Here is a 54545-nt window from a genome sequence, read left to right as displayed (position 1 = left end):
GCAGCAGGGAAGGGACGACGGCGAACACCTTCCGGCAGATCACGCACCTGGTGTGCGACACCTCCCGGGACACCGACACGATCCTGTTCGCGGGACGGCACACGCAGCTGCGGCAGTTCATCAACGCGCTCGGCGGACGTGGCTGCCAGAACCGCAGGTTCACCGTCCTGACCGGCGACGAGGCGTCGTACCTGACCCACGAGAGGGATCTGGACCGCGACGCCCTGCGTCACAACCTCTCCGTCCGCTACACCTCCCTCGCCCACCCGGACGCCTGGACGAGGGATCCGGCGAGGACCGGCGGCTCGGCGGCGGACTTCGGGGTGCTGCGGCGGCTGCTGACGGCTGCCGAACGGGGGCCGTCCGGGCCGATCGGTTCGGCAGCCCTGGACGACGGCCAGCTGATCATCGGCTACGACGCCCTGCAGCTGGCGGTGCACGGCATCCGCGAGGCGGTACCGGACGGCAGGAACGTCCCGGCCCTCACGGACGTCGGCCTCCAGTGGCCCCAGGTCAAGGGCTCGCTCCGGGTGAGCGGGGCGAGTGGCTGGATCTGCCTGGACGTACACGGCAACCCGTACGACAAGGCCGTCCCGATCGTGGAACTCACCCCCGAGGGCGGCTCCCGCTTCGTGAAGATCGCCTGGCCGGAGGGCAAGCCACCGACGAAGGAGTGCCTGCCGCCGTCCTAGGTCTGTGCGGACCTCAGGTTCTCGATCAGACGTTCGAATCTGGCACGCCAGTCCGCCTCCGGCTCCCCCTCGCCCTGGAACTCGTGGGTGAAGCGCAGCACGCTCGCCGTCTCCCCGTCCCGCTCCAGATGGAACCGGATGCGGCCACCGCCCTCCACGGTGTACTCCGCGACCCGGTCCACGTCCCAGGCGGTGACCCGGCCGGTGCCCAGGTCACGCAGGGTGACCAGACCGTCGAGCCGGGGTTCGAGGACGTCGACGGCGGTGAACCACTCAGCAAGCCCCGCCCGAGTGGCCACCGCCGGCCAGACCTCCTCCATGGGCCTCGGGAGCCGCACCAGGAGATGGAGTATGTGCGTGTTCCCGTGGGTCTGACTGGTGCCCTGTGCGATGGAACCGCTCATGACACCAGTGTGGGCGACCGGCGGCTCAGACGCCCGCGTAGGAGTGCTTGCCGCTCACGAAGATGTTGACGCCGTAGTAGTTGAACAGCCAGCAGCCGAAGGCGATCATCGCCAGGTAGGCGGCCTTGCGGCCCTTCCAGCCGGCCGTGGCACGGGCGTGCAGGTAGCAGGCGTAGGCGATCCAGGTGATGAAGGACCAGGTCTCCTTGGGGTCCCAGTTCCAGTAGCGGCCCCAGGCGTCGCCCGCCCAGATCGCGCCCGCGATGATCGTGAAGGTCCAGAGGGGGAAGACCGCCGCGTTGACGCGGTAGGCGAACTTGTCGAGGGACGCCGAGGCGGGCAGCCGCTCCAGCACCGAGGTCGCGAACCTGCCGGGCTTGCCGCCGGTCTGCAGCTTGTTCTCGTACGAGTCCTTGAACAGGTACAGGATCGTGGCGACCGCGCCGACGTAGAAGACCGCGCCGCAGAAGATCGCGGTGGAGACGTGGATGTACAGCCAGTACGAGTGCAGGGCGGGGACGAGCTGGTCGCTCGCGGTGTACAGGACCGTGACGGCCAGACCGAGGTCGAGCAGGACCGTGGTGATCAGGAACAGTCCCAGCCAGCGCACGTTCTTCTTCAGCGCCAGCAGCCCGAGGTACACCCCGACCGCGACCGTGGAGAAGGTGATGTTGAACTCGTACATGTTGCCCCACGGCGCCCGCTCCACGGAGGCCGCGCGGGCGACGACCCCGCCCAGCTCCACCAGGAACGCGAGCACGGTGAGGGAGATGGCGATGCGCCCGTAGAGGTCGCCCTGCTCGTCCCCGCCGTGCGCGCCGGGCCCGTCCGGCACGTCCCGGGCGCCGGACGCGGAGCGCACGACGACCTTGGGCCGCTCCAGCACGGCGGTGCTGCCCGCCTGCTTGACGGTGACGGCGGGCCCGCTCGCCTGCTGCTCGCCGGCGGCGGTCAGTGCCGCGGCCGTACGGGCCACCTTGCTGCGGCTGCCGAGGAGCCACTCGGCGATGTACGCGAAGAAGGCAAGGGTGTAGACGGCCATGGACGAGTAGATCAGCGTGTTGCTGATGCTCGCCAGGTGTTCGTTGGTGGCGGCGGCGAGAGTCACTTCCCAGCCCCTTCGGCAGGTACGACGTCGGATTCGTTGGAGTCGCGGTCAGGTGCCCCCGGCGCCTGGTCGTAGAGGGTTCCGGCGAGGTCGCCCAGCTCCTCGGGCACCTTGGCCGACTCACTGCGGCCGAGCCCGGCCATCTCGACGACCGTCACGCCGTCGGCGCCGCGCACCGCCCGCACCCACACGCGGCGGCGCTGGATGAACAGGGACGCGGTCAGACCGAAGATCGCGGCGAGGGCACCGCCGAGCGCCCAGCCGCTGCCCGGCTCCTGGACGATCTCGAAGCCGGCCCACTCCTTGATGTCCTTCTCGAGGGTGATCGAGCCGGCGCCGTTCGGCAGCCGCAGGGTCTGCCCGGGCTTGAGGTTCCCGCGCAGCTGCAGGCCCTTGGCGTCCTTGAACGCCTTCATGTGGGTCTTGTCGAGCTGGTACACGCTCTGCGGAAGGCCCGAGTTGACGCCGAGGTCGCCGTGGTACGGCTCCAGGTTCAGCACCGGGTTCAGCAGCGCCGGGAACTGCGAGAGCACCGAGGCACCGCCGCCGTAGGTCGGCAGGAAGAAGGCCCGGACACCGAGCTGTTCCTTCTGCCCCTGGGCGTTGCGGTAGCCGTCCATGACCTTGATGACGCCCTGCGAGCTGACGTTCCCGTCCAGCGGCAGCAGCGGTACGGCGTCCTGGTAGACGACCTTGCCCTTGCCGTCGCGGACGGTGATCACGGGCGCGTAGCCGTGGCTGACCAGGTAGACCTTGGAGTCGCCGATCTCCAGCGGCTGGTTGACCTTGACGGTGGCCGGCTTCTCCTTGCCGTACGCGCCCTCGCTGTAGGTGATCTTCGCCTGGAAGGTGCGCGGGGTGCCGCGGTTGGGGCCGGTCAGCTCGTAGGTGCCCTCGAAGTCCTTCAGGTCGAAGCTGAAGGGCACCAGCTCGTCGGGGCTGAACAGGCTGCCGGACTTGAAGTCGTCGTACATCGGCAGCGCGTTGGAGAAGCCGTCGCCCTCCACCATCAGCTTGGTGCCGTCCGACTTGAACATCTGGCCCGAGGCGAAGGCGATCAGCAGCACGATCAGCGCGACGTGGAAGGCCAGGTTGCCCAGCTCCCGGACGTACCCCTTCTCTGCGGCGACGGCGTCACCGGCGAGGTGGGCGCGGAAGCGGCGCTTCTTCAGCAGCGCGAGCGCGGCCTCGCGGACCTGCTCCGGCTCGGCGGTGGTGCGCCAGGTGGTGTAGGCGGGCAGCCGGTCCAGCCGCTTGGGGGCGCCCGGCGGGCGGCCGCGCAGCTGGCCGACGAACTGCCAGGTGCGCGGGACGATGCAGCCGATGAGGGAGACGAACAGCAGGATGTAGATCGCGGAGAACCACACCGAGCTGTAGACGTGGAACAGGCCGAGCTTGTCGTAGATCGGCGCCAGCGTGCGGTGCGCCTGGCGGAAGCCGTCGACCTTGGAGGCGTCGGCGCCGGTCTGCGGGATCAGCGAGCCGGGGATCGCGCCGAGCGACAGCAGCAGGAGCAGCAGCAGCGCGACCCGCATGGAGGTCAGCTGCCGCCAGAACCAGCGCGCCCAGCCGATGACGCCGAGGCCGGGCACGGAGGCGATCTCCTCCTGCGGGGCGGTGGACAGCTGGGAGCCGGCCGCCCCCAGGTCCTCCTGGTCCCGGCCGTTGTCGGTTTCGGTCTTGCTCATCGATCAGATCCCCACAGTGAAGCCGTCGGACCAGGTCTGCATCTCCTGCACCAGGCGGTCCCAGGCCCCGGTCAGCAGCAGCACACCGGTCACGATCATCATCGTGCCGCCGATGCGCATCACCCAGACATAGTGGCGCTTGACCCAGCCGAAGGCACCGAGCGCCTTGCGGAAGCCGACCGCCGCGAGCACGAAGGGCACGCCGAGGCCCAGGCAGTAGGCGACCATCAGCAGCGCTCCGCGCCCGGCGCTCGACTGTTCCATGGCGAGGAGGTTCACGGACGACAGGGTCGGGCCCAGACAGGGGGTCCACCCGATGCCGAAGAGGGCGCCGAGCAGCGGTGCGCCCACCAGACCGGTCGTGGGCCGCCGGTGGAAGCGGAACTCGCGCTGGGTGAACCAGGGCATCAGCCCCATGAAGAACACGCCCATGAGGATCATGAGCACGCCGAGCACCTTGGCCAGGACGGCCTTGTGCTCCTGCAGGGTCCAGCCGAAGGAGCCGAACAGCGCCCCGCCGGAGATGAACACGGCGCTGAACCCGAGCACGAACAGGGAAGCCCCGGCGACCATGCGCCCGCGTCTGGCCTCGGCCAGGTCGGTTCCGGCGACCCCGGTGACGTAGGAGAGGTAGCCGGGCACCAGCGGCAGGACGCAGGGCGAGAAGAAGGAGACGAGGCCGCCGAGCAGGGCGATCGGCAGGGCGACCAGCAGGGCCCCGTGGAGAACGGTCTGGTTCTGCGCGGCCAGCGTGACGAGTCCGCTCACGTCACTTCTCCGCGAGGACCGGCTTGACCATCTTCAGCAGGGCGGTGTCGTCGAGCGCCTCCAGCGCCCGCGCGGCGACCTTCCCGTCCTTGTCGATGACGAGCGTGGACGGGATCAGCTGCGGGTTGAGCGTGCCCTTCTTGAAGCGGAGCATCAGCCTGCCCGTGGGGTCGTACAGACTCGGGTAGCTGATCCCGTGCTCCTTCTCGAAGGCGACCGCGGGGGTGGTGCTGGTGTCCCGGGTGTTGATGCCGACGAACTGGACGCCCTTGCCCTCGTACGCCTGGGAGACCTTGGAGAAGTACTTGGCCTCCTCCCGGCACGGCCCGCACCACGAGCCCCAGACGTTGATCACGACGACCTTGCCCTTGTAGTCGGCGACGTCCAGGGTCTTGCCGTCGATGGTCTTGCCGGACAGGTCGGGCGCCGTGGCCCGCTTGCCCAGCGGGACGGTGCTCATGCCGTTGTTGCCGGTGACGAAGCCGGTGTTGCCGCCCCCGCCGGAGGTGCCGCCGTTGCCGCACGCGGACAGGGTCAGGGCCGCCGCGGCGGCCATGGCGCCAAGCAGGACGGCGCGGCTACGGGTACTCATGTGAAAAGTTTCGCATGCCTGTTCCGGGGATTTCGCGCACCCCCCTGGCGGGCGGAAAACCGCATTTCAGGAGGTATTTACTCCGGACATTTCAGGCAGGTCGCCGGCGGCCTCTCAGGCGGCGTCCGAGGAGGCCGACTTGGCGCCCTTGGCGTCCCGCAGGAAGTCCTTCCAGCCCCCGGCCGGCTGCTGCCCGACCTCCAGCGTGCGCAGCTTGGCGAGCACCTCGGGCTTCTGGACGTCCATCCAGTCCACGAACTGCCGGAAGGAGACCAGGCGCACGTCCGCGCCCTTCTCCTTCTCGCGCGCGATGTGCTTGAAGGCCTCCTCGACGGAGTCCATGTAGATGCCGCCGTTCCACTGCTCGAAGTGGTTGCCGATGAAGAGAGGTGCCCGGTTTGTCTTGTATGCCCGCTCGAATCCCGCGATGTACGCCTGCGCGGACTGCTTGCGCCAGCCCGGGTAGTTGTAGGCGGGCGCCTTGGTCGAGTTGACCGACTGGTTGGCGAGCATGTTGTAGTCCATGGACAGGACCTCGAAGGAACGACCGGGGAAGGGTATCTGCTGCAACGGCAGGTCCCAGATCCCCAGCTTCTTCTCCGGCCACACCTGACGCCCGCCCGGCGAGGAGGCGTCGTAGCGCCAGCCCAGCTTCTGCGCGGTGGGCAGCAGGTTGTTCTGGCCGAGCAGACAGGGCGTACGGCCGCCGACCAGCTCCTTGTCGTAGTCGAACGGCAGCGAGGGCATGTCGGACCAGCCGGTGTTGGTCCGCCACTGCTTCACGAACGCCTTGGCCTGGTCGATCTCGCTCTTCCACTGCTGCGGGGTCCAGTTGCCCACCGTGCCGTGACCGGAGCAGAAGTGCCCGTTGAAGTGGGTGCCGATCTCGTGCCCCTCCAGCCAGGCCCGGCGGACGTTGGTCAGCGTCGCCTTGATGTGCTCGTCGGTGAGGTAGCCGATGTCGGAGGCGCCGCGCGGGTTGTTCGGCGGCTCGTACAGCCGCTTCTTCGACTCGGGCAGCAGATACAGCCCCGAGAGGAAGAAGGTCATGCTCGCGCCGTGCTGCTTGGCCAGGTCCAGGAAGCGCGGGAAGAGCCCGTTGCCGACCTCGCCGGCACCGTCCCAGGAGAAGACCACGAACTGCGGCGGGGTCTGCCCCGGCTCCAGCGGCTCGGGCCTGGCGGGCTGGTGCGGCTGCTTGCCGGTGAAGGAGGTGGAGCCGTCACCGATGGGCCGCGCCTTGGTCCCGCCGTTCCCGCCTTCGCTTCCCCCGGCCGAGTTCCCGGAACCGGACGCGTGCCCGCCGCCGTCGGAGGACTTGAGAGACCCGCAGCCGGCGAGTGTGGCGGCCGCCGCCGCGCCCGCGCCGAGGCCGAGTATTCCCCTCCGGGAAAGGGTCCGGGAGTTGGTGCGCATGGAAATCCCCGATTCATCGCGCCTGCTGGTGGTCATCCAGTGAGAGGGCACGACGATCGGGGAGGTTCCGCTGATATGTATGTTTTTAGCAACGGATCCGGCAAAGAGACCCTAAGCCATTCCAAACGGACCGTCAGAAGCGGCCGTCGGACGAGGCCTTCAGCTGGAGCGTCACGCCCCGAAGGCCTTGCTCTTCCCCTTCACCGGCTTGGCACCGGCCCGGAGATGAGCCGGCACGAGGTCGATGGCGGGCTCGGTGTAGCCGACGGAGACGATCCTGTCGCCCAGATATGTGAAAGTCGTCAGGGAGGCGAGGGTGCACTGCCGCTTGCGCGGGTCGTGCCACAGCCGCCGCTTCTCGACGTACGACCGCACGATCCAGATCGGCAGCTGGTGGCTGACCAGCACCGCCTCGTGCCCGCGGGCCTGGTCCTTGGCCGCGTTCAGCGCGCCCATCATCCGGACGACCTGGTCGATGTACGGCTCGCCCCAGGACGGCTTGAACGGGTTGACGAGGTGCTTCCAGTTGTCGGGCTTGCGCAGCGCGCCGTCCCCGACCCCGAAGGTCTTGCCCTGGAAGACGTTGTCGGCCTCGATCAGCCGCACGTCGGTGGCGAGGTCGAGTCCTTGCGCCTTGGCGATCGGGGTGGCGGTCTCCTGCGCGCGCTCCAGGGGCGAGGCGACCACGTGGGTGACGTCGCGCGAGGAGAGGTGCTCGGCGACCCGGTCGGCCATCTGCCGGCCCAGCTCGGACAGGTGGTAGCCGGGCAGTCGCCCGTACAGGATCCCGTCCGGGTTGGCGACCTCCCCATGCCGCATGAGGTGGACGACGGTGATGTCCTTTTCGCTGGCGTAGCTGCCGTTGATGCTCATGCTGCCGTGGCCTCCGCGGCCGCTCGGGCCGCCGCCGGAAGGGCGTCGGCGATCTTCTGGACGGCCCGCTCGTCGTGGGCCGTGGACACGAACCAGGACTCGAAGGACGACGGCGGCAGGTAGACGCCGTTCGCCAGCAGCGAGTGGAAGAAGGCGGTGAAGCGGTACGACTCCTGCCGCCTGGCGTCCTCGTAGTTCCGCACCTGCCGGTCGGTGAAGAACACGGAGAACATGTTGGAGGCGGTCTGCAGCCGGTGCGCCACGCCCTCCTTGCTGAGCGCCTCGGTGACGAGCGACCGGATCTGCTCGGAGACGGCGTCGACCTTGTCGTACGCGGCGTCGTCGAGCAGCCGCAGCTGGGCGAGCCCGGCGGCGGTGGCGACGGGGTTCCCGGAGAGGGTGCCGGCCTGGTAGACGGGCCCGGCGGGAGCGAGGTGGGCCATGACGTCGGCGCGACCGCCGAAGGCCGCGGCGGGGAACCCACCGCCCATGACCTTCCCGAAGGTCATGAGATCGGGCCTGACCCCGTCGATCCCGTACCAGCCGGCGCGGCTCGTCCGGAACCCGGTCATGACCTCGTCGGAGATGAAGAGGGCGCCGTTCTTCTGGCAGGCGTCCTTGAGCCCCTGGTTGAACCCGGGGTCCGGCGGGACGACGCCCATGTTGCCGGGCGAGGCCTCGGTGATGACACAGGCGATCTCGCCCGGGTGCCGGTGGAAGGCCTCGTGCACGGCTTCGAGGTCGTTGTACGGCAGCACGATCGTGTCGCCGGCCTGGGCGCCGGTGACACCGGGGGTGTCGGGCAGCGCGAAGGTCGCGACGCCGGACCCGGCGGCGGCCAGCAGGGAGTCCACGTGCCCGTGGTAGCACCCGGCGAACTTGATCACCTTGGAGCGCTGGGTGAACCCGCGGGCGAGCCGGATCGCCGACATGGTCGCCTCGGTGCCGCTGCTGACGAGCCGCACCTGCTCGACGGGCTCCACCCGGGCGACGATCTCCTCGGCGAGCGCGACCTCACCCTCACCGGGCGTGCCGAAGGACGTACCGCGCGCGACCGCCTCCTGGACGGCGCCGATGACCTCGGGGTGGGAGTGCCCCAGAATCATCGGCCCCCAGGAGCACACCAGGTCGACGTACTCCCGCCCGTCGGCGTCGGTCAGGTACGGCCCCGTACCGGAAACCATGAACCGGGGCGTGCCGCCCACGGCGCGGAAGGCGCGCACCGGCGAGTTCACACCGCCCGGTGTGACGACGGACGCACGGTCGAAGAGCGCCTGTGAGACGGGCGCTTCATAGGGATAGGGCAGTTCGCTCATGGCGCTCATGACGTGCGAATTCTCCGACTTCTCGGACTCCGGTTGCGTGGTGACCTCCTCAGGGTAGGCCGCTGCTCGCCCCGGAAGCGGCCGACCTCAAGATCGGAACCGCGATCACGGCTTTGCCATCTGCGAGACTGAGACCTGATACACACAGCTCATACGGCACGTAGTAGTAAGGGGCCGTTGAAGATCCCGCGGACTGGTGTTTCACCGCACGTTTCGGCGGGCGGCCGTGGGGGAGGTCACTGACACGATGATCGGGTTGCGCGGCGGGGGCCACGCGTCCTAGAAAAGCAGTCGGGTGGAGATATGCATCGCGGTGGCGGACTGGGCGAGGGGACTGATGACCTGGGTCCTCGACGTGCCCGGCGGGGAAGGCACCGGCGCGACGCGGAGGAAACTACCGAAGCACGTCAGACTGACGCACGTCAGGCACAGGGTGTACCGAGTGAGCCCGAGCGGCACGACCGGCAGTTCGACAGCCGGCTCGACCACCGGGTCGACCGCCTCCGGGCGGGGAGCAGGAATGGTGGTCGGGTGGGGGTGACCTACAAATACTTCGGCGCGCCGGACGGCGCGACCGCGGCCCGCGTCCCCATCTCGATGCGCCCCGAGGAACTCGGCGGCGACGAGCTGGGCATGAACGGCATGTTCACCAAGATCAAGCCGGAGACGATGGCCGCGATGGTGCTGACCGGCATCCAGGGCGTGCCCCTGCACAAGGTGCCGCCCCTGGAGCTGGTCGTCCTGCACCCCGACTACGCGGTCGTCAAGCTCCCCACGACGGTCGTCGACCCCCTGCGCGGCATCGGCGAGGAAGCGGTGGGCGCGGCGGCGTTCATCTGGTCGACGGTGCCTGACCGCGGTGGCCCTCGGGACGCGTTCAACGTGTACCAGTTGCTGCACGAGTGGCAGGACTTCTCGCATCGGCTGCATGAGGCGGGGCATCAGCCTTATTGCTTGGTGTGGCCCTGAGCTGGGGTTTCGTGTCGACGAAGAGGAGGCGGAAAACCAGGTCGGCAGTGTCCGACTCCCTCCACGGACGCAAAAGGAGAGCGGGGGACGACTGAGTGGCGTCCGCCTCGAGCCACGTAACGATCTTGTTCGTCGGCCCCTCGGGGCTCGGCCCTTGAGGGGGCGATTCGCATGCCGTCGCGATACAACCCCTGTGGCTGACTGAGCAGTTGGTTGACTGGGGCGCATGACATCATCTGAGTTCGAGACGGCCGAGCCCGATCCCGTCACCTATCTCGACCGGCTCGCCATGAGCGATCTCGGCCGCTCCTACAAGCGGCGGATGCTCGACGAACTCGATGTGCGTGCCGGGCACAGGGTGCTTGACCTCGGCTGTGGTCCGGGTACCGACCTTCAGCCGCTCGCCCAGGCAGTCACCTCGGCCGGCGCCGTCTTCGGCTTCGACCACGACCAGAACATGGTGGACGCCGCACGGGCACGCACCGCCGGTCAGGCCGTCGTGGACGTCCGGCACGCGGACATTCACGACCTGCCGATGGCCGACCACACTGCCGACCGTGCGCGCACCGACCGGGTCCTGCAGCACGTCGCCGACCCCCTGGCAGCGCTCGGTGAGATCCGCCGGGTCCTGCGGCCGGGCGGGCGGCTCGTCATGGGCGAGCCCGACTGGGAGACCCTGGCCGTCGACCATCCGGACAGCGACCTGACGCGTGCCTACACCCGCCATGTGGCCGAACAGGTGGTCCGCAACGCGGGCATCGGCAGACAGCTCGCGCGGCTGGCGGCTGAGAGCGGTTTCACGGTGCCCACGGTCATCCCTGTCACGCCGGTCTTCCGGGACGTCCAGGCCGCGGACAAGATCCTTGGCCTGGAACGGACCACCCGGCGCGCCGCCGAGGCCGGCTACTTCAGCGACCAGGCGGCAAAAGCCTGGTTGAGCCATCTCAGGCACGGCCCCTTCTTCGCAGCGGTGACGTTCTACATCGTCGTGGCCGAGGCGTAGTCGCGCGTCGCAGTCGCCGCGGCGCAAGAGCACGAGGACGGCGGCGCAGGTGGCCAGGACGATCGTGGCCAACTGGGCCGCGGGGCAGGACGAGGCCCAGGTTCACCGGTGCATACCTGGCCGTCGAAGGTGGGTGGCGGCTGTGCCGAAGCGGCGGCGCAAGCCGGAGGAGTCGTACGGGAAGCAGGCGAGCAAGAGAGCGGCCGTGACCAGGGACGTGGCCAGACCCGCGCCGAGCGTGAGGGCGGCCAAAGCCGGTACGGACGTCAGCGAGCCCGCCCCGAACACGGGCCACAGTGCGTCTCGGAACGCCGTCGCAATACTGATCGCGATGCATCCGGCGACGACTGATGCCTCGGCGATACGGCGGGGCCGGGTGCGCGGCGGCCGGGCGACGAATCCCGCGACGGCGTTACTGATCACGCAGAACGCGAGGTTGGAGGTCGCCACGACGATCAGCATCCAGGCGATGAGCAGCGGATCCGTCCAGCGTTCACCGATCGCCTGTGCACCGGTGACGGCCGCCGCGACCATCATGCTCAGTGTGACGAACACCGTCATCGCGCGGCGGCGCACCCGGTCCACGGCGTCCGGACCGACCGAGCGCCGCAGTGCGGGTATCCGCCGGCAGACGAGGACAGCGTCGCCGAGCCAGTCATGCCGCCATGGGCCGGCCGGGCCGTGCCACCGGTGACATCGCACGAGCAACACCGCAACCGCCATGGTGAGTACGGAGTTGACGACCAGCCCGCTGATCAGCACCGAGGCCCATGTGCTCGAGGATGAGGCAGGTGTGCCGGCGATGACAGCGGCCCACTCGGCCACCACCGTGAGCCCGGCCAGCGTGACCATCGCCGCCGCCGCACGCGCCGTCTGCCGCGCCCGGTCCACCCCGCCCGGCGCCCGCCACGCGAGCAGCCGTAACGCGATCGCCAACCCGAGCATGGGCACTGTGAACTGCGCCAGGGACACCACCGCGTCGTACGGGTCCTCCTGCCACGGGCTGGCTGCCCTGACCGTCTTGTTCTGAGTCGACAGCACCGTCAAGGCCTCGAACACAGCGGCCGCGCCGAGGCTCGCCCAGATCACCGCCGAGGAAGCCCAGCCGTTCTGCTTCACGTGTTCCATGGCCCGCCATAGTACGCGCCACGTACTACGTGACAAGTAGTATCGCGGCTCGTACTATCGGGACAGGAGGCAAGGAGACAGACCCATGCACAGCAACGACGCCCAGATGCTCGTGCTCACCGTCCTCGCGGACGGCCCACTGCACGGGTACGCCATCAACACCGCGATCGAAGAGCTCACCGACCGCAGACTCGGCCCCGGCAGCCTCTACGGCGCGCTGTCCCGGCTGGAGGGGCGCGGGCTGATCCAGCCCGCGGACGACACGGCCGAACCCCGGGAACGCCACCGCACCATGCGGATCACCGATGCCGGCCGCGACCGGCTGCGCGCCGAACTCGAGCAGATGGCCCGTATCTCCGCCGCCGGCCTGCGTGCACTCGGGATCAACCCGGCATGAGCGCGGCCACGCTCCTGACCCGGCTCTACCCGCCGGCCGTGCGCGAGCGATGGGGTGAGGACATCAGTCACGAGGTGTCCGCATCGGGAATCCGCTCCTGGCCCGACACCCTGGCAGGGGCCGCGCGGCTCTGGTTGCACCCCAGCGACTGGCCCGAGACGTCCACCGGCCAGACCCGCCGCGTGCTGACCGTCGCGCTCTTCGCACTCACCGCGGCCACCGGGCTGCTGCTGCGCTCGGCCGAACCCTCCACCACCCTCACGGCCGACATCCACCACCCCGTCACCAGTCTGTGGCCGGCCCCGCTCCTGCTCGGCATCGGCCTCGCCGCACCGCTCCCACCGCTGAGCGGCGCAGCACTCCGCGGCCTGACCACCGCGGCGGTCCGCACCCTGGCCGCCCCGGCCGCCGCGGTCGTCGCCCTGTGCCTGATGGCATGGGGCGGTATGGCCGAGCACCTCACAGGCTTCGCCGACGCCGCCGCGGTCACCTACTACTGGCTCACGCTCGGATTCGTCTCGCTCCGCCTGTGCATCCTCGTCGCCCGCATCGCCCGGACAGCCGTCCTGCCGACCACACGCCGGCTGTCCATGGCCTTTCTGCACATCGGGACAGGACTGACCCTCGCCGCGAGCCAGAACCTCCTCGCCGTCGTCCGGACCGCTCCTCAACCGGGCTCCCTCACCCAGACCTTGGCGCTCGGTCTCCTGGCCGCCACGACCATCAGCGCCGGCCACGATCTGCGGCGGAAGACGACGTAGGCCCCAACAGAAGTGCGAGGTCGGGCCTACCGTTCCCTGCCCCCTGCCCCCTGCCCCCTGCCCCCTGCCCCAGGAGTTGCCATGGCCGTCGTAGCCCCGAAAGTCGTTGTCGTCGTGCCGACATACGACGAGCGGGACAACCTGCCCGTCCTGGCCGGCCTGCTCGCGGACCTGCCGGTGCCGAACCTGCACCTGCTCGTGGTCGACGACAACTCACCCGACGGCACCGGCGAGGTCGCCGACAAACTCGCCGCCGAGTCACCGGACACCGTCGGCGTGCTGCACCGCACCGCCAAAGACGGACTCGGCCGCGCCTACCTCGCCGGAATGACCCGTGCGCTGGACGAGGGCGCCGACGTCGTGGTCCAGATGGACGCCGATCTCTCGCACCCGGCCTCAGCGATCCCGGCCATGGTCGACACGCTGCTGGCGAAGGACGCCGCCGTCGTACTCGGGTCCCGCTACGTGGCAGGCGGCTCGACCGCCATTGACTGGCCGTGGCACCGCAAGGCCCTGTCCGCCTGGGCCAACCTCTACGTCAACGCGATCCTGCGACTGCACGTGAAGGACGCCACCGCCGGATTCAAGGCGTGGCGGGCCGAGACACTGCGAGCGATCGACCTGCCGTCGATCCGCAGCAACGGGTACTCCTTCCAGGTCGAGATGAACTACCGCACCGTCAAGCAGGGGCTGGACATCCTCGAAGTGCCCATCCGCTTCGAGGAACGCGTGCAAGGGGCATCGAAGATGAGCCTGGGCGTACAGCTCGAATCCGCGCTCACTCCATGGAAGCTGCGCTTCGGCAGCACCACGAGCTGATCGTCTCGGTTCACGTGCTGACCTCCGGGCCTTCCGGCGCTGTCCGCCTGTCCCCGACCCGGCGCCGCACGAGTTCGACGGTCTCCCCCGACACGCTGGCAATGGCCACCAGCGGCAGCAGCAGGTAGAAGAACAAGAGCTTGTGCAGGTCGTCGAGGAAGTACCAGATCGCTGCGGTGGCACTGAACCAGAAGGCGATCAGTGAGCCGACGCCGCGCTCCCGGCTGCGTACCACGCCGCCGAGGCAGCAGGCGGCGACCAGCGCCAGCAAGGCGGCGATGGCGACGTACGAGCTGTCCCAGCCGACGTATGCGCGCCGCAGTTCGGAGTTGACCGCCACGGCCTCGGCCACCGGCCCCCAGCCCACCGCGCACGACAGGCGTGTCGACCACGGCAGCGTCACCACGCCCAACACACCGGCCGCGATGGCGACCCGGCCGAAGTGAGCGGTGTCCACCAGGTGGCCACGTGCGCACAGCACCGAAAGCAGGCATCCGAGCAGAGCCAGAGCGCTGTCGGCGGAAGGGCGCAGTGAGATACGGAACTTGTCCCGGAGAGCGGTTCGGCCGCCGGACCCGGTCGCCGGGGGCCCGGGCGTGGTGGCTTGGACCGTCGGCATGGAGGCCTGCGTCAGGGCGTCGGCGAGGGCTGCGCGCATCTGTCCCGCATGGGCGAACCGTTCCGCCGGGTCCTTGCGCAGTGCGCGCAGGATCACTGCCTCCACCGTCGGCGGTACCTGCGGCTGGAACCGGGAGACCTGCTCGGGTTCGGCGTACAGGTGCTGATGCATGACGGCGAACGGCGAATCGCCACGGAACGGGGTCCGTCCGGTCAGCAGTTCGTGCAGCAGGCACCCCATCGCGTACAGATCGGCCCGGTGGTCGATCTCCGCGCCGCTGATCTGCTCGGGCGAGAGGTAAGCGGGGGTGCCTATGGCCGCGCCGCTGCCGGTGATACGGGTGGCGGCCTCGGTGAACGCTTTGGCAATGCCGAAGTCGAGGACCTTCACGGTGTCGGGTCCGGTGAGCATGATGTTCGAGGGCTTGATGTCCCTGTGCACGATTCCGCGTTCGTGGCTGTGCCGCAGCGCGTCCAGTATCGCGCAGGCCGTGTTGATCGCCTCGGCGACGGGGAGTGGGCCGCCGTCCAGGACCTCGGCGAGGGTGGCGCCTTGCACGTACTCCATGACCAGGTAGGGCCGCGGGCCATCCGGGTGCGGCTCCTCGCCGACGTCGTGGATGGTGGCCACCGCTGGATGGTTCAGCGCGGCGACCGCGTGCGCCTCGCGCCGGAAGCGGGCTCGCGACTGCGGATCGTGGGCCAACTCCGAGGAGAGCAACTTGACTGCGACGGTGCGGCGCAGTTGCCGGTCCACCCCCCGATGGACCGTTCCCATGCCACCCTGCCCGAGCTTCTCGACCAGCTCGTATCGGCCGCTGAGGACCATATCCCGCCCCACTCAATCCTCCCGTGAATCAGAAACCCGGCGCAGCTTACGGCTCGACCTCGACGGACCGATCGTCACTGCTGCAGCCCGGCGGGTCGCGGAGCAGCCGCGGACGGGCGCACTGCCGTGCGCGCGACCGGTCGGCGAGGGCCCGGGACCAGGCGGTCCCGGGTGATGGTCAGGCGGTCGCGCCGTGCAGCAGGATCGCGTTGATGAAGTCCGGGGCCTGGCGGGCGCCCATGTGTCCTTCGAGTGTCAGCTCCCACGCGGTCTCGGCCAGGCCGCAGAACGTCGAGGCCAGCCAGGTGCCCGGCATGTCGCCTCGCAGCAGCCCCGAGTTCTGGCCGCGTTCCATGAGCTTGACGGTCCGGATGAAGATCGCCTTGGCCCGCGTGCTGGCCTCGGGCAGACCCGAGACGTCCGGATCGACGTAGACCAGGTTCCACAGTTGGGCGAACGGCGTGTACTCGGCGACCAGCGCGGCCAGTACCTGCTCCATGGGCGCGGCGTCGGCCTCGGCCTGGGTCAGGACCCGGTCGCAGTCGCCCAGGATCTTCTCGGCCATCGCCTGCACCAGGAGCTTGCGGGTGGGGAACAGGCGGACCAGGGTCGCCCGGCTGATGCCCGCGCGTGCGGCGATGACCTGCATGGACGCCGCCCGGTCCTTGGCGAGAACCGGGATGGCCGAGTCCAGCACCTCTGCCGCGTCGGTACGCATCGTCGCACCAATCTCCAATGCCTCTATTGACACACCGATGTTTCAATTGCATGCTCTGCAGTATCAGCCTCATTGTACTGAGGCGGTCCCCGACGGGATCGGGGACGTCACTTCAGCCTGCGCGGCTTCTTCGCCTACGGGCAGACCGTCGAACGCAACGGAGCGTTCATCGGCATGCCCGCAAGAGCCCGTCCCGGATCGCAGATCGGTTGACAGCCATGACGATGCACCGCCGACGTTTCCTGCAGGGCGCGGGCCTGGGCCTGCCCGGCCTCGCCGCTCTCACCTCCCTGTCCGCCTGCAAGGTCGGCCCGGCCGACACGAACGCGTCGGCCTCGTCCGGCAGTGAAAGGGTGATCGTCGTCGGTGCCGGGATCAGCGGTCTTGCCGCGGCCCGCCAGCTGGCCGACCAGGGGAAGGACGTGGTGGTCCTCGAAGCGCGCGACCGGATCGGCGGCCGCATCTGGACCAGCGAGAAGTGGGCCGGCGTGCCGCTCGACCTCGGTGCCTCATGGATCCACGGCATCAACGACAATCCGATCGCCGCGCTGGCCAGGAAGGCCGGAGCACGGACCGTCGTCACCAACCCCGACAGCTCCACCGACTACCTCGCCGACGGCAGCGAGGTCGACGGTGCTCAGGAGGCGGCGATCGGGAGCTGGCAGAGGAAGATGGGGGACGCACTGGCCTCGTACCAGGACGATGCGGACAAGGACGCGTCGGTGCGCAGCGTGGTGGAGCGTGCGCTGAACTGGTCCTCACTGCCGGACGACGACAAGGCCCTGATCTCCTTCGGGCTGAACGACTACGAGCACGAGTACTCGGGCAGCGTGGACCGGATGTCGGCCCTGTACTTCGACAGCGGAGCGGACATCAAGGGCAAGGACGTGCTGTTCCCGAACGGCTACCACCAGATCACCGCTCTGCTCGCGCGAGGGCTGTCCATCCGGACCGGGCAGGTCGTCAGGCACGTCGACTGGGACTCCAGCGGCGTGACGGTCGGCACCGACAAGGACACGTTCCACGCCGGCCACGTGGTGGTGACGCTGCCGCTGGGCGTACTGCAGAGCGGCGCGGTCAAGTTCGGCCCCGGCCTGCCCGCGACCAAGCGCACCGCGATCGACAAGCTCGGCATGGGGGTGCTCAACAAGTGCTATCTCCGCTTCCCCAAGGTGTTCTGGCCGGACACCGACTGGATGACCTACGTGCCGGAGCTGGACAGATACGGCCAGTGGGAACAGTGGATCAACATCACCCGCCCCACCGGCCAGCCCGTGCTGCTCGGCTTCAACGCCGCCGATTTCGGCCGCACGATCGAAGGCTGGAGCGACACCCGGATCGTCAACAGCGCCATGGCAACGCTGAAAACCATCTTCGGCAGTGACATCCCCGCCCCTGTCGACCACCAGATCACCCGCTGGGCGTCCGACCCCTACGCACGAGGCTCGTACTCGTACAACAAGATCGGCTCCGCACCGGCCATGCGCGACCATCTCGCCGCCGCCGTGGACGACCGTGTGCACTTCGCTGGCGAGGCGACGCACCGCGACTCCTACCAGACCGTCCACGGCGCCTACCTGTCGGGAATCCGCGCCGCCAAGGAAATCACGGACTGAAAGCGTCGGCCCCGGGCGGCGCCCACGTCTTCTACCACCGCGACATATCCACCCTCATACCACCTGACCAAGCACTGCCGGTGCTTGCGTGAACAAGCGAACCAAGGGGAACAACACCGTGGGCATCATCAGCTGGATCATCCTCGGCCTGCTCGCCGGAGCCATCGCCAAGGCGCTGCTGCCCGGCCGCGACCCGGGCGGCCTGATCGGCACCACTCTCATAGGCGTCGCGGGTGCCTTCGTCGGCGGCTGGCTCTCCGCCCGCCTCCTCGACCGCCCGGTGGAGAAGGACTTCTTCGACCTCTACACCTGGGGCGCCGCGATCGCCGGTTCACTGGTGCTGCTCATCGGTTACCGCATCCTGTTCGGCAACTCCCGCGAATGACCCGCTGTTGCGGTACGGCTCGCCGCGCTCCCGGCTCCCGCCCGGCCGTGGTCAGTACACGTCGCGCACGTAACGCTTGTCCGCGGCGAGCTGTTTGACGTACGCCGCCGCCTCCGTCTCGTCCAGGCCGCCGTGGACGGTGGCGATCTCCCGCAGGGCCTGGTCGACGTCCTTGGCCATGCGGGAGGCGTCGCCGCAGACGTAGAAGTGGGCGCCGTCCCGGAGCCAGGACCACAGCAGCGGACCGTGTTCGCGCATCCGGTCCTGGACGTAGACCTTGGCGCGCTGGTCGCGGGAGAAGGCGGTGTCCAGGCGGGTGAGCGTGCCCTCGGCGAGGTGGGCGGCCAGCTCCTCCTCGTAGTAGAAGTCGGTCGCCCGGTGCTGTTCGCCGAAGAACAGCCAGTTCGGGGCGCGGTGGCCGCGGGCCCGGCGTTCCTCCAGGAAGCCGATGAAGGGCGCGACGCCCGTGCCGGGACCGATCATCACCGCCGGTCTGGCGGGGTCGGCGGGCGGGCGGAAGTGCGGCGCCCGCTGGACGCGGACCGGCACCGGGGTGCCGGGCTCGGCGTCGGCGAGGAACGGGGAGCAGACGCCTTGGCGGGGGCGGCCGTGCAGGTTCTCGTAGCGGACGACGGAGACCGTCAGGGACACCAGGTGGGGGTCGGTCAGCGGGCTGGACGATATGGAGTACAGGCGGGGCTGCAGGCGGCCCAGCACGTCGGCCCACTCCTGCGCCCCGGCCCGGACGCCGAACTCGGCGATCACGTCGACGGCCTGGCGGCCCCAGGACCACCGCGCCAACTCGCCCTTGTTGTCCGGGCGCAGCAGCTTGCGCAGCTCGCGGGGGTCTCGGGTCCGGTCGGCGGCGAAGCGCAGCAGGTCGCCGGTGACGCGGCTGATGTCCAGGTGGCGCAGCAGGGCCTCGGCGAAGGGCACCTCTCCGACGCTCCTGACCTGCACGGTCGCGTCCGCGTCCAGGCCGGTGACGGCCAGCCACTCCGTGACGAGGTCCGGCTGGTTCACCGGGTGCACGGCCAGGGCGTCCCCGGCCTCGTAGAGCAGCGGGGTGTCGCTGTCGCGGGTGTCGAAGGTGAAACGCCGGACCTCCTTGCCCGCGCCGGGCAGGCTCAGCAGGCGGTTGCCGGCGAGGCGGGCGGTGGTGGGGGCGGGACGGCTCGGGCGGGGCGCGACCGGCGACGCGGGGCTCACGTCCGGTGCCGGTCGCTCGGGGCTCTGCAACGCGGTGCGTACCTGGTCGAGCCAGGCCTCCGCCTCGGTCTCGTAGTCCGGTTCGCAGTCGGTTCGCGGGGCCAGCCGTACCGCGTCCAGCTCCTCCAGGCGCCGGTCGAGGCGCCGGCCATGGCCGCAGAAGTCGTCGTACGAGGAGTCGCCGAAGGCCAGGACGGCGTAGCGCCGGCCCTTCAGCCGCGGGGCTTCGGGTGAGGCGAGGGCGTCCCAGAAGCCGGCGCCGTTGTCCGGGGCGTCGCCGTCGCCGAAGGTACTCGTGATCAGCAACAGGTCGGCGTCGGACGGCAGCGCTGCGGGATCCGCCTCCTCCATGGGCAGGAGGGCGGCGGGGTGGCCGTCCACGGTGAGCCGCTCGGCCGCGGCGGTCGCGAACTCCTCGGCGTTCCCGGTCTGCGACGCCCAGAGGATCACGACCTGGCGGCGGGGAGCGCCCGCAGACAGGGCGGACGACCCCGGGGAGCCGCCGACGCCGTACGCGGTGGCTGGTGTCACCGCACCGGCGGAGGCCCTGGAGTACATCCCGGCCAGCACGCCGTTCACCCACAGCGCGTGCTCCGGGCTGAACGGGGCGTCCGGCGGCAGCACCGGCACGCCCGGGGCGCCCGACGGGATGCCGGCCAGGAAGCCGGTCAGATACCGGCGTTCGTGTTCGGCCAGGACCGGCGGCGGCGCGGGCTCCAGCCCGAAGGGTGCGGGAACGGACGCGGCGGGAAGAGCAGCGAGCGGCGGGACCGAGACCTCGGTGGGCGCCTGGGCCGTGGCCGCTCCACCCATCAGGGCCGGGGCCCGCACCGTCACCGGTGTGGCCGCCTTGGTCAGCGACACCGCGCACATCTTGAACCCGGGCTGGAACGACAGCGGGTCGACGGCGTCGCTGGTGACCGCGTTGACGCTCAGATACTCCCCGAACAGGTCGTTCCAGTGGAACGGCGCGAAACAGCAGCCCGGCCGCACCCGGTCGGTGACGACCGCGGGCAGCACGGCCCGCCCGCGCCGCGAGGCGACCTCCACCGAATCCCCCTCGGCGAGGCCCAGCTCGGCCGCGTCCTGCGGGTGCACCTCCACGAAGGGACCGGGGTTGAGCTTGTTCAGCTTGGCGACCTTGGCCGTCTTCGTCAGCGTGTGCCACTGGTGCTGGAGACGGCCGGTGTTGAGCACGTACGGGTAGTCGTCGTCGGGCATCTCCGCCGCCGGAATGTGCGGGCGGGCGTGGAACACCGCTCGGCCGCTCGCGGTCGGGAAGCTCGGCGAGCCGTCCTCACCGACGTACCGGACCGGGTTGCGGTCGGGACCGTCGGCGCTCGCCGCCGGCCACTGCACGGGCGTCTCCCGCAGCCGCTCGTAGCTCACACCGCGCAGGTCCCAGCCGGTCGCCGGGTTCCAGGCGCGCTTGATCTCCTCGAAGACCTCCTCCGCGCTGTCGTACGCGAAGCCCTTCTCGTAGCCCATGGCACGGGCCACGGCGGCGATGATCCGCCAGTCCGCCATCGCCTCGCCGGGCGGATCGGCGGCCGGCCGGGCGAGGGTCAGGTTGCGCTCGCTGTTGATCAGGACGCCCTCGGTCTCGGTCCACAGCGCGCCGGGCAGGACGACGTCGGCGTACGCGTTCGTCTCCGTCTCGGCGAACACGTCCTGCGTGACGACGAACTCGGCGGCCTCCAGGCCCTCGATGACCGTCTTGCGGTTCGCGACGGAGGCGACCGGGTTGGTGCAGATGATCCAGCACGCCCTGATGTCCCCGTCGGCCATCTTCCGGAACATCTCGACGGTGCCCTTGCCGACGCCGTCGGCGCGCAGGGCGCCCGGCTCCAGCTCCCACAGCTCCTCGACGAAGGCCCGGTCGGCGTCGGCGAGCACGGAGCGCTGCCCGGGCAGCCCCGGCCCCATGTAGCCCATCTCCCGGCCGCCCATGGCGTTGGGCTGGCCGGTGAGGGAGAAGGGGCCGGAGCCCGGGCGGCAGATCGCGCCGGTGGCGAGGTGCAGGTTGACCAGGGCGTTGGTGTTCCAGGTGCCGTGCGTGGACTGGTTCAGGCCCATCGTCCAGCAGCTCGTCCACTCCCCCGCTTCACCGATCAGCCGGGCGGCCTCGCGGATGTCGTCCTCCGGGATGCCGGTGATCTCCGCGACGGTGGCGGGCGGGTAGTCGGCGAGGAAGGCGGGCATCGCCTCCCAGCCCTCGGTGTGCGCGGCGATGAAGTCGGCGTCGGTGTGGCCGTTCGCGTGCAGCAGGTGCAGCAGCCCGTTGAGCAGCGCGAGGTCCGTGCCCGGCTTGATCTGCAGGAACAGGTCGGCCCTGTCGGCGGTGGCGGTGCGCCGCGGGTCGACGACGATCAGCTTGGCGCCCGCCGACTTCACCCGGTCCATCATGCGCAGGAAGAGGATCGGATGGCAGTCGGCCATGTTGGAGCCGATGACGAAGAAGACGTCGGCCCTGTCGAGGTCCTGGTACGAGCCGGGCGGCCCGTCCGCGCCCAGCGACAGCTTGTAGCCGGTGCCGGCGCTCGCCATGCACAGCCGGGAGTTCGACTCGATCTGGTTGGTCCGGACGAAGCCCTTGGCCAGCTTGTTCGCCAGGTACTGCGCCTCCAGGCTCATCTGTCCGGACACATAGAGGGCGACCGCGTCGGGGCCGTGCTCGTCGACGATCGCGCGCAGGCGGCGGCCGGTCTCGACGACGGCGGCCGCCACGGTCGTGGGCTGCGGCTCCTCGCCGCGGTCCGCCCGGACGAGGGCGGTGCTCAGCCGGCCCGGTGCGGCGAGCATGTCCGCGGTGGTGGCGCCCTTGGTGCACAGCCGGCCGAAGTTCGCCGGGTGCTCCTTGTCCCCGGTGGCCTTCAGGACCGTACGCCGCCCGTCCGGCCCCCTGCCGATGTCGAGGACCATGCCGCAGCCCACTCCGCAGTACGAGCAGACCGTCCGCACCGTCGTCGTGCCCTCACTGCGCGAGCCCGGCGCGGCCACGGGCGCCTCCCTTGCTGTGCTCGGTCCGATCTCACCCCTCGTGACGGTACGAACCGCTCATTACGTCGGTGTCTCTGCACCCGATCACCAGGGGTTAAGCGCACCGCACAGGGCCCGGGAGGCGGGTGTGAGCACGCGGTCCCGCCGCCGAGCCGCAGGTGGCCGCGGCACGAACCATCTGGCCCGCTCGAACGTATCCGTCATAGGGGAAAGGGGATGAGCCACATGGCGATCTCGGCACATACGACCCGTATGGCACTCCGTACGACCGCGGGAGCCTTCTGCGCCGCTCTCGTCCTGGCCGCCTGTTCGAGCGGAGGCGGCGGTCAGGGGAGCAGCTCGGCGAGTTCCGGCACGGCCCAGCCGGGCTCGGGGACCCGGGTGACGGTCACCGAGACGGACTACGCGCTGAAGCTGTCCCGGACGTCGTTCACACCAGGCACCTACACCTTCGTCTCCGACAACGCCGGCAAGGTCACACACGCCCTGTCCATCGACGGCCCCGGTGTGGAGGACGCCCGGTCCAAGGACGTCCCGCCTGGCCACGACGGGACGGTGACGGTGACGCTCAAGAAGGGCACGTACGAGGTGTACTGCCCGATCGACGGTCACAAGCAGCTCGGGATGGACCAGCACATCCAGGTCGGCTGAGACCCCCTGTGTCCGTTGTGTCCGTCGGGCAGCGATCCGTTTCCGCCCGACGGACCGCCGCTGCGCGTCATTCGGGGGCGAAGGAGAAGCTGCGCCACGGGCCGAAGGACGGGACCACCTGGTCCGACGACTGCATGTCCACGTAGATGCTCGACCCGCCCGGCGGCACGGTGCAGTCGGGTGTCGTGTACAGGAGCATGCTGCTCAGCGTGTAGTTCTTGACGTGGGTCACACCCTCGCTGAAACGGTGGCACCCGTGGATCGGCGGGTTCGTGAAGGTCTCCACATATCGGGCACCGGTGTGTGCCACAACCGTGCCGGACGCCTGATCCTGGCAGGCGGTCAGCGCGATGCCGAGCGACGCGACACCGATGAGTGCGGCCAGCGACCGTGAAGCACGCATGGAGCCTCCTGTACCGGGGAGCCGTCGGGACGTCGTTCCCCGGGCACCACTATCCGTCCGTACTCCGATCGGCGCCCCCGGCACGTACGGCCACTGCTGCATTCGGGTGAATTTTTCGACGGAAGCGAAGGACGCGAAGGGCACGACGGTCCGGCGGACGGCACCCGGACACCTCACCCGGCGTGCAGGGCACGGCGACCGCCCCTTCACTGAGGTGAGAGGAACGGACCGTTCGGGAGTCAGTGGAGGCGCGGGTATGGCAGTGCGAAAGACATGGACGAGGGGCACGGCGGGCGCGGTGGTGGCCCTGGTCGTCGCCGGCACGGCGGCCGGGTGTTCCGGCAGCAACTCCGGAAACACGTCCGGCGCCGCCAGCAAGGCGGCTTCGGCGGCATCCTCCGCCGCCGCCTCTCTCGCCTCCCAGGCGGGCGAGGCACTGGCCTCGGCCTCGGCGGAGGCCAGGAACAAGCTGAACGAAGTGAAGAACGGGGTGAAGGCCAAGGACGACGTGACGCTCGGCGCGCCGGCCCCCGGCAGCGACGGCAAGGCCACGGTCAAGGTGACCGCCAAGAACACCGCCGACTCCGCCAAGTCCTTCGCCGTCCAGGTCAACTTCACGGACAAGAGCGGCAATCTGCTGGACGTGACCGTGGTGACGGTCAAGGACGTGGGCGCAGGCGCCTCCGGCGAGGCCACGGCCACCAGCAACCGCAAGCTGAGCGGCGAGGTCCACGCGGCGGTCGGCTCGGCGCTGCGCTACTGACCGCCGCTGTTGGGCCGGGCGAGCCCGCGGTCGTACGCGAAGATCACCGCCTGCACGCGGTCCCGCGCGCCGATCTTGGCGAGGACCCGGCCCACGTGGGTCTTGACCGTGGACTCGGACAGGACGAAGCGGGCGGCGATCTCGCCGTTGGTCCAGCCCCTGCCGATGGCGACGAGGATCTCGCGTTCACGCTCGGTGAGGGAGTTCAGGCGCGCGTCCTCGGCCGGGTCACCGGCGGGCCGCGGGAGGAGCTGGGCGAACTCGTCCAGCAGGCGCCGGGTGAGCGCGGGCGCGATCACGGCGTCCCCGACGGCGACCGCGCGGATGCCGGCCAGGAGTTCCTCGGGCCGCGCGTCCTTGAGGAGGAAGCCGCTGGCTCCGGCGCGCAGGGCCGCGTGGACGTACTCGTCCAGGTCGAAGGTGGTCAGGACGAGGACCCGGGAGCGGCCGCCGGACCCGGTGATACGGCGGGTGGCCTCGATGCCGTCCATGCCGGGCATCCGTACGTCCATCAGGACGACGTCGGGGCGCAGTTCGGCGGCCCTGCGGACGGCCTCGGCACCGTGCGCGGCCTCACCGACCACCTCGGTCTCGGGGACGGACTCCAGCAGGATGCGGAAGCCGTAGCGCTGGAGCGGCTGGTCGTCGACGATCAGTACGGTGGTCACGCGGCACCGTCCGCGGAGGCCAGGTCCAGGGAGACCGCCACGCGCCAGCCACCGCCCGCCGCCGGGCCCGCGCTGACCGTTCCGCCGTAGAGTGCCGCTCGTTCCCGCATGCCCACCAGGCCGTGTCCTTCCTCGTGCGGCGGTCCGGGCCGGGCGGCCGGGCCGGTGTCCTGGACCCGGATGGTCAGCCGGGCGTCCTCGACCGCGATCGACAGGTGGGCCCGGGTGCCGGCGCCCCCGTGCTTGAGGGTGTTCGTCAGGGCTTCCTGGGCGATCCGGTAGGCCGTCAGCTGCACCCCGTCGTCCAGCGCGTCGACGTCTCCGGCGGACCGGTAGACGACGTCCAGGCCCGCGGCGCGCACGCCCTCGCACAGCGCGCCGATGTCCGCGATGCCGGGCTGCGGGCTGAGTTCGGGCGCGCCCTGCGGACCCTGCGCCGCCTCGCGCAGGACGCCGAGGACGCGCCGGAGTTCGCCGAGCGCCTGGCGGCCGGTGTCGCCGATGAGCTGCAGGGCCTCCTTGCCGCGTTCGGGAGCGGTGTCGGTGGCGTAGGCACCGGCGTCGGCGAGCGTGATGATGACGGACAGGTTGTGGCCGACGATGTCGTGCATCTCGCGGGCCACCCGGGCCCGTTCGGTGGCAACGGCCAGCCTGCTGCGCTGGTCGCGCTCGATCTCCAGGCGGGCCGCCCGGTCCCGCAGCCCGGCGAGCTGGGCCCGGCGGATGCGCACCACCAGGCCGAGCGCGAGGGCCGCGGTCGCCGTGCTCAGCAGGAAGAACAGCGCGTCCCAGACGGACACGGCCCGCGACACACGCACCGCGACCAGCGCCATGCCGGCCGCCATGGCCCCGCAGGCCCAGGGCAGCTGCCGCAGCCGCCCGTGCAGGGCCAGGCTGTACAGCGCTATGAAGAGGGCCACGTCCGCGCGCAGCGCCACATCGAGGGACCACTGCAGGACGAAGACGGCCCAGACGGCACCGAAGGCGACCAGGGGCCGGCGCCGCCGCCACAGCAGCGGCAGCACCAGACCGGCCTGCAGGGCGAGCATGGCCGCCACGGGCAGCCGGGTGAAGGACAGCCGGATGTGGCGCGGTCCGTCGGCGTCCCCGGCGCCCGTGTGCACCAGGTCGGGCAGGCAGAACATCAGGAAGACCAGCACCACCACCGTGGTGTCCAGCACCCACGGCCGGGCCCGGTCGGCCTGCCGGAGCCGCTGGCCCACCCGGCCGAGCCGGGCGACCAGCGGCCCCATCCCGCTGATGTCGTAAGCGGTCACGGCTGTCACGACGGTCACCAGCCCATGGTGCACACGGTCGGACGCCGCGGCGTCATGCCCCACGCCGCCGGACGCCGAAGCGTCATGCCCCACGCCGCCGGACGCCGAAGCGTCATGCCCCACGCCGCCGGACGCCGCCGCGCCATCCCGTACGCGGTCGGACGCCGCCACGCCAGCCCCCACACCGCCGGACGCCGAAGGGTCATGCCCCACACCGCCGGACGCCGCCACGCCAGCCCCCACACCGTCGGACTCCGCCGTGTCCATCGCGTCCACGCTCAGGCGTCGCCGCGCACCAGCCGGTACGCCGCCCCCGCCAGCGCCAGTGCCGTCCAGCCGAGGAGGACCAGCAGGCCGGCCAGGGGCGACAGGGTGGTGGAGTCCTGGGTCACGGCGAACATCGCCTGGCCGGCGTGGCTAGGCAGGTAGGGGCTGATGCCGTCCTGCCAGGAGCTGGGCAGGAGCGAGGTCAGTCCGGGGATGAGCATCAGGCCGGCGACCAGTACCGAGATGCCGCCGGCCACCGACCGCAGCAGCGCGCCGAGGGCGGTGCCGATGACACCGACCAGGCCGAGGTAGAGCCCGGCGCCCAGCAGGCTGCGTACGACCCCCGCGTGGGTCAGGTCCATCGCGGCGGGTGTGCCGGAGACGATGCCGCTGCCGAGCAGGAAGGCGACGAACGCGCCGAGGGTGCCGACCACCAGCGCGACCAGCCCGAACACGGCCGCCTTGGACCACAGGACGGGCAGCCGGCGCGGTACGGCCGCCAGGGTCGAGCGGATCAGGCCGGTGGAGTACTCCCCCGCCATGACCAGCACGCCGAGCACGCCGAGGGCCAGTTGGGCGAAGTTGGTGCCGAAGAGGCACAGGCTCACGGCCGTCGCGCGGGCGAAGTCGGGGGCCATGCGGGGGGTGCCGACCATCGACCTGTAGCGGGCCGCGGCGATGAGCCCGAAGACGACGAGGAAGAGCAGGCCGAGGCCCAGGGTGATCCAGGTCGAGCGCAGCGACCAGAGTTTGGCCCACTCCGAGGACAGCACGCGCCGTCCGGTCACGCGGTAGGCGGGGCGGGCGGCGGGCGCGGTGCGGGGTTCCTCGGCGGTGGCGGTGAGGGTGCTCATGCCGTCCTCCCGGCGGTCTCGGGGTGCTCGGTGCCGGTCGTGGAGCCGTGGTACTCCACGGCGTCCCGGGTCAGGTCCATGAACGCCTCCTCCAGGGAGACGGATCGCGCGGTCAGTTCGAACAGCGGGATGCCGTGTGCGGCGGCCTTCAGCCCGATCTCACGGGCGGTCAGACCGGTGACCTGCAGTTCCTCGGAGCCGACACGGCCGGTGATGTCGACGCCCGGCCCGGCCAGCACGTCCCGCAGCCGCGCCGGGTCCTCGGTCGCGACCCGCACCGTGTCGCCGCCCGCCTCGCGGACCAGGTCGCTCACGGTGGTGTCGGCCAGCAGGCGGCCCCGGCCCACGACGATCAGGTGGTCCGCCACCAGTGCCACCTCGCTCATCAGGTGGGAGGAGACGAACACGGTCCGGCCCTCGGCCGCGAGCGAGGTCAGCAGGGTGCGGATCCAGCGCACGCCCTCCGGGTCGAGGCCGTTGACCGGCTCGTCCAGCATCACCGTCTGCGGATCGCCGAGCAGCGCCGCCGCGATGCCGAGCCGCTGGCCCATGCCGAGGGAGAAGGCACCGGCCCGCTTGCGGGCCACGCTGCCGAGGCCGGCCAGCTCGATGACCTCGTCGACCCGGCGGCGCGGGATGCCGTGGGTCAGGGCGAGCGCCCTGAGGTGCTGGTGGGCCGTGCGGCCCGGGTGGACGGACTTCGCCTCCAGGAGCGCCCCGACCTCCTGCAGCGGTGCCCGGTGGTGGGCGTAGCGGTGGCCGTTCACGGTGACGGTGCCGCTCGTCGGGGCGTCGAGCCCGACGATCATCCGCATGGTGGTGGACTTCCCCGCGCCGTTGGGCCCCAGGAAGCCGGTCACGGTGCCCGGCTTCACGACGAAGTCCAGCCCGTCGACAGCCGTCTTCTCCCCGTACCTCTTGGTCAGTTGCCGTGCGTCGATCATGCGCGTCGCTCTCTCTCGGACTCGGGCGCCCGTCGCGTCTGACGCCTCACCCGCAACGCTAAAGTCCGAATCGCCCCAATTCCGTGGTACCGGGGGCTGAACGGGGTCCGTCCGGGTGGTACCGCGGTACTACGGCACTACCGCACTACGGTGCCGCCGGCCGGTCAGTCCAGCTGCAGCCGGTCCACCAGCCCCGCCTCGCCGAACGCGGCCACCACGTCCTCCCTGGTCTCGGTGAAGTGGGCCCAGCTGTCGCAGTGGGCCGGGACCACGCGGCGGGCGTCGAGGAGGCGGGCGGCGATCGCGGCTCCGGCACCGTCGAGGACGAGGAGGGCGTCGTCGAGCACGGGCAGGCGGGGCGCGCCGGCGAAGAGCACGGCGGTGTCGACGGGGCCGTACCGGTCGGCGATCTCCTGGACCAGTTCGAGCGAGGCGTTGTCCCCGCTGACGTAGACGGTGGGCAGGTCGACGGAGGTCAGGACGAAGCCGGTGACCTCGCCCACGATCGGCTCGGAGCCCTTGGGGCCGTGCAGGCCGGGCGCGGCGGTGACGGTGACGGTGCCGCCGTCGGGGCGGGGCAGTTCGACGGACTCCCAGGGGACGAGGGCGCGGGCGGTGCCGCCGAGGCGGTCGGCGGCGCTCGGCGTGGTGAGAGTGCGGGGCACCTCGGCGAGCAGGGCGCGGCCGGAGTGGTCGAGGTTGTCGGCGTGCTGGTCGTGGGAGAGCAGGACGACGTCCACGGGGCCGAGTTCGGCCGCGGTGAGGCGGGGCGGCGCGGTCTTGGTCAGGATCCGGCCGCTGGGCGCGGGGTAGTCGCCGGGGGCGTCGAAGGTGGGGTCGGTGAGGAGGCGGAGGCCGCCGTACTCGATGAGGACGGTCGGGCCGCCGAGGACGCGGACGGGCACCTGCTCGCTCGTGGGGTCGGAGTTCGGGCCGGCAGCAGCCATGGGGGCACCTCGCGGAGGGGTCGTCTGAGGGACAGGTATCTCACGGATAGAGGATTTCTATCCGTGATGAAACGCTAGCCGCTTCTCACGGATGGATGCAAGCCGTACCATGAGACTCATGAAGGGAACCGTGACCGACGAGCCGACCGTGGACCCCGCGCCGGGCGCGGAGCAGTACGCCGCCCTCGACCTCGCCAACAGCGCCGTCGCGCTGCCCGGCGGCCAGTTCGTCGACCTGCTCGGTACGCCCGCGGCGGCCAACCGGTGGCTCGTCGAGCACGACCTGGCTCCGGCCGACGCGGACCTCCGGGAGACCTGCGCGGCCCAGCTGCGCTCCCTGCGCGAACAGATCCGCTCCCTGCTCGCCTCCCGGGTCGACGGGCACGCCGCCCCCGCCGGCGCGCTGAACGCCCTCAACGACGCGCTCACTCGCGCCCCCGCGACCGCCCTGCTGCACTGGCACCCCGAGCGCGGCCTGTACCGGGCGGCCTCCCACCCCACGACCCAGATCGTCGAGCACGCCCTGGCAGCCCTCGCCGCCGACGCCGCCGAACTGCTCACCGGCCCCGACGCCGACCGTCTCACCGCCTGCGGTTCCAGCCCGTGCAACCGCTACCTCCTCCGGCACGGCCGCCGTCACTGGTGCTCCACCCGCTGCGGCGACCGCGCCCGCGCGGCCCGCGCCTACGCCCGCCGCACCGCGCCCGCGCAGCCGGACCGAACCGGCTGACGCATGCCCACTGCACGGCTGCCAGGGGGTTCGCCCTCCTCACCAGCGCCGAGTGGCTTCACACGAACGGTGACGACCAAGGCGCCCCACACCGTCATCTCCGCGCACGCGGCGTCGTCGCGCCCGCCGCCAGCGCGCCGCACACCGCGGCGTTCACGACCTCGGCCATCATGGAGCGGCCCCGCTCGTAGTCCCGGCCGCCGGGCTGGGCGTCGTCGGCGCCGACGAGCCCGGTGACGCCCTCCATGTCCACGCTCAGGTACATCCGCACGCCTCCGACCCCAACCGACCCTACGTAATGTAGGTTCCCAACCGCCATCGGCCACACGTCTGTTCACCGGGGGAAACACCATGCAGGACACGGAAGCGGAACCGAGCCCAGTGGAGGAGGTCTGCGTGCGCGCGCTCGCCCCGACGCTGGCCCTGCTGTTCGTCAGCCTCTTCGTCGCCGCCGTCGGCGTGTACGAGCTGTGCGGCTTCGGGCTGCACAGCCTCGACCGGCGCCCGCACCTGTTCAGCGACGGCCTGGCGACCGGCGGGGTGATCGTGGCCGCGGTGGCGGCCGGGGCGGCGGCGGGCAATCTGGCGTGGACGCTTGCGGCGGCCCGGCGGGGCGGCCAGGGTCCGGGATGAGATCCTGTGAACCAGGTATGTGTACACCTGTACACATATTCGCTACCCTACGAGCTGTAGGGTCAGCGTTGCCCCGTCCTCCTCCCCAAGGTGCCCGCCACCATGCCCGCACAACAGTCGAGCCTGACCACCCCACAGGTCCCCGCTCAGCGCAACCGCCGCACCCGCCTGCCCTTCCCGTCCACCGGCGACGGCCGGCTGCGGAAGCGGGCGGCGACGGCCACCGTCTGGTACCTGCGGCTGCAGGTGGTGCTCAACATCGCGGCGGTCGTCTCGCTGCCGTTCCGCGAGGAGGTGCACGAGCACAACGGAGGCGCGTTCTTCACGCCCTACCTGGCCACCGCCGGCCTGGGCTCGGCGGCCCTCGCCCTCTTCCTCGCGATCGTGATGCGCCGCCGTAAACGAGCGGCCTGGGTCTTCAACCTCCTCCTCGCCGGCCCGCTCTTCTCCCTCTACGTCCTCGCCCTCACCCGCGACCCCTACCGCGAGCACCTCTTCAACTGGCTCTCCGCCGCCCTGACCGGCCTGTTCGTGGCCGCGCTGCTGCTCGGCCGGCGCGAGTTCGACGCCATCGGCGACCGCTCCAACCCGCGCCTGGCGCTCGCCGTCGGCACCGGCGGCACGCTGCTCAGCGCCGCCCTCGGCACCCTGCTCGTGCACGCGACCAACAAACTGCCCGGGGCCACCCTCAAGGACGAGATCGCCTACACCCTGCTGCGCGGCATCAGCGTCGGCCCGCTCGCCGACCACGTCGCCGCCGTCGACGCGCCGCGCTGGACGGACGTGATCGTCAACGTCCTGATCGCGGCGACCTTCCTCCTGGTCCTCTACGCCTGCTTCCGCGCCCCGCGCGGCGAGTGCCTGCTGGCGGAGGAAGACGAGCGGAAGCTGCGTGCGCTGCTGGACCGGCACGGCGAACGCGACTCCCTCGGCTACTTCTCCCTGCGCCGCGACAAGGCCGTCATCTTCTCCCCCAGCGGCAAGGCGGCCGTCACCTACCGCGTCGTCGGCGGCGTCAGCCTGGCCTCCGGCGACCCCATCGGCGACCCCGAGGCCTGGCCCGGCGCCATCGACGCCTGGCTGGCCGAGGCGCGCCGCCACGCCTGGACCCCGGCCGTCATGGGCGCGAGCGAGGAGGCGGGCACCATCTACGCCCGCCACGGCCTGGACGCCCTCGAACTGGGCGACGAGGCGATCGTCGACCTGGCCGACTTCACCCTCGAAGGCCGGGCCATGCGCGTGGTCCGCCAGGCCCACAACCGCGTCCGCCGGGCCGGCTACACGGTCCGCATCCGCCGCCACGAGGAGATCCCCGACGAGGAGATGGCCCTGCTCGTCGACCGCGCCGACCACTGGCGCGACGGCGCCACCGAACGCGGCTTCTCCATGGCCCTGGGCCGCCTCGGCGACCCCGGCGACGGCCGCTGCGTCATGCTGGAGTGCCTGGACAGCCGCGCCGGGGAAGGGGCCGACGTGCCCCGGGCCCTGCTCAGCTTCGTCCCCTGGGGCGAGGCCGGTCTCTCCCTCGACCTGATGCGCCGCGACCGCGACTGCGAGAACGGCCTGATGGAGTACATGGTCGTGGAACTCCTGCTGCGGGCCGAGGAGTTGGGTGTCCGCCGGGTGTCCCTGAACTTCGCGATGTTCCGCTCCGTCTTCGAACGCGGCTCCCGGCTGGGCGCCGGGCCCGTGCTCCGCCTCTGGCGCTCGGTCCTCACCTTCTTCTCCCGCTGGTGGCAGATCGAGTCCCTGTACCGCGCGAACGCCAAGTACCGCCCGGTCTGGGAACCCCGCTTCCTCCTCTTCGCGAAGAGCAGCGACATCCCCCGCATCGGCCTGGCCAGCGCCCGGGCGGAGGGCTTCCTCGCCCCACCCACCCTGCCCGCTTTCACCCGCCGCAGGCAGCCCGGCTGCCCGGACCTCACTTCACCCCGGTAGTCCGCAGCACGGTGAGCGCGAGGGTCCGGGCCACCTCCACCACCGCACGGAGGGACACGGACTCCCGAGGGCTGTGCGCGACCTGGATGTCCCCGGGCCCGTACTGCAGCGTCGGAATCCCGGCCCCCGCGTACAGCCGCAGGTCGCTCCCGTACGGCGCCCCGCGCTCCCGGGGCCGGGTGGCCCAGCCGTTGGCGTCGGCGCAGGCGTCACGCACCTCGTCCCGCAGCGGATGCCCCTCCGGAAGCCACCCGCTCGCGAACTGCCCGCCCGGCCAGCTCACCGTCGCCGGATGCTCCCGCAACCAGGGATGACCGGCGCAGGCCTCGGCCACACACCGCTCGAACTCCGCCCGCGCGTCGCCCGGCTCCTCCCCCAGCCGCACCCCGAGCCGCCCCTCCGCGACCAGCAGATCGGGCACACTGCTCGCCCAGTCCCCGGAGCGCAGGGTCCCGACGGAAAGGGCGTACGGAATCGGATACTCGGCCATCAGCGGCGAGGGCCCGGCGTTGCGGGCGGTCTCCAGCCGGGCCAGCGCCTCATGGAGCGGCACATAGGCGTCGATCGCACTGGCCCCGGCGTCCCGCGAACTGGCGTGGGCGGCCTGGCCGGGCACGGAGAGCCGGAAGGTCAGGGCCCCGGCGCTGGCGGTGATGAGGGTCCCGCCGGTGGGCTCGGCGATGACGCAGGCATCGCCGCCGTACCCCCGCTTCAGGGTCCCGAAGGCACCGATCCCCCCATCCTCCTCACCGACGACGAAGTGCACGGCAACACGCCCCCGCAGCCGCACCCCCGCAGTTCGTACGGCGGCCAGCGCAGCGAGATGAGCGACAACCCCCGCCTTCATGTCACAGGCCCCGCGCCCGTGCACGACGTCTCCGGTCACCCTCGGCACGAACGGATCCCCGTCCCAGGCGGCAAGGTCCCCGGGCGGTACGACATCCACATGCCCCTGCAGGACCAGCGTCGGCCCGTCGCCGCCGCCCTCGCTGACCCCCACCAGACCCCACGCCTCCTCGCGCGGCACCTCCATGCCGGGAAACGCCGGGTCGGCCAGCAGCGCGGGCAGATCCATGGGCCACAGATCGACCTCGAGCCCGAGCCGCTCCAGCCACCCCGCCAGCCGATGCTGGATCTCCGACTCGGCGGCGCTCCCGGTCACACTCGGAATCGCGATCAACTCCAGCAGCATCCGCCCGACGGCCGCCTCGTCGACACACGCGAGGACGGCAGCCTCCTGATCACTGAGCACGGCGGCTCCCCTCCCGAGGTCCACTCCCGCTCCGATCATGACTCCCACGAGCCACGGGGAACAGCCCTCGTCCACAGAGCAAGCCACTGACGCCGATCAGGCCCCACCGCCCCCACCCGCACCCGCACCCGCACCCGCACCCGCACCCGCCGAAGGCGAAGCCGAGGCGTCCCGCCTCAGCTCCCCCCGCTCCCCACGATCCCCCCACTCACCGTGAACCCGATAACCGCCCCGCCCCCTTCCCGCCGGAAGGCGAACGGCGCGCCGCCATGTGCCATGGCGACCTCGCGGACGATGGACAGCCCGAGCCCCGACCCCGGCAGGGACCGCGCGTCGGCGGCCCGGTAGAAGCGGTCGAAGATCCGGATCAGGTCGCCCTCGGCGATGCCGGGCCCCCGGTCGAGGACCTCGACCCGGACGGTCCCGAGCCGCGCGGGCCCGGTGATGTTGATCTCGATGGGCGCCTTGCCGCCACGGTCGAACTTCGCCGCGTTCTCGACCAGGTTGGACAGGGCCCGCTGCAGCATCCCGGGCCGCCCGTCCGTACGCGTGTCACCGCTGGCGCGCAGCACGATCTCCCGGCCGGTACGCCGCTTGGCCAGCCCCATCACGTCCTCGGCGATGTCGGCGAGGTCCACCCGCTGCGGCGGCTCGGCGTCGGACTGCCCGGCCGCGAGATCGACCAGCTCGTTGACCAGGTCGGTCAGCTCGCGGGCCTCCTGGGTGAGGTCGGCGACGAGTTCCTCCCGGGTCGCCGGGGGAAGCTCGTCGATCCTGCGCAGCAGCGAGATGTTCGTACGCAGCGAGGTCAGCGGTGTCCGCAGCTCGTGCCCGGCGTCCTGGACCAGCCTGCGCTGGTCCTCCTCCGACTGGGCGAGCCGGCCGAGCATCCGGTCGAAGGCGCGGCCGAGCCGGCCCACCTCGTCCAGGCCCGCGACGGGCACCTCGATGCCCAGCTGGCGGGTGCGGGCCACGTCCTCGGCGGCGGAGGTGAGGACCACCAGGCGCCGGGTGATCCGGCGGGCCAGCCACCAGCCGAAGAGCCCCGCGGCGACCACGACCGCCGCCATCAGGATCAGCGTCCGCTGCTGCAGCGCCCGCAGCAGATCCTCGGTGTCGCTGAACTCCTGCGCGACCTGCACCGCGCCCTTCCCGTCGCCGAGGGAGACGGTGGCGATGCGGAACAGGTCCTCGCCGACCCGGACGTCCTTGTACTGGACCACCCGGCCGGCCGCCTGCGCGATGGCCACGTCCTTGTCCCGGGCGGTGACGGGCAGCACCGGACTGCCGTGGTCGACGATCTGCCCCTGCGCGCCGAGCACCTGGACGTCGGTCCGGGCCGGCCGGACCAGATCGTGGCCGGGGCGGGAGGAGGAGAAGTCCTCGGGGACCATCTCGTGCTGCCGCACCTCGTCCTGCACGTCCTGGACGACCTGTGTGAACACCGACTGCTGGTCGACCCGGACCAGGCGCGCCGCGGAGCCGTAGGACAGGATGCCGACGAGGATGGTCACGGCCGCGGTGACGGCCGCGAAGGACACCGCGAAGGTGGTGCGCAGGGACACGAGCTTGGGACGGGGCCCGGCCGGCAGCCGCCAGCGGTGGCTCACTAGTCCTCCCGCAGCACGTAACCCACGCCCCGGACGGTGTGGATCAGCTGGGGAGCGCCGGGCTCGTCCAGCTTGCGGCGCAGGTAGCCGACGTAGACGGCGAGATTCTTCGAGCCGGGACCGAAGTCGTAGCCCCAGATGCGGTCGTAGATCGTGGAGTGGTCGAGGACGATGCCCGCGTTGCGGACCAGCAGCTCCAGCAGCTCGAACTCGGTGCGGGTCAGCTCCAGCTCACGCCCTCCGCGCCAGGCCCGGCGGGCCTGGAGGTCCATCCGGATCCCGGCGGCCTCCACCTGCCGGTCGGAGACCTGTGCCTCCCGCCCGCCGTCACCGCCGGGACCCGCGCCGCCACCGCCCGCGGGCACCGGGCTGGTACGGCGCAGCAGGGCCCGCAGCCGTGCGAAGACCTCTTCCACGTCGAACGGCTTGACGACGTAGTCGTCGGCGCCGGCGTCCAGGCCCGCGATGCGGTCGGCGGTCTCCACCAGGGCGGTGAGCATGAGGATCGGGGTGCGGTCGCCCTCGGCCCGCAGCACCCGGCAGACCTGGAGCCCGTCGATGCCCGGCATCATCACGTCGAGCAGGAGGACGTCCGGCGGGGTCTTGTGGGCCTGCGCCAGCGCTTCCACGCCGTCGGCCACCGCCGTCACCTCGTACCCCTCCAGGGTCAGGGCACGCTCCAGGGCATGACGGATGGCACGGTCGTCTTCGGCGAGCAGCACAGTCTGGGGCACATCCCCAGTCTGCCAAGGCCTCCGGCGGTTCGGCCGGGACGAGCGGGTCTACGATCACCCTTTTTACCCGCCTCTCACCGTCACAGGAGCAACCCGGAGCGGAGGCCCACCGTCTTTTCACCGTCACGCGCCGAGCCGGGCCAGCCGCTCCTCGAACGGCACGACCGCGAGGTCGTCCGCGGCCGCGCGGTCGTCCTCGGCCGGCCGGGCCGCCGACAGCCCCTGCATCAGGGCCGCCAGCTCCGCCGCCGCCCGCTCGGTCCGCTCGGGCAGGCCCTCCGCACCCCAGTCCTCCGAGGCTGCGTACACGGCGGTGGGTACGGCCACGGCCCGGAGGTAGGCGAACAGCGGCCGGAGCGCGTGCTCCAGCACCAGGGAGTGGCGGGCCGTACCGCCGGTCGCCGCGATCAGCACCGGCTTGCCCACCAGGGCATCCTTGTCCAGCACGTCGAAGAACGACTTGAACAGCCCGCTGTACGACGCGCTGAACACGGGCGTGACCACGATCAGCCCGTCCGCCTCGGTCACCGCGTCCAGCGCGGCGGCCAGGGCGCGGCCGGGAAACCCGTTGGTGAAGTTGTGCGCGATCTCGACCGCGAGGTCGCGCAGCTCGATCACCTGGATGTCCGCGGCCGTGTGACGGTCCACGGCGGCGGCCAGCCGGTCGCCCAGCAGCCGGGTGGAGGACGGGACGCTCAGCCCCGCCGAGACGACGACGAGCTTCATTCGGCGGTCACTCCTTCGGAGTCGGATGAAGCAGAGGAGTCGGAGGAGGAGTCAGCAGCGGCGGCGAGCAGGGAAGCGTGCGTGGGGGCCTCCGGCACGTTTGCCGGGCGCCCGTTCGCGAACTCCTTGCGCAGCACCGGTACGACCTCCTCGCCCAGCATGTCGAGCTGCTCGAGCACCGTCTTCAGCGGCAGCCCCGCGTGGTCCATCAGGAAGAGCTGACGCTGGTAGTCGCCCGCGTACTCACGGAAGCCCAGCGTCTTCTCGATCACCTGCTGCGGCGAGCCGACCGTCAGCGGGGTCTGGTCCGTGAAGTCCTCCAGCGAGGGCCCGTGCCCGTACACCGGCGCGTTGTCGAAGTACGGACGGAACTCGCGCACGGCGTCCTGGGAGTTCTTGCGCATGAACACCTGACCGCCCAGCCCGACGATCGCCTGCTCCGGGGTGCCGTGCCCGTAGTGCGCGAACCGCTTCCGGTAGAACTCGACCATCCGCTTGGTGTGGTCGGCGGGCCAGAAGATGTTGTTGTGGAAGAAGCCGTCGCCGTAGTACGCGGCCTGCTCGGCGATCTCCGGGGAGCGGATCGAGCCGTGCCAGACGAACGGCGGCACGTCGTCCAGCGGCCGCGGCGTGGACGTGAAGCCCTGCAGCGGCGTGCGGAACTTGCCCTCCCAGTCGACGACGTCCTCGCGCCAGAGCCGGCGCAGCAGCGCGTAGTTCTCGATGGCGAGGTTGATGCCCTCACGGATGTCCTGGCCGAACCAGGGGTACACCGGCCCGGTGTTGCCGCGGCCCATCATCAGGTCGACCCGCCCGTCGGCCAGGTGCTGGAGCATCGCGTAGTCCTCCGCGATCTTCACCGGGTCGTTGGTGGTGATCAGCGTGGTGGAGGTGGAGAGGATCAGCCGCTCCGTCCGCGCAGCTATGTAGCCGAGCATCGTCGTCGGCGAGGACGGCACGAAGGGCGGGTTGTGGTGCTCGCCGGTGGCGAAGACATCCAGGCCGACCTCCTCGGCCTTGAGCGCGATGGCGACCATGGCCTTGATCCGCTCGCGCTCGGTCGGCGTACGCCCCGTGGTGGGGTCCGGCGTGACGTCGCCGACCGTGAAGATCCCGAACTGCATGGTCGCTCACCCTCCAGGTTGTTGACTGTTCAACTATACCCCTGGAACGGTGGCCCGGTCCGAGCTATTCCCCATGTCCCCCTACAGCGGCTTCACGAAGTGGAAGGCCCCGATCTCCATCCGTTCCCGCAGGTAGAAGCGGTGGGCGGCGGTGCGCTGGGTGCCCGAGTCGAGGTTCAGCTCATGACAGCCGAGCGCCCGGCCGCGCTCCTCCAGGTGTGCGAGGAGCGCCCGGCCGACCCCGCCGGACCGGGCGGCCGGGGCGGTCACCAGGTCGTCGACGTACAGCTGACGCAGCGAGACGGTGTTGACCAGCACCCGCCAGCCGGCCACCCCCACACAGGCCCCGTCCTCGTCGTAGGCGGCGGAGAAGCGCAGCCCCTGCGCGCTCCCCTCCTCGCACACCCGGGCGAACAGCTCCTCGGTGAGATGCGGACGCAGCTCCCGCAGCACGGGCAGCACCCCGGTCCCGAGCCTCGGGTCCCCCGGCTCCAGCTCCATGATCTTCATGCCCGCACCCTAGGGGGCACTCCCCCACCCGCACTACGGGACCAGCACCAGCCGTCCCCGCACTCCGCCCTCGGTCAGCCGCGCGTGCGCCTTCGCGGCCTCCTCCAGGCCGTACGTCTGCGCCACCCGGAGGCTCAGCACCCCTTCGTCCACGAGCCGGGCCAGCTCCGCCAGCCGGGCCCCGTCGGCGCTCACCATCACGGCCGTGGTCCGCACCCCGCGGACGGAGTCGGGCTGCCCGCCGGGCCGGGCGCTGACGAAGACACCCCCGTCGCGCACCCACTCCAGCGCCGGCTCACCGAGCATCGCCGCGTCCAGCACCGCGTCCACGCCGGCCGGGGCGACCCCCTCGGTCGTGAAGTCCGTGGCCCCGAAGGACCGCACCAGCTCCTCGTCGGCCGCCCGGGCCTGCCCGGTCACCGCGATCCCCCGGTGCGCGGCCAGCTGCACGGCGAACCCGCCCACCGCGCCCGCAGCTCCGGTCACCAGCAGCGACGCGCCCGGCGCCAGCTCCATCAGGTCGAGGGCCTGGACGGCGGTCAGCGCGTTCAGCGGCAGGGTGCCGGCGTGCACCGCGTCCACCGTGGCGGGGGCCTTGGCCACCGCGTCCGCCGGTACGACGACGTACTCGGCGTGCGCGCCCAGCGGATCGGCCACGCCCGCCGCCAGGGCCACCACCTGGTCGCCGACCTGCCAGGCCACGGCATCGCCCACCGCGTCCACCGTCCCGGCCACGTCCCAGCCGAGCCCCAGCGTCTTGCCGGTGCCGCCGAAGGCACCGGCCCGCACGGCCAGGTCCACGGGGTTCACCGCACTGGCCGCCACCTTGATCCGCACCTGCCGCGCCCCCGGCTCCGGCACCGCCACATCCACGATCTCCACGGCCTCCGGACCGCCGAACGTCGTCACCACAGCAGCACGCATGTCAACTCTCCCCGATCACAAGGCATTTGATGTACTTCGCGGCAATTTCCCGGCCGCAGCACCAACCCTAGGAGAGCTACTATCCATAGGTAAGTAGTTACCTGAGAGTGCGTAGGGGACCCGGAGGAGAGCCATGGCGACCATGAGTGCAGCCCAGCGGCGCGAGCAGGCCCGTATCGACTACGACGCCTTCCTGGCCGCCTGCCCCACCAACCACCTCCTCGGCAGGCTCAGCGACAAGTGGGTCGGCCTCGTCGTCGCCGCCCTGTCCCCCGGCCCCCTGCGCTACAGCGACATCGGCCGCAAGGTCGCCGGCGTCAGCCCCAAGATGCTCACCCAGACCCTGCGCACCCTGGAGCGCGACGGCATCGTCTCCCGCACGGTCACCCCGTCGGTCCCGGTCCGGGTCGACTACGAACTCACCCCGCTCGGCCGCAGCCTCGCCGGCCTGCTGACCGCGGTGAAGGCGTGGGCGGAGACCCACTTCGAGGAGGTCCGGGAAGCCCGCGAGCGCTACGACGCGGAGAACCCCGCCTGAGCGGGAGACGGGCCTTTTGCCGCCTCGGCAAAAGGGCTGGGGCGCGGCCGGTGTCCGGCCACAGCATGGCCGGACAGACGCTCCCCGAAACCGCGAGGTAGGCCGTGACCGCAATCGCCGCGCCGCACCCTGTCCACCCGCCCCTCCTCAGCGCACGCAGGCGCTGGACGGTGCTGGCCGTCTGCTGTCTGAGCATGTTCCTGGTGGGCCTCGACACCACCATCGTCAACGTGGCCCTGCCCGCCGTGGGCGAGGGCCTGGGCATCGGGACACGGAGCCTCGAATGGACCGTGGACGCGTACACGCTCGTCCTGGCCAGTCTCCTGATCTCCTCCGGCGCGCTGGCGGACCGGCTGGGCCGCCGCCGGGTGTTCCAGTCGGGCCTCGCCGTCTTCGGCGCCGCCTCGCTGCTGTGCGCACTCGCACCGTCGGTGGGTGTGCTCGTCGGGGCCCGCGCGCTGCAGGGAGTGGGCGCCTCGATGCTGAGCCCCGTGGCTCTGGCCATCGTGGTGAACGCGATGCCGGATCCGCGGGAGCGAGCGCAGGCGATCGGCGTCTGGGCAGCGGTCTTCGGGCTCAGCATGGCCGCAGGCCCGGTCACGGGCGGCGCACTCATCGCGGCCTTCGGCTGGCGGTCGGTGTTCTGGATCAACGCACCGGTCATCGTGGCCGCCCTCGTCCTCAGCGCGGTGTTCGTACCGGAATCCCGGGCCGCGCACGGGAGGCGGCGGCTCGACGCCCCGGGTCAGATCCTGCTGACCGTGGTCATCGGGGTCACGGTCGCCGTCCTCATCGAAGGGCCGCGCATCGGCTGGACCTCGCCCGCGGCCCTGGCCGCGTACGCGGTGGCGACCCTGGCCACAGCCGGTTTCGTACGGGTCGAGACCCGTCGGCACGAACCCCTCATGGACCTGCGGCTCTTCCGGCGGCCGGCCTTCAGCGGTGCGGTCCTCGGCGCCGTGGCGGTCTTCGTCGCCCTGAACGTGACCCTGCTGCTCAACACCCTCTACCTGCAGCACACCCGGGGATGGACACCCCTGGCCGCCGGCACCGCAACCCTGCCCATGGCCCTCGGGGCAACCCTCTGCGCACCCCTGTCCGGGCACCTGGTCGGCCGTACCGGACCCCGGCCGCCGCTCCTCCTGGCCGGCGGCCTCATCACCGCGGGCGGTCTCGGCCTGCTCGGGCTCGACCGGCACACGGGCCTGCCGCTGCTCCTGACGGCCTACGCGCTCATCGGCGCCGGATTCGGCTTCGCCAACGCCCCGATCACCAACACCGCGGTGAGCGGACTGCCGCCCGCCCGGGCCGGGGTGGCCGGAGCCATCACCTCCACCGCACGCCAGCTCGGCTCCGCGCTCGGCATCGCGATCGCCGGCGGCCTGGCCGCGGGCACCAGCGCCGCCGGGCTCGCCCACGCGTCCCGGCCGGGCTGGATCACGGTCGCCGCCTGCGGCCTCCTGCTCCTCCTCGTGGCCCAGGCGTCACGCCGACCGAAGGACACCCGCTAGTGCCCCGGCAGGCAGCGTTTGCTCGTCAAGGAGCGGCGTCCGGTGCGTGCTCTCGGCGTGCCGACCGGAAGTCCTCGTACTGGACGTACTTGGGCTTTCGGCCGGTGCGGCGAGAGTGCGTGCCGGGCGTCGCGACGGGGCGACCGTTGCCTGCCGGGGCACTAGCCACGCCCCTCCCGCAACCGGGCGATCTGCTCCCCGCTGAACTCCACCGTCCGCTCCATGTGCCGGACGATCACGGCCAGCTCGGCGTCGTCCAGCTCGTCGAAGATCCGGGACCAGTCACCGGCCAGCGAGTCCCACATCCGCCCGAAGTCGGCGATCTTCTCCGGCACGGTCGCCACCAGCACCCGCCGCCGGTCCGTGTCGTCCCGCTGCCGGACGACGTACCCCGCCCGCTCCAGCCGGTCCACCAGCCGGGTCGCCGAACCGGTCGTCAGCCCCGTCAGCTCCGCGACCCGGCCCGTGGTGACCGGCTCCGCCTCCAGCGTGAGCAGGTTCAGGCACTGCAGGTCGGTGGGGTGCAGCCCGATCCGGTCGGCGACGGCCTGGTTGAACAGGGCGTACGACGCCATGTACCGCCGGGACACCACGGACAGCTCCGCCAGCAGCCTGGACCGCCCGGTCCCGTTCCCGGCCATGCCGCACTCCCCTTCGTCTGCGTGGTGCAGAGATCGTACGACGGTGCGGGCTCCTCAGAAGGCGTACGCGTCCCCGGTGTCGAGGACGAGGACCTTCAGCTGGTCGTTCGAGCGGTCCCGGTCGACCGCACCGCCGTTCCAGGCGGTGTCCACCTCCAGCATGAACTCCGACGGCGCCTCCGCGAGCCGCACGGCCACCGTGATCTGCTCCCCGGTCTCGTCCGCGTCCAGCGCCGCGGTGTCGCACACGACCGTCCGCTCGTCCGCCCGCGCGCACCCGTCCGGCAGCAGCTGCCGCTCGGCGAGCGGCACCGACCAGCGCAGCCGCACACTCGCGCCGGACACGGCCGAGGGCCCGTCGTTGTGCGGACTGACCCGGACCTCCACCTGGTCCCCGCGCATGACGGCGCTCCCGTGGAAGGACAGATCGGCCTCCGGCCCGGCCGCGGCCCCGGCCGGCCCTGCCACACCCGCGGCCACCATCACGGCACCGCACGCACCCAGCACCCATGACCTCATCCGCATGCCACCTCGCCTCAGACCTCGTCCCGTATGCCGTACCGATGTATGCCACGCGAGCCGGCCGTCAGGCGCCCTCCATCAGGTGACACCACACCCGCGTGCGAATCTGCCTCCATGTCGATCCTCCGCTCCGCCGCCCTCTTCGTCGTCGCCGCACTGTTCGAGATCGGCGGCGCCTGGCTGGTCTGGCAGGGCGTGCGCGAGCACCGCGGCTGGCTGTGGATGACCGGCGGGGTCCTCGCCCTGGGCGCCTACGGTTTCGTCGCCACCTTCCAGCCGGACGCGCACTTCGGCCGCATCCTGGCCGCGTACGGCGGGATCTTCGTGGCCGGTTCGATCCTGTGGGGCGTGGTCGCCGACGGCTTCCGGCCCGACCGCTGGGACATCACCGGGGCCCTCATCTGCCTCGCCGGCATGGCGGTGATCATGTGGGCCCCGAGAAGCGGCGCCTGAACCTCGAATACGCTGGACGGAGCGCCGACCCTTCTCTCTTCCAGGAGCAGCCCATGGCCCCCGCCCCGCTTGCAGCGTCCCGCATCGCCGTCATCACGGGTGCGAGCAGCGGCATCGGCGCCGCCACGGCCCGGCAGCTCGCCGAGGCCGGCTACCGCGTCGTCCTCACGGCCCGCCGCGTGGACCGGATCGAGGCGCTGGCGAAGGAGATCAACGCGGCCGGCCACTCGGCGACGGCCTACCAGCTGGACGTGACGGACCGCGCGGCGGTCGACGAGTTCGCCACGGCCTTCGAGACGATCGGTGTGCTGGTCAACAACGCCGGCGGGGCCCTGGGCGCGGACCCGGTGGCCACCGGCGACCCGGCCGACTGGCGCACGATGTACGAGACGAACGTCCTCGGCACCCTGAACCTCACGCAGGCCCTGCTCCCCAAGCTGGAGGCGAGCGGCGACGGAGTGGTGGTCGTGGTGTCCTCCACGGCGGGCCACGGCACCTACGAGGGCGGCGGAGGCTACGTGGCCGCCAAGCACGGCGCGCACGTCCTCGCCGAGACCCTGCGCCTGGAGATCGTCGGCCTGCCGGTCCGGGTGATCGAGATCGCCCCCGGCATGGTCAAGACGGAAGGGTTCGCGCTGACCCGCTTCGGCGGCGACGCGGAGAAGGCGGCCAAGGTCTACCAGGGCGTGGCCGAGCCCCTCACCGCCGACGACGTGGCCGAGACGATCACCTGGGCGGTCACCCGCCCCAGCCACGTCAACGTGGACCTCCTGGTCCTGCGCCCCCGCGCCCAGGCCTCCAACACCAAGGTGCACCGGGAGCTGTGATGGCGGACGACGACTCGCTCGAAAAGCGCCGCCTGGCCCAGGAGACGAAGAACGAACGCCAGGTCTGGTACTTCCTGGCCTACTTCCTCTTCGGCATCCACTTCGTGGCGTTCGTGATGATCTACGCGGTGCGCCACGCGAAGTGAGCCACGAGTAACTCACAAGGGCGAACCTCATCGATCACCCGATCGTCGACAGAACAGTCACTCTAGGCTCACGCCACAACATCAATGCGACGGCCCTCGGCAGGGATGCAGCCCAGCCGAGGGCCTGACCAGCATGGAAGTGGAGGCTTCCCTGTGGCTGCATGCGAGCCTAATGCCCACCGGTTCATGGACCTCACGGTCCCCGAGTACGCGTACATGTTTGGCTTCTTGCAGGCGGACGGGCATCTCAAGCAAGGGCCGGGACAGAAAGGCCGGTTGAGCGTCGAGATCAGCGCCCGGGACATCGGCCTTCTGCGCAAGTTCCAGAAGCTGACGCCGTACTACAGCAGCGTCACCCAGCGCACGCGGTCCACGAACTTCACCGAGATCCACACTTCCGCCACCTGGAGTTTGTGCTCACTCGAAGCCAGGACGACCCTCAACGAACTCGGCCTGCCTTACGGCCGTAAATCACAGACGATCGCCCCGCCGCGCGGCCGGTCTCGCAGCGCGACCACCTCCGGGGACTCATCGACGCAGACGGCTCAGTCGGCTTTACGGGAAAGGGATTTCCCTTCGTCTCCCTGACCACGGCCAGCGCAGCCGTCGCCTCCCACCTGTGTCAGTACGCACAGGAGGCAACCGGAGCCGAGCGGAGTATCAAGCGGAACACCCGAGACAGCATCTACAACATCTTGTACGTAATGGAGGTGGCCCAGCGTCTTGCAGCCGACCTCTACTACCCCGGCTGCCTGTCTCTGGACCGCAAGAGCGCTGCCGCCGACACTCTAGCCGCCTGGGTGCGCCCCACCGGGATGAGGGCAGCGCACACGCAGCGACGCTGGAATGAGCAGGAGGATCGGATCCTGCTGCAGATCAACCGCCCAACGGCGGCCGCCGAGGCACTCGGCAGGACAGTCCAGAGCTGCAATCTCCGCCTGTGGCGCCTGCGCACGGGCCAAGTCCCAAGGCCCAGCGAGCAGTAACCGAACGAGGAGAGGCCTCCCGGCGGTAAAGCCGGGGGCCTCGCGTCAGCCCTTCACACAGACGACCTGCTTCAGCTTCGCCACGACCTCCACGAGATCCCGCTGCTGGTCGATGACCTGGTCGATCGACTTGTAGGCGCCCGGGATCTCGTCCACGACACCGGAGTCCTTACGGCACTCCACGCCCCGGGTCTGATCCTCCAGGTCCTTGGTCGAGAAGCGCCGCTTGGCCGCGTTACGGCTCATCCGCCGACCCGCGCCGTGCGAGGCCGAGTTGAAGGACTTCTCGTTCCCGAGGCCCTTGACGATGTACGAGCCCGTGCCCATCGAGCCCGGGATGATCCCGTAGTCGCCGGAGCCGGCCCGGATCGCGCCCTTGCGGGTGACCAGCAGGTCCATCCCCTCGTACCGCTCCTCCGCCACGTAGTTGTGGTGGCAGGAGATCTCCGGCTCGAAGGTCGGCTTCGCCTTCTTGAACTCCTTGCGGATCACGTCCTTCAGGAGCGCCATCATGATCGTGCGGTTGTACTTGGCGTACTCCTGCGCCCAGAACAGGTCGTTGCGGTAAGCCGCCATCTGCGGGGTGTCCGAGACGAACACCGCGAGGTCGCGGTCGACCAGGCCCTGGTTGTGCGGGAGCTTCTGGGCCACGCCGATGTGGTGCTCGGCGAGTTCCTTGCCGATGTTCCTGGATCCGGAGTGGAGCATGAGCCACACCGAACCGGATGTATCGACACATATCTCAACAAAATGGTTCCCCCCGCCGAGAGATCCCATTTGCGCAACCGCCCGCTCCCGCCGGAACTTCACCGCCTCGGCAACCCCGTCAAACCGCCCCCAGAACTCGCCCCACCCGGCAGTAGCCAGCCCATGGAACTGTCCCGGCTCAACGGGAGCCTCGTGCATCCCCCGCCCCACCGGAATCGCCTGCTCGATCTTCGACCGCAGCCGCGACAGATCCCCCGGCAGGTCGTTGGCGGTCAGCGACGTCTTCACCGCCGACATCCCGCAGCCGATGTCCACGCCCACCGCGGCAGGGCACACCGCGCCCTGCATGGCGATGACCGACCCGACCGTCGCGCCCTTTCCGAAGTGCACGTCCGGCATCACGGCCAGGCCCTTGATCCAGGGCAGGGTGGCGACGTTCTGGAGCTGGCGCAGGGCCACGTCCTCCACCGTCGCGGGGTCCGTCCACAGCCGGATCGGTACCTTCGCGCCCGGCATCTCCACGTACGACATGACGTTCCTCAATTCCCCCGACAACAGATCAATTGGCTTAAAAGCAACAAAACGCAAATGCGACGCCAAGATCTATGAAAAGGGACAAGGGACCGGCGTCCACGGCAGTGCGTGCGATACACATTGTGTCCAGGGAGCGCCCCGCTGCGGCAAGCGATTAACCAGCGGGGACACTGGACCACCGAGCGAGTACACACCGTCGAGAGGAGACCGACCGTGCAGCGGAAGGCGTACGTAACCGGCACCGCCGCCCTCCTCGCGGCACTGCTGGCCGGCTGCACGAGCGGCTCCGGCGGCGACAGCCCTACGGACAACGCCAACCCCGGCGACGCCGGTACGGCGACGGTCGCGGCCCAGCCCGGCAAGTACCGCACCCTCCCCGAGCCGTGCGGCGTGATCGACCACGACACCCTCGACTCGCTGCTGCCCGGCATCAAGCAGCTCACCGACCCCGATCAGCGGGACAAGGCGTACCAGGGCGAGGCCACGCTCACCTACAACACCGACCGCAAGGTCGGCTGCCACTGGAAGGTGGAGTCCGCCGACGCCACCGACCGCCTCTCCGTCGACTTCGAGCGCGTGGTCTCGTACGACAACGCGGTCAGCGACGACGACCAGGCGCAGAAGCTGTTCCAGGAGAAGGAGACGGCCGCCGACCTGCCCGAGTCGAGCTCCGCCACCTCCTCCCCCTCCTCCCCCTCCTCCTCCGCCACCACCACCGCCACGGCCACGCCCACCCCTACGGCCACCGCGAGCGACGACGCGTCCCCCTCCGCCACGGAGACCTCCCCGGACGCCACTCCGGCCGATCTCCAGCCCCGCGTGCTGTCCGACCTCGGTGACGAGGCGTATCTGGACGACCAGCTGGGCAGCTCCGGTTCGACCGCCGAACCGCGGACGGTCACTGTGGTGTTCCGCACGTCCAACGTCGTCGTCACCATCGAGTACGAGGAGCAGCCGACGGCCACCGGAACGGTGCCGGACAGCAAGGAAATGCAGGACAGGGCCCGTGATCTGGCCTCCCAACTGGCCGACGCGCTGGGCGGCTGACCCCCGCCGAAGTCCCTTCCGCCGCCACCCGCAAAGCGCGCGAACGGAAACCGCGCAGCTCCTTCACCGCGTACGGTGGCCCCGCAGGAACCCGCACGAACACCGAGCGTCACGAGTGAAGGAACCATGCAGCGAGCAGCCCAGCGAGACGTCCGTGCCCGAGACCAGCGCGCCAAGCGCCTGCGCCGTGCTCTTGTCTGCGCGGCAGCCGTTCCCGCGGTCCTGATCACCGCCGCCTGCTCCTCGGACAGCGGCGACTCCAAGGACAAGAGCGGCGCCGACGCCCAGCAGACCGCGAGCAGCGGCTCCACGCAGCAGCCCTCGGCGAGCGCGTCCCCGACCGTGCAGGCGGCCGCGTACAAGAAGCTTCCCGAGCCGTGCGCGGTGCTGTCGAAGGACACCCTGGCCGATCTGGTACCGAAGGGCACCAAGTCGGGCAAGGAGGGCACCTCCGACGACGCCGCCACCCGCTCCTCCTGCTCCTGGAGCAGCCTGGACAACAACGGCACCAAGGGCTCGCAGTTCCGCTGGCTCAACGTCTCCCTGCTGCGCTTCGACTCGGACGCGGGCCGCGGCTCCGGCGACAAGCAGGCGCACACGTACTTCGCCCAGCAGGTCAGCGACGCGCAGAGCGTGTCCGGCGCCAAGAACACCAAGGCGCAGCCGGTCGCGGGGACGGGCACCGAGGCGACGGCGGTGCGCTACGACCTGAAGAAGAAGGAGGGCGCCTTCAAGCAGCAGACGGTGGTCGCCCGGGTCGAGAACGTGGTCATCACGCTCGACTACAACGGCGCCGGTCTCGCGGGCGAGAAGACGCCGGACGCGGACGAACTGACCAAGGCGGCGGAGAAGGCCGTCAAGGAGGCGCTCGCGGCGGTCTCGGCCGCCAACAGTGAAGGTTCCAAGGGCAGTTCCTCCACGAAGCCCTCGTCTTCGCCCTCCAGGTCGGCGTCCAAGCCCTCCTCCTCCAGCGCATCTCCGTCCAAGTCGGCCGCCAAGAAGAACTGACCGGCCTCACGTTCGTCGCACGCGTATGCCACTCTGTTGCGCGCAACAACACGCAAGGGGAGGGGAGTACGAGTGGCCGCGCCAATGCAGCTGACTCGGATGCACCGGATACTCATCGGCGTGGTCGTCTCCGGCGCGTTGATCATCGCCGGCATCGGCTTCGCCGGTTCGTACGCGGCCGTCCGTGAGCTGGCCATCAAAAAGGGCTTCGGGAACTTCTCCTACGTCTTCCCGATCGGTATCGACGCGGGCATCTGTGTCCTACTCGCCCTTGACCTGCTGCTGACCTGGATCCGCATCCCGTTCCCGCTCCTGCGTCAGACGGCCTGGCTCCTGACGGCGGCGACCATCGCCTTCAACGGCGCCGCCGCCTGGCCGGACCCGCTGGGCGTGGGCATGCACGCGGTGATCCCGATCCTGTTCGTGGTCGCCGTCGAGGCGGCCCGGCACGCGATCGGCCGCATCGCCGACATCACGGCCGACAAGCACATGGAGGGCGTCCGCCTCACCCGCTGGCTCCTCTCCCCGGTCCCGACCTTCCTCCTCTGGCGCCGCATGAAGCTGTGGGAGCTGCGCTCCTACGACCAGGTCATCAAGCTCGAACAGGAACGTCTCGTCTACCAGGCGAGGCTGCACGCCCGCTTCGGCCGAGCCTGGCGCCGCAAGGCCCCGGTGGAGTCGCTGATGCCCCTGAGGCTGGCCCGGTACGGCGTGCCTCTGGCGGAGACGGCTCCGGCGGGGCTTGCGGCGGCGGGCATCGAGCCGGCGCTGCTGCCGCCGACCCCGCAGCCCCAGCTGGCCGCGGCCGGTGCGCAGCCGGCGAACGGCCCGCAGCTCGCGGCCGATGCCGTAGCTGTGGGCAATCGGGCCGCCGGGGCGGCACAGATGGGCGCGGCGGCACCTCCCGGCGAGCAGCGCCCCCTGCTCCCCCACCAGCGCACCGCGGAGCCGGAGAACGTCCCGGACGAAGAGAGCCCCTGGTTCCAGACCCCGCGCGAGGTCGACTACCACGGCGGCTACGACCCCGCCTTCAACCCGGCCCCGGACCCTCAGTACGTTCCCGAGGAACAGTACGAGGAGTGGTACGAGGAACAGCCCCAGGAGCAGTTCCAGCAGCCCTCGTCGGAGGACACCGGCAGTTTCCCCATCCCCGTGGGCCCGAACCGCACCCGTGAACTGGGTGAGGGCGGCGGCCCGCCGGAGCCGGACGAGGAGGCCTTCTACCAGGTCTTCCGCCAGTCGATCGACGGCAGCTACCCCACCGCCGGACAGTTCCGCGGTGACGTGGAGGCGACGTACGGCATCTCGCTGCCGCAGCGCGAAGCCGAACGCATGGTCAACCGGTTCACCAACCGCCACACGGCGGAACTGCAGGACGACCACATCGCATAGCGACGACCACATCGCGTGGAAGGCGCCCGGTGTCGAAAAGCACCGGGCGCCTTCCTCTGCGTGGAGACGGCCTTTGATCCCGACGCTTCGCCACCGGTCCGTCACTGCGGGCAGGGCAGCACCCCGGGCCGGGCGGGCGGGGTGCCGGCCACGGCCGCGTCGTACAGACGCCGGATGTCGGAGCCGAAGTACGGGCTGTAGGAGATGTCGGCGGTGGGCCCGCCGGTCTTCCAACCGCCGATGCTCCCGACCACGTCGCCCCTCCCGGTGTGCGTGTTGAAGTTCGCCAGGAACGGGCCGCCACTGGTTCCCGACCGGTAGTCGTCGCAGGCGATCCGCAGGTACGAGCCGGGCGTGCCGTCGGTCGGCGTGAACTTCCTCGTGGAGTTGGTGCAGGTCAGAGGTTGCCGGTCCGTGCCCGGATAGCCGATCAGCCTGACTCGGGGAAACGCGTAACCGCGCTCGGTGACAAGGTTGTTGCCGCCCACGACGTCCTGCACCCGCTTGCCGTCGCTGCGCGCTCCGAGCCGTGCGAACGCCACGTCCCACGGCGCGCCCTTCGTGTGCCCGCGGTCGTAGTAGCGCTTGTCGATCCAGACCTGGCTGCGCCCTCTGGAGTCGGTGTCGACCGGGAAGATCCCATGCGGTCGGGGCCTGGCCGCGGTCCACTGCGGCACGAACGCCAGGGAACCGGTCCCGGCCCTCGCGTCCAGGCAATGGCCCGCGGTCAGCACGATGTTGTGGTGCGCGCTGTTGATCACACTCGCGGTGCAGAAGTAGGAGCCGCTGCCCCGCTGCACATACATCCGCCCGATCATCGGCAGCCCGCCGAAGTGCGAACTCCCCGGGCCGACCCCGGCACGCTGTGACGAGGACCTTCCCGAGTTCGGAGACGTGGCATCGGCCGGCGCCGGGCGCCCGTCGTCCGGAAGCGGCTTCGCCTCGGCCATGCGCCGGTCGGTCCAGAACCGCTGCGCCGCCGCGGCGGTCCAGCGGGGCGCCTCCACGTGCCCGGAAGGCGACGGGTCCGCGGCACTGGCCGTGCCTACGACACCCGACGTCGAGACCAGGAAGGCGATCGCTCCGGCGGCCCTGCGTAACGCTATATGGCGCTTCATTTGGTGCACTCCCCCAGTGGGCTGTCGGACAGGACGAGCCGACGATAGGGGGTCATCACTCGAGAGTCGAACTATTTACTTTTACCTTCCATTTGCCTTTAGTATGCAAGGGCCAGATTGACGCCCCGAGCACCCAACCCAGATAGTTTCGATATAAACCATTTCGCCGACAAGAGGGCCCCGGCTCGGATTTCGGCGACTTCGACCTGACGCCACATCATGCGTCTGACCTGCAAAGAAGGTGATCACCCGGAGCGGCTCACCGAAATTCCATGAATCGCCTCTTCCGCTTTTGCATCCCCCTCCCGCACGCAAGATTGGCTCGAAATAATTCCCTTGACGAAGATCCTGCTCTGAGTTTCGATGGCGATCGACCGTATCGTCACACGGGGAAATTCACTTCTTTCAGGGGGATTCGCATGCCTAGTTCCCGTACCAAGCTGCTCACGCTCACTACCGCCTCGGCATTAGCTGCGTTGCTCGCCGTCACCGTAACGCCGGCTGCCGAGGCCAACGACGGACAGCGAGCCACCACCACCGACGCCGCGCTCCTCGCTCACGCCAAGAAGGTCGCACCGCTGAACGCCGTCGCCAACGCCCTCGGCGACCAGGGCCGTGGCGCGTTCGCCGACACCTACAGCGACCAGCACGTCGACGAGGACGGCGGCTTCGTCACCCTCTACGCCACCGACAGCGCCCGGGCCACGAAGCTGATCGCCGCCGCCAAGCACGCCCACCCGACGATCAACACCGCGCTGATACGCGTTCAGCACGCCGATTTCAGCAGGAAGGTGCTGGACCGGGAGATCGACAAGATCTTCCCGCTGGGCGCCGTCAAGGACGCCTCGAAGGAGGTGTACTTGGGCGCCTCGCCCAAGGCCGACGGCTCCGGCATCACCGTCGAGGTCAAGCCGAGCGCGCTGCGCCGGGTCAAGGCACAGGGCAACCGGCTGGACGGCATCCCCGTCACCTACGTATCCGGCAAGATCAAGACGGCGGCCTCCTGGCGCTGGAACGACTCCCGTCCGCAGATCGGCGGCGACGCCATCATCGGCAACGCCCGCACGCCCGGCTATGTCCATCACTGCACTTCCGGCATCGCCGCCGAGAACTCGCACGGACGCGACTACCTCATCACCGCCGCCCACTGCTACCCCAACGGCGCGGGAGTCTACGGTGAGGGCGCGCGCACCGGCGACTGGGACGCCGGCACCAAGGGCCACTACCTCGGCAAGATCAGCAGCACCAAGGACGGGTGGGACGCCCAGCTCATCGACAGCGGCCTCTACAACGGCAGGGGCTTCAACTCGGACGAGGCCGACAAGCCCACCGGCAAGTGGTACGCCGTCAACAACTACGCCTATTCCTACAACGGACAGACGGTCTGCCAGGACGGCGCCCGCTCGTACTACGACGGCAAGGGTGTCCCCTGCGGCATCAAGACCACCAGCGACGACTACAGGTACACCATCCAGTGGGATGACGGCTCAACCCACCGCATACGGGGTGTCCAGGGCCGCGGGTCCTACACCCTCACCCAGGGCGACTCCGGTGGCCTTGTCTTCACGGTCAACGACAGGACCCACCGCCAGGCGCGCGGAATCGTCTCCGCCAACCGCGGTACGCGGGAGATGTACTGGACGGAGGCCTCTGACATCCTCCGCAATTTCCACCTGAAGCTGAACCCTCACCAGTAACCCGGCACCACCGCGAGGGGCACCACGGAGCTACCACCCGGAGCCCGTGGTGCCCCTCACGCGTGCGTACGGCTCCCCGTGCGGGACCGCCCACGACCGCCCCGTCGAACCCGTCGAATTCATCGGCCGCAAGGCCCCAACCGGACGGGGGAGTTGTTCGTGATACCGGGTGAGGGGATCGGAGGGAACGTGGCCGAATGGTCAAGGCTGCTGTCCGAGCTGGCGCAGGAGCGCGGCGCGGAGCTGAACCGGTACGGCTTCCTGCTGTGCGGCGATCGCGCGGAGGCCGCCGACCTGGTTCAGGAGGCACTGGTACGGGTCTTCTCCCGGCCCCGCCGTGCGTGGGAACTGGGGGAGGCGGAGGCATACGTGCGTCGCACAATGCTCAACCGCTACCTGGACCTGCACCGGCGCCGCACCCGTTGGATCCGCGCGCTTCCACGGCTCGTGTCCTCGGAGCCGGTCGCCGACCACAGCACGGACGTCCTGCACCGGGTCGACCTCATGGACGCCCTGCGCGGACTGTCGCCGAGACAGCGGGCGTGCGTGGTGCTCCGTTACTACGAGGACATGTCCACCGCGGGCATCGCGGCGCAGCTCGGCTGCGGTGAGGGGACGGTCAAGCGTCATCTGAGCGACGCGCTGGCTCGGCTGGGCGCCCAACTGCGGCCACCACAGCATCACGTCGCGGAGGAAAGGCTGGAGACATGAAGCCCGAGGACCTGCGCGAACAGTTGCTGGCCGCCGCGCACCGCACACCGCCACCGGAGATCGACACCGAGCTCGTCCGGACCCGGGTGCGCCGGCGCAGGCGCGCCCGCTACACCGCCGTGGCCGGGGCAGGCCTGGCCGTGGCCGCCGCGGTGGTGCTGAACACGCTGCCGTCCGCCTCCACACCGGAGACCAAGACACCGGCGGACTCCTCGATCAGGCAGCCCTCGGCGGCGAGTAGCGCGGCTCCGGAACTCCCTGACCACACCTGCGGCGCGAGAATCCCGGCGAGTAACGGCCGCGGAGCCGTGACCGTACGCATCTCCGATGTGCGCGCGGCCCCGGACGGATCCCCGCGGGTCAGCTACACGGTGACCGCGACCACCCGCGCCGTCCTGTCCGGTGAGCCGCGGATCCTCGTCCTGAAGGACGGCCGGGTCGTGGCCGGTCAGGATCCCTCCGGACCGGCATCCGAGAACACCGCGCACCAGGTAACCCTCACCCCCGACCGTCCGCACCGCACCCGGCTCGCGCCCGTGCCGGGCCGTCCCTGCGCGGGAACCACCTGGAGCTCGGTGTGGAGGGGCGGCTACGAAGTGGCCGTCGTCCTCGCTGCCCAGCAGACCGTGTCCTCCGGTACCCGGGCCCCTGATTCATTGATCGTCGCCCGTGCCCCGCTGTCCGAATGAACGGCCTCTCGACATCTCATGGAGCAACTCATGCGCCGCGCCCTGCTGCCCGCCGTCCCCGTCCTGCTGCTCGCCCTCGCCGGATGCGGGGGGAATTCCGACGCGGTGACCGGTCATCCGGCCGACCCCGCCCCGACCACCACGACCCCGCCAGTGAAACTTCAGGATCGCTCCCTGCCCTGCGACAGCACCATCGCACCTCCAGTCCGCGTCAGCAGCCCCGATGAATCACTGCAGCTGAACGTCACGTCCCTGCGGCGCCAAGGCTCCACGCTGCGAACCACCTACAAGATCAGCTCCCACGACCGGACAAAGGCACTCCTCCTGCCGATCGTCGACGTCCCGCCCACGGCTCTCCTGCTCAAGCACGGCGTCATCGCCGGCCGCCAGAAGCCCGCCGCCGACACCGGTCCGGTCAACGGGGCGGCCCTCGCGTACCCCGTCGGTAAGCGCCCCTACGTCAAGACCCTGACGCTCGACAGCCTCTGCCCCGGCACCACATGGTCCGACGTGGACAAGCACCCCAGCGACTACCAGGTCGTTGTCGTCATGTCGGTCCAGCCGGATGGCCCGCCCTCCGACAAGCAGCCCGCTGACGGTGTCCACAAGTTGCCGCTCCTCGAAGCCACCCGCGACATCGCCACGAGGAGCCAGTGAACGCGTAGGAGGAGGGGGCGCCCGGTGCACCCGGACCCTCTCCCACCCCTCCACGGTACGCCCCAACACGCGTCCCCCGCACCGGAA

Annotated in this window: 56 protein-coding genes and 1 pseudogene (1 of these 57 running past the window's edge); 27 read left to right on the top strand and 30 right to left on the bottom strand. The window is 70.6% G+C overall.

What is annotated here, in order from left to right:
- A protein-coding gene (locus ACWC5O_RS23350) for a hypothetical protein (RefSeq protein WP_450585369.1) crosses the window boundary here: on the top strand, positions 1-692 show its final stretch. It extends 856 nt beyond the left edge of the window; only the last 692 of its 1548 coding nucleotides appear in the window; its start codon lies off the left edge, out of view; it ends in the stop codon at positions 690-692.
- Here ACWC5O_RS23350 and ACWC5O_RS23345 read toward each other — a convergent pair.
- From ACWC5O_RS23345 to hemL, 8 genes are all read right to left on the bottom strand, one after another.
- Positions 689-1096, bottom strand: coding sequence for a hypothetical protein (locus ACWC5O_RS23345; protein WP_450585371.1), 408 nt, complete (start codon positions 1094-1096; stop codon positions 689-691). The genes ACWC5O_RS23350 and ACWC5O_RS23345 overlap by 4 nt on opposite strands.
- 25 nt (positions 1097-1121) lie before the next feature.
- On the bottom strand, positions 1122-2204 hold the full coding sequence (gene ccsB / locus ACWC5O_RS23340) for a c-type cytochrome biogenesis protein CcsB (protein ID WP_450585373.1): 1083 nt from the start codon (positions 2202-2204) through the stop codon (positions 1122-1124).
- Positions 2201-3892, bottom strand: coding sequence for a cytochrome c biogenesis protein ResB (gene resB / locus ACWC5O_RS23335; protein ID WP_450585375.1), 1692 nt, complete (start codon positions 3890-3892; stop codon positions 2201-2203). Before resB ends, ccsB begins: the two co-directional genes overlap by 4 nt.
- A gap of 3 nt (positions 3893-3895) precedes the next feature.
- Positions 3896-4660, bottom strand: a complete 765-nt coding sequence (locus tag ACWC5O_RS23330) for a cytochrome c biogenesis CcdA family protein (protein WP_450585377.1) — start codon at positions 4658-4660, stop codon at positions 3896-3898.
- Between the two features lies 1 nt (position 4661).
- A complete protein-coding gene (locus ACWC5O_RS23325; protein WP_450585379.1) occupies positions 4662-5252 on the bottom strand; it encodes a TlpA family protein disulfide reductase in 591 nt (196 codons plus the stop codon).
- A 114-nt stretch (positions 5253-5366) separates the two neighbouring features.
- Positions 5367-6668, bottom strand: coding sequence for a hypothetical protein (locus ACWC5O_RS23320; protein WP_450585381.1), 1302 nt, complete (start codon positions 6666-6668; stop codon positions 5367-5369).
- A gap of 171 nt (positions 6669-6839) precedes the next feature.
- A complete protein-coding gene (locus ACWC5O_RS23315) occupies positions 6840-7541 on the bottom strand; it encodes a histidine phosphatase family protein (RefSeq protein WP_450585382.1) in 702 nt (233 codons plus the stop codon).
- On the bottom strand, positions 7538-8857 hold the full coding sequence (gene hemL / locus ACWC5O_RS23310; protein ID WP_450585539.1) for a glutamate-1-semialdehyde 2,1-aminomutase: 1320 nt from the start codon (positions 8855-8857) through the stop codon (positions 7538-7540). The genes ACWC5O_RS23315 and hemL overlap by 4 nt, the downstream gene beginning before the upstream one ends.
- 312 nt (positions 8858-9169) lie before the next feature.
- Between hemL and ACWC5O_RS23305 the strand changes: the two genes are divergently transcribed.
- The gene (locus ACWC5O_RS23305; protein WP_450585384.1) at positions 9170-9835 is read left to right on the top strand and encodes a hypothetical protein; all 666 of its coding nucleotides are present in this window, start codon (positions 9170-9172) and stop codon (positions 9833-9835) included.
- Positions 9836-10061: 226 nt separating this feature from the next.
- Positions 10062-10838: a methyltransferase domain-containing protein gene (locus tag ACWC5O_RS23300; RefSeq protein ID WP_450585386.1), complete on the top strand. Its 777-nt coding sequence runs from the start codon at positions 10062-10064 to the stop codon at positions 10836-10838.
- A gap of 102 nt (positions 10839-10940) precedes the next feature.
- Here ACWC5O_RS23300 and ACWC5O_RS23295 read toward each other — a convergent pair whose 3' ends face one another.
- The gene (locus ACWC5O_RS23295; protein ID WP_450585387.1) at positions 10941-12002 is read right to left on the bottom strand and encodes a hypothetical protein; all 1062 of its coding nucleotides are present in this window, start codon (positions 12000-12002) and stop codon (positions 10941-10943) included.
- Positions 12003-12051: 49 nt separating this feature from the next.
- On the opposite strand from ACWC5O_RS23295, the gene ACWC5O_RS23290 reads away from it, so the two are divergent.
- The 3 genes from ACWC5O_RS23290 to ACWC5O_RS23280 all read left to right on the top strand — a co-directional run bounded on the left by ACWC5O_RS23290 (position 12052) and on the right by ACWC5O_RS23280 (position 13943).
- A complete protein-coding gene (locus ACWC5O_RS23290; protein WP_450585389.1) occupies positions 12052-12363 on the top strand; it encodes a PadR family transcriptional regulator in 312 nt (103 codons plus the stop codon).
- Positions 12360-13124, top strand: a complete 765-nt coding sequence (locus ACWC5O_RS23285) for a hypothetical protein (protein WP_450585391.1) — start codon at positions 12360-12362, stop codon at positions 13122-13124. Before ACWC5O_RS23290 ends, ACWC5O_RS23285 begins: the two co-directional genes overlap by 4 nt.
- A gap of 81 nt (positions 13125-13205) precedes the next feature.
- On the top strand, positions 13206-13943 hold the full coding sequence (locus tag ACWC5O_RS23280) for a polyprenol monophosphomannose synthase (protein WP_450585393.1): 738 nt from the start codon (positions 13206-13208) through the stop codon (positions 13941-13943).
- Positions 13944-13953: 10 nt separating this feature from the next.
- On the opposite strand, the gene ACWC5O_RS23275 is transcribed toward ACWC5O_RS23280, so the two are convergent.
- Complete coding sequence (locus ACWC5O_RS23275; protein WP_450781052.1) at positions 13954-15390, bottom strand: protein kinase domain-containing protein; 1437 nt, start codon at positions 15388-15390, stop codon at positions 13954-13956.
- A 178-nt stretch (positions 15391-15568) separates the two neighbouring features.
- Positions 15569-16108 (bottom strand): TetR/AcrR family transcriptional regulator, encoded by a 540-nt coding sequence (locus ACWC5O_RS23270; protein WP_450585396.1) that lies wholly within the window; start codon positions 16106-16108, stop codon positions 15569-15571.
- Between the two features lie 218 nt (positions 16109-16326).
- Between ACWC5O_RS23270 and ACWC5O_RS23265 the strand changes: the two genes are divergently transcribed.
- Positions 16327-17724, top strand: a complete 1398-nt coding sequence (locus tag ACWC5O_RS23265; RefSeq protein ID WP_450585398.1) for a flavin monoamine oxidase family protein — start codon at positions 16327-16329, stop codon at positions 17722-17724.
- Positions 17725-17842: 118 nt separating this feature from the next.
- Complete coding sequence (locus ACWC5O_RS23260; RefSeq protein WP_450585541.1) at positions 17843-18109, top strand: GlsB/YeaQ/YmgE family stress response membrane protein; 267 nt, start codon at positions 17843-17845, stop codon at positions 18107-18109.
- Between the two features lie 51 nt (positions 18110-18160).
- On the opposite strand, the gene ACWC5O_RS23255 is transcribed toward ACWC5O_RS23260, so the two are convergent.
- Entirely contained in the window at positions 18161-22240 is a 4080-nt protein-coding gene (locus tag ACWC5O_RS23255) for a molybdopterin-dependent oxidoreductase (protein ID WP_450585543.1), read from the bottom strand.
- 330 nt (positions 22241-22570) lie between these two features.
- Between ACWC5O_RS23255 and ACWC5O_RS23250 the strand changes: the two genes are divergently transcribed.
- Positions 22571-22969: a cupredoxin domain-containing protein gene (locus ACWC5O_RS23250; RefSeq protein WP_450781050.1), complete on the top strand. Its 399-nt coding sequence runs from the start codon at positions 22571-22573 to the stop codon at positions 22967-22969.
- Positions 22970-23036: 67 nt separating this feature from the next.
- On the opposite strand, the gene ACWC5O_RS23245 is transcribed toward ACWC5O_RS23250, so the two are convergent.
- Positions 23037-23372 (bottom strand): hypothetical protein, encoded by a 336-nt coding sequence (locus ACWC5O_RS23245; RefSeq protein ID WP_450585402.1) that lies wholly within the window; start codon positions 23370-23372, stop codon positions 23037-23039.
- A 256-nt stretch (positions 23373-23628) separates the two neighbouring features.
- Here ACWC5O_RS23245 and ACWC5O_RS23240 point away from each other — a divergent pair, with 256 nt between their 5' ends.
- Positions 23629-24135 carry an FxLYD domain-containing protein gene (locus ACWC5O_RS23240; RefSeq protein WP_450585404.1) on the top strand — a complete coding sequence of 169 codons (507 nt, stop codon included), beginning with the start codon at positions 23629-23631 and terminating at the stop codon, positions 24133-24135.
- On the opposite strand, the gene ACWC5O_RS23235 is transcribed toward ACWC5O_RS23240, so the two are convergent.
- The 5 genes from ACWC5O_RS23235 to ACWC5O_RS23215 all read right to left on the bottom strand — a co-directional run bounded on the left by ACWC5O_RS23235 (position 24129) and on the right by ACWC5O_RS23215 (position 29092).
- A complete protein-coding gene (locus tag ACWC5O_RS23235) occupies positions 24129-24803 on the bottom strand; it encodes a response regulator (protein WP_450585406.1) in 675 nt (224 codons plus the stop codon). The genes ACWC5O_RS23240 and ACWC5O_RS23235 overlap by 7 nt on opposite strands.
- Positions 24800-26056: a sensor histidine kinase gene (locus ACWC5O_RS23230; protein WP_450585545.1), complete on the bottom strand. Its 1257-nt coding sequence runs from the start codon at positions 26054-26056 to the stop codon at positions 24800-24802. The genes ACWC5O_RS23235 and ACWC5O_RS23230 overlap by 4 nt, the downstream gene beginning before the upstream one ends.
- A 302-nt stretch (positions 26057-26358) precedes the next feature.
- The gene (locus ACWC5O_RS23225; protein WP_450585407.1) at positions 26359-27201 is read right to left on the bottom strand and encodes an ABC transporter permease; all 843 of its coding nucleotides are present in this window, start codon (positions 27199-27201) and stop codon (positions 26359-26361) included.
- Complete coding sequence (locus tag ACWC5O_RS23220) at positions 27198-28145, bottom strand: ATP-binding cassette domain-containing protein (RefSeq protein ID WP_450585409.1); 948 nt, start codon at positions 28143-28145, stop codon at positions 27198-27200. Before ACWC5O_RS23220 ends, ACWC5O_RS23225 begins: the two co-directional genes overlap by 4 nt.
- Before the next feature lie 164 nt (positions 28146-28309).
- Positions 28310-29092 carry an MBL fold metallo-hydrolase gene (locus tag ACWC5O_RS23215; protein WP_450585411.1) on the bottom strand — a complete coding sequence of 261 codons (783 nt, stop codon included), beginning with the start codon at positions 29090-29092 and terminating at the stop codon, positions 28310-28312.
- Positions 29093-29201: 109 nt separating this feature from the next.
- Here ACWC5O_RS23215 and ACWC5O_RS23210 point away from each other — a divergent pair, with 109 nt between their 5' ends.
- Positions 29202-29822, top strand: a complete 621-nt coding sequence (locus tag ACWC5O_RS23210) for a CGNR zinc finger domain-containing protein (protein WP_450585412.1) — start codon at positions 29202-29204, stop codon at positions 29820-29822.
- 115 nt (positions 29823-29937) lie between these two features.
- Here ACWC5O_RS23210 and ACWC5O_RS23205 read toward each other — a convergent pair.
- Positions 29938-30093: pseudogene (locus tag ACWC5O_RS23205) on the bottom strand (M55 family metallopeptidase); the annotation flags it as partial.
- 80 nt (positions 30094-30173) lie between these two features.
- Between ACWC5O_RS23205 and ACWC5O_RS23200 the strand changes: the two are divergent.
- The gene (locus ACWC5O_RS23200; protein ID WP_450585414.1) at positions 30174-30455 is read left to right on the top strand and encodes a hypothetical protein; all 282 of its coding nucleotides are present in this window, start codon (positions 30174-30176) and stop codon (positions 30453-30455) included.
- Between the two features lie 102 nt (positions 30456-30557).
- On the top strand, positions 30558-32393 hold the full coding sequence (locus ACWC5O_RS23195; RefSeq protein ID WP_450585416.1) for a phosphatidylglycerol lysyltransferase domain-containing protein: 1836 nt from the start codon (positions 30558-30560) through the stop codon (positions 32391-32393).
- On the opposite strand, the gene ACWC5O_RS23190 is transcribed toward ACWC5O_RS23195, so the two are convergent.
- The 7 genes from ACWC5O_RS23190 to ACWC5O_RS23160 all read right to left on the bottom strand — a co-directional run bounded on the left by ACWC5O_RS23190 (position 32377) and on the right by ACWC5O_RS23160 (position 39273).
- A complete protein-coding gene (locus tag ACWC5O_RS23190) occupies positions 32377-33645 on the bottom strand; it encodes an ArgE/DapE family deacylase (protein WP_450585418.1) in 1269 nt (422 codons plus the stop codon). The two genes, ACWC5O_RS23195 and ACWC5O_RS23190, sit on opposite strands and share 17 nt — an antisense overlap.
- Before the next feature lie 176 nt (positions 33646-33821).
- A complete protein-coding gene (locus ACWC5O_RS23185) occupies positions 33822-35255 on the bottom strand; it encodes an ATP-binding protein (RefSeq protein ID WP_450585420.1) in 1434 nt (477 codons plus the stop codon).
- Positions 35255-35977 (bottom strand): response regulator transcription factor, encoded by a 723-nt coding sequence (locus tag ACWC5O_RS23180; protein ID WP_450585547.1) that lies wholly within the window; start codon positions 35975-35977, stop codon positions 35255-35257. Before ACWC5O_RS23180 ends, ACWC5O_RS23185 begins: the two co-directional genes overlap by 1 nt.
- Positions 35978-36112: 135 nt before the next feature.
- A complete protein-coding gene (locus ACWC5O_RS23175) occupies positions 36113-36715 on the bottom strand; it encodes a CE1759 family FMN reductase (RefSeq protein ID WP_450585422.1) in 603 nt (200 codons plus the stop codon).
- A complete protein-coding gene (locus tag ACWC5O_RS23170; RefSeq protein WP_450585424.1) occupies positions 36712-37839 on the bottom strand; it encodes an LLM class flavin-dependent oxidoreductase in 1128 nt (375 codons plus the stop codon). The genes ACWC5O_RS23175 and ACWC5O_RS23170 overlap by 4 nt, the downstream gene beginning before the upstream one ends.
- Before the next feature lie 81 nt (positions 37840-37920).
- Positions 37921-38349, bottom strand: coding sequence for a GNAT family N-acetyltransferase (locus ACWC5O_RS23165; protein WP_450585426.1), 429 nt, complete (start codon positions 38347-38349; stop codon positions 37921-37923).
- A gap of 33 nt (positions 38350-38382) precedes the next feature.
- Positions 38383-39273, bottom strand: coding sequence for an NADP-dependent oxidoreductase (locus tag ACWC5O_RS23160; protein WP_450585428.1), 891 nt, complete (start codon positions 39271-39273; stop codon positions 38383-38385).
- Positions 39274-39406: 133 nt separating this feature from the next.
- Between ACWC5O_RS23160 and ACWC5O_RS23155 the strand changes: the two genes are divergently transcribed.
- Together ACWC5O_RS23155 and ACWC5O_RS23150 are read left to right on the top strand one after the other, a co-directional pair.
- Positions 39407-39811: a winged helix-turn-helix transcriptional regulator gene (locus ACWC5O_RS23155; protein WP_450585430.1), complete on the top strand. Its 405-nt coding sequence runs from the start codon at positions 39407-39409 to the stop codon at positions 39809-39811.
- 104 nt (positions 39812-39915) lie between these two features.
- A complete protein-coding gene (locus ACWC5O_RS23150; protein WP_450585431.1) occupies positions 39916-41322 on the top strand; it encodes an MFS transporter in 1407 nt (468 codons plus the stop codon).
- A gap of 161 nt (positions 41323-41483) precedes the next feature.
- Here the strand turns inward: ACWC5O_RS23150 and ACWC5O_RS23145 are convergent, their stop codons facing one another.
- Together ACWC5O_RS23145 and ACWC5O_RS23140 are read right to left on the bottom strand one after the other, a co-directional pair.
- A complete protein-coding gene (locus tag ACWC5O_RS23145) occupies positions 41484-41963 on the bottom strand; it encodes a MarR family winged helix-turn-helix transcriptional regulator (RefSeq protein ID WP_450585433.1) in 480 nt (159 codons plus the stop codon).
- 54 nt (positions 41964-42017) lie between these two features.
- Complete coding sequence (locus ACWC5O_RS23140) at positions 42018-42482, bottom strand: hypothetical protein (protein WP_450585435.1); 465 nt, start codon at positions 42480-42482, stop codon at positions 42018-42020.
- A gap of 117 nt (positions 42483-42599) precedes the next feature.
- Between ACWC5O_RS23140 and ACWC5O_RS23135 the strand changes: the two genes are divergently transcribed.
- The 5 genes from ACWC5O_RS23135 (at position 42600) to ACWC5O_RS23115 (ending at position 44897) form a co-directional block, all read left to right on the top strand.
- Positions 42600-42938 (top strand): YnfA family protein, encoded by a 339-nt coding sequence (locus ACWC5O_RS23135; RefSeq protein ID WP_450585437.1) that lies wholly within the window; start codon positions 42600-42602, stop codon positions 42936-42938.
- Positions 42939-42991: 53 nt separating this feature from the next.
- Positions 42992-43765, top strand: a complete 774-nt coding sequence (locus tag ACWC5O_RS23130) for an SDR family NAD(P)-dependent oxidoreductase (RefSeq protein WP_450585439.1) — start codon at positions 42992-42994, stop codon at positions 43763-43765.
- Positions 43765-43911 carry a hypothetical protein gene (locus tag ACWC5O_RS23125; protein WP_450585440.1) on the top strand — a complete coding sequence of 49 codons (147 nt, stop codon included), beginning with the start codon at positions 43765-43767 and terminating at the stop codon, positions 43909-43911. The genes ACWC5O_RS23130 and ACWC5O_RS23125 overlap by 1 nt, the downstream gene beginning before the upstream one ends.
- 186 nt (positions 43912-44097) lie before the next feature.
- The gene (locus tag ACWC5O_RS23120; protein WP_450585442.1) at positions 44098-44499 is read left to right on the top strand and encodes a hypothetical protein; all 402 of its coding nucleotides are present in this window, start codon (positions 44098-44100) and stop codon (positions 44497-44499) included.
- Positions 44382-44897, top strand: coding sequence for an LAGLIDADG family homing endonuclease (locus ACWC5O_RS23115; RefSeq protein WP_450781061.1), 516 nt, complete (start codon positions 44382-44384; stop codon positions 44895-44897). The genes ACWC5O_RS23120 and ACWC5O_RS23115 overlap by 118 nt, the downstream gene beginning before the upstream one ends.
- A 45-nt stretch (positions 44898-44942) precedes the next feature.
- Here ACWC5O_RS23115 and ACWC5O_RS23110 read toward each other — a convergent pair whose 3' ends face one another.
- The gene (locus ACWC5O_RS23110) at positions 44943-46136 is read right to left on the bottom strand and encodes an RtcB family protein (protein ID WP_450585444.1); all 1194 of its coding nucleotides are present in this window, start codon (positions 46134-46136) and stop codon (positions 44943-44945) included.
- Positions 46137-46352: 216 nt separating this feature from the next.
- On the opposite strand from ACWC5O_RS23110, the gene ACWC5O_RS23105 reads away from it, so the two are divergent.
- The 3 genes from ACWC5O_RS23105 (at position 46353) to ACWC5O_RS23095 (ending at position 49586) form a co-directional block, all read left to right on the top strand.
- Positions 46353-47186, top strand: coding sequence for a DUF3558 domain-containing protein (locus ACWC5O_RS23105; protein WP_450585446.1), 834 nt, complete (start codon positions 46353-46355; stop codon positions 47184-47186).
- A gap of 126 nt (positions 47187-47312) precedes the next feature.
- Positions 47313-48194, top strand: coding sequence for a DUF3558 family protein (locus ACWC5O_RS23100; protein ID WP_450585448.1), 882 nt, complete (start codon positions 47313-47315; stop codon positions 48192-48194).
- A gap of 99 nt (positions 48195-48293) precedes the next feature.
- Positions 48294-49586, top strand: a complete 1293-nt coding sequence (locus ACWC5O_RS23095; RefSeq protein WP_450585450.1) for a DUF2637 domain-containing protein — start codon at positions 48294-48296, stop codon at positions 49584-49586.
- Positions 49587-49687: 101 nt separating this feature from the next.
- On the opposite strand, the gene ACWC5O_RS23090 is transcribed toward ACWC5O_RS23095, so the two are convergent.
- A complete protein-coding gene (locus tag ACWC5O_RS23090) occupies positions 49688-50704 on the bottom strand; it encodes a trypsin-like serine peptidase (RefSeq protein WP_450585452.1) in 1017 nt (338 codons plus the stop codon).
- A gap of 419 nt (positions 50705-51123) precedes the next feature.
- On the opposite strand from ACWC5O_RS23090, the gene ACWC5O_RS23085 reads away from it, so the two are divergent.
- From ACWC5O_RS23085 to ACWC5O_RS23070, 4 genes are all read left to right on the top strand, one after another.
- Entirely contained in the window at positions 51124-52401 is a 1278-nt protein-coding gene (locus tag ACWC5O_RS23085; protein ID WP_450585453.1) for a hypothetical protein, read from the top strand.
- 189 nt (positions 52402-52590) lie between these two features.
- Positions 52591-53112, top strand: coding sequence for a SigE family RNA polymerase sigma factor (locus ACWC5O_RS23080; RefSeq protein WP_450585455.1), 522 nt, complete (start codon positions 52591-52593; stop codon positions 53110-53112).
- Positions 53109-53801 carry a hypothetical protein gene (locus tag ACWC5O_RS23075; protein WP_450585456.1) on the top strand — a complete coding sequence of 231 codons (693 nt, stop codon included), beginning with the start codon at positions 53109-53111 and terminating at the stop codon, positions 53799-53801. The genes ACWC5O_RS23080 and ACWC5O_RS23075 overlap by 4 nt, the downstream gene beginning before the upstream one ends.
- A gap of 30 nt (positions 53802-53831) precedes the next feature.
- Positions 53832-54458 (top strand): hypothetical protein, encoded by a 627-nt coding sequence (locus ACWC5O_RS23070; RefSeq protein WP_450585458.1) that lies wholly within the window; start codon positions 53832-53834, stop codon positions 54456-54458.
- Positions 54459-54545: the final 87 nt, after the last annotated feature.

The organism is Streptomyces sp. NPDC001450, assembly GCF_053597295.1.
The sequence above is the reverse complement of the archived record's forward strand: the minus strand, read 5'-3'. Positions and strand labels throughout refer to the sequence as shown.

What these genes read in the sequence shown, in the direction of transcription:
- ACWC5O_RS23100 (WP_450585448.1), top strand. Translation starts at nt 47,313, where the DNA reads ATGCAGCGAGCAGCCCAGCGAGACGTCCGTGCCCGAGACCAGCGCGCC.
- ACWC5O_RS23125 (WP_450585440.1), top strand. Translation starts at nt 43,765, where the DNA reads ATGGCGGACGACGACTCGCTCGAAAAGCGCCGCCTGGCCCAGGAGACG.
- ACWC5O_RS23135 (WP_450585437.1), top strand. Translation starts at nt 42,600, where the DNA reads ATGTCGATCCTCCGCTCCGCCGCCCTCTTCGTCGTCGCCGCACTGTTC.
- ACWC5O_RS23070 (WP_450585458.1), top strand. Translation starts at nt 53,832, where the DNA reads ATGCGCCGCGCCCTGCTGCCCGCCGTCCCCGTCCTGCTGCTCGCCCTC.
- ACWC5O_RS23245 (WP_450585402.1), bottom strand. Translation starts at nt 23,372, where the DNA reads ATGCGTGCTTCACGGTCGCTGGCCGCACTCATCGGTGTCGCGTCGCTC.
- ACWC5O_RS23315 (WP_450585382.1), bottom strand. Translation starts at nt 7,541, where the DNA reads ATGAGCATCAACGGCAGCTACGCCAGCGAAAAGGACATCACCGTCGTC.
- ACWC5O_RS23275 (WP_450781052.1), bottom strand. Translation starts at nt 15,390, where the DNA reads ATGGTCCTCAGCGGCCGATACGAGCTGGTCGAGAAGCTCGGGCAGGGT.
- ACWC5O_RS23230 (WP_450585545.1), bottom strand. Translation starts at nt 26,056, where the DNA reads ATGGGGCCGCTGGTCGCCCGGCTCGGCCGGGTGGGCCAGCGGCTCCGG.
- ACWC5O_RS23250 (WP_450781050.1), top strand. Translation starts at nt 22,571, where the DNA reads ATGGCACTCCGTACGACCGCGGGAGCCTTCTGCGCCGCTCTCGTCCTG.
- ACWC5O_RS23155 (WP_450585430.1), top strand. Translation starts at nt 39,407, where the DNA reads ATGGCGACCATGAGTGCAGCCCAGCGGCGCGAGCAGGCCCGTATCGAC.
- ACWC5O_RS23120 (WP_450585442.1), top strand. Translation starts at nt 44,098, where the DNA reads ATGGACCTCACGGTCCCCGAGTACGCGTACATGTTTGGCTTCTTGCAG.
- ACWC5O_RS23345 (WP_450585371.1), bottom strand. Translation starts at nt 1,096, where the DNA reads ATGAGCGGTTCCATCGCACAGGGCACCAGTCAGACCCACGGGAACACG.
- ACWC5O_RS23160 (WP_450585428.1), bottom strand. Translation starts at nt 39,273, where the DNA reads ATGCGTGCTGCTGTGGTGACGACGTTCGGCGGTCCGGAGGCCGTGGAG.
- ACWC5O_RS23165 (WP_450585426.1), bottom strand. Translation starts at nt 38,349, where the DNA reads ATGAAGATCATGGAGCTGGAGCCGGGGGACCCGAGGCTCGGGACCGGG.
- ACWC5O_RS23140 (WP_450585435.1), bottom strand. Translation starts at nt 42,482, where the DNA reads ATGAGGTCATGGGTGCTGGGTGCGTGCGGTGCCGTGATGGTGGCCGCG.
- ACWC5O_RS23265 (WP_450585398.1), top strand. Translation starts at nt 16,327, where the DNA reads ATGACGATGCACCGCCGACGTTTCCTGCAGGGCGCGGGCCTGGGCCTG.
- ACWC5O_RS23285 (WP_450585391.1), top strand. Translation starts at nt 12,360, where the DNA reads ATGAGCGCGGCCACGCTCCTGACCCGGCTCTACCCGCCGGCCGTGCGC.
- ACWC5O_RS23215 (WP_450585411.1), bottom strand. Translation starts at nt 29,092, where the DNA reads ATGGCTGCTGCCGGCCCGAACTCCGACCCCACGAGCGAGCAGGTGCCC.
- ACWC5O_RS23195 (WP_450585416.1), top strand. Translation starts at nt 30,558, where the DNA reads ATGCCCGCACAACAGTCGAGCCTGACCACCCCACAGGTCCCCGCTCAG.
- ACWC5O_RS23175 (WP_450585422.1), bottom strand. Translation starts at nt 36,715, where the DNA reads ATGAAGCTCGTCGTCGTCTCGGCGGGGCTGAGCGTCCCGTCCTCCACC.
- ACWC5O_RS23085 (WP_450585453.1), top strand. Translation starts at nt 51,124, where the DNA reads ATGCCTAGTTCCCGTACCAAGCTGCTCACGCTCACTACCGCCTCGGCA.
- ACWC5O_RS23200 (WP_450585414.1), top strand. Translation starts at nt 30,174, where the DNA reads ATGCAGGACACGGAAGCGGAACCGAGCCCAGTGGAGGAGGTCTGCGTG.
- ACWC5O_RS23210 (WP_450585412.1), top strand. Translation starts at nt 29,202, where the DNA reads ATGAGACTCATGAAGGGAACCGTGACCGACGAGCCGACCGTGGACCCC.
- resB (WP_450585375.1), bottom strand. Translation starts at nt 3,892, where the DNA reads ATGAGCAAGACCGAAACCGACAACGGCCGGGACCAGGAGGACCTGGGG.
- ACWC5O_RS23095 (WP_450585450.1), top strand. Translation starts at nt 48,294, where the DNA reads ATGCACCGGATACTCATCGGCGTGGTCGTCTCCGGCGCGTTGATCATC.
- ACWC5O_RS23130 (WP_450585439.1), top strand. Translation starts at nt 42,992, where the DNA reads ATGGCCCCCGCCCCGCTTGCAGCGTCCCGCATCGCCGTCATCACGGGT.
- ACWC5O_RS23225 (WP_450585407.1), bottom strand. Translation starts at nt 27,201, where the DNA reads ATGAGCACCCTCACCGCCACCGCCGAGGAACCCCGCACCGCGCCCGCC.
- ACWC5O_RS23320 (WP_450585381.1), bottom strand. Translation starts at nt 6,668, where the DNA reads ATGCGCACCAACTCCCGGACCCTTTCCCGGAGGGGAATACTCGGCCTC.
- ACWC5O_RS23280 (WP_450585393.1), top strand. Translation starts at nt 13,206, where the DNA reads ATGGCCGTCGTAGCCCCGAAAGTCGTTGTCGTCGTGCCGACATACGAC.
- hemL (WP_450585539.1), bottom strand. Translation starts at nt 8,857, where the DNA reads ATGAGCGAACTGCCCTATCCCTATGAAGCGCCCGTCTCACAGGCGCTC.
- ACWC5O_RS23145 (WP_450585433.1), bottom strand. Translation starts at nt 41,963, where the DNA reads ATGGCCGGGAACGGGACCGGGCGGTCCAGGCTGCTGGCGGAGCTGTCC.
- ACWC5O_RS23305 (WP_450585384.1), top strand. Translation starts at nt 9,170, where the DNA reads ATGCATCGCGGTGGCGGACTGGGCGAGGGGACTGATGACCTGGGTCCT.
- ACWC5O_RS23240 (WP_450585404.1), top strand. Translation starts at nt 23,629, where the DNA reads ATGGCAGTGCGAAAGACATGGACGAGGGGCACGGCGGGCGCGGTGGTG.
- ACWC5O_RS23170 (WP_450585424.1), bottom strand. Translation starts at nt 37,839, where the DNA reads ATGCAGTTCGGGATCTTCACGGTCGGCGACGTCACGCCGGACCCCACC.
- ACWC5O_RS23090 (WP_450585452.1), bottom strand. Translation starts at nt 50,704, where the DNA reads ATGAAGCGCCATATAGCGTTACGCAGGGCCGCCGGAGCGATCGCCTTC.
- ACWC5O_RS23300 (WP_450585386.1), top strand. Translation starts at nt 10,062, where the DNA reads ATGACATCATCTGAGTTCGAGACGGCCGAGCCCGATCCCGTCACCTAT.
- ACWC5O_RS23220 (WP_450585409.1), bottom strand. Translation starts at nt 28,145, where the DNA reads ATGATCGACGCACGGCAACTGACCAAGAGGTACGGGGAGAAGACGGCT.
- ACWC5O_RS23255 (WP_450585543.1), bottom strand. Translation starts at nt 22,240, where the DNA reads ATGGTCCTCGACATCGGCAGGGGGCCGGACGGGCGGCGTACGGTCCTG.
- ACWC5O_RS23325 (WP_450585379.1), bottom strand. Translation starts at nt 5,252, where the DNA reads ATGAGTACCCGTAGCCGCGCCGTCCTGCTTGGCGCCATGGCCGCCGCG.
- ACWC5O_RS23290 (WP_450585389.1), top strand. Translation starts at nt 12,052, where the DNA reads ATGCACAGCAACGACGCCCAGATGCTCGTGCTCACCGTCCTCGCGGAC.
- ACWC5O_RS23075 (WP_450585456.1), top strand. Translation starts at nt 53,109, where the DNA reads ATGAAGCCCGAGGACCTGCGCGAACAGTTGCTGGCCGCCGCGCACCGC.
- ACWC5O_RS23110 (WP_450585444.1), bottom strand. Translation starts at nt 46,136, where the DNA reads ATGTCGTACGTGGAGATGCCGGGCGCGAAGGTACCGATCCGGCTGTGG.
- ACWC5O_RS23270 (WP_450585396.1), bottom strand. Translation starts at nt 16,108, where the DNA reads ATGCGTACCGACGCGGCAGAGGTGCTGGACTCGGCCATCCCGGTTCTC.